This is a genomic window from Promicromonospora sukumoe 327MFSha3.1, assembly GCF_000385135.1.
GTDB classification, from domain to species: domain Bacteria; phylum Actinomycetota; class Actinomycetes; order Actinomycetales; family Cellulomonadaceae; genus Promicromonospora; species Promicromonospora sukumoe_B.
In genome coordinates, this window is record NZ_ARQM01000011.1 from 1,085,956 (window position 1) to 1,142,848 (window position 56,893).

Consider the following 56,893-nt stretch of genomic DNA (forward strand, 5'->3'; position numbering starts at 1 on the left):
TGCTCGCGGGCGTAGCCGTGGGCCAGGTCGAACATCGAGTAGTTCAGGGCGTGGAAGCCGGCGAGGGTGATGAACTGGAACTTGAAGCCCATGGCGCCCAGCTCGCGCTGGAACTTGGCGATCGTGTCGTCGTCGAGGTGCTTCTTCCAGTTGAACGACGGCGAGCAGTTGTAGCTCAGCATCTGGTCGGGGAAGTCGGCCTTGACGGCCTCGGCGAACTTGCGGGCCAGCTCCAGGTCCGGCGTGCCGGTCTCCATCCAGATCAGGTCGGAGTAGGGCGCGTACGCCTTGGCGCGGGCGATGCACGGCTCGATGCCGTTGGTCACCTTGTAGAAGCCCTCGTTGGTGCGCTCGCCGGTGATGAACGGGCGGTCGCGCTCGTCGACGTCCGAGGTGATCAGGGTCGCCGCCTCGGCGTCGGTCCGGGCGATCACGATCGAGGGGACGTCGGCGACGTCGGCCGCGAGCCGCGCCGCGTTCAGCGTGCGCACGTGCTGCTGGGTCGGGATGAGCACCTTGCCGCCGAGGTGGCCGCACTTCTTCTCCGAGGCGAGCTGGTCCTCCCAGTGCACGCCCGCGGCGCCCGACTGGATCATCGACTTCATCAGCTCGTACGCGTTGAGCGGGCCGCCGAAGCCGGCCTCGGCGTCGGCCACGATCGGGGCGAGCCAGTCGCGGGTGGGGGTGCCGTTCTCCGACACGTCGATCTGGTCGGCGCGCAGCAGGGCGTTGTTGATGCGGCGGACCACGGCCGGCACGGAGTTGGCCGGGTAGAGCGACTGGTCCGGGTAGGTCTGCCCCGAGAGGTTCGCGTCGCCGGCGACCTGCCAGCCGGAGAGGTAGATGGCCTGCAGGCCCGCCTTGACCTGCTGCACGGCCTGGTTGCCGGTCAGCGCGCCGAGGGCGTTGATGTAGTCCTCCTCGTGCAGCTGGCGCCACAGGCGCTCGGCGCCGCGGCGGGCCAGCGTGCTCTCCTCGCCGACCGAGCCGCGCAGGGCGACGACGTCCTCCGCCGTGAAGGTGCGCTCGATGCCGGCCCAGCGGGGGTCGGACGCCCAGGCCTGGCGCAGCTCCTCGGCGGTCTGGACCTGGTCCCCGGCGCGCACGGAGGCCTGCGCCGGCACCGCGGTCGTCGCGGACGTGGTCGCCTCGGACGTGGGGTCGATCGTGGGTGCGCTCATGGCGGGTCTCCTTCTCGGGACGGAACGTTGCCACCGCGTCTGCCGGTGACGTGTTACGACCATCTGCCCTCCGCAACCCCCTCCTCAAGCAGATCCGAGCAGAAGATTTCCAGTTCTTCTGTTGAACGAAAGCCTTTGCCTATGTCACCCTCGGGCATGGTAGGTAGCCCTCAAAATCGCAGAACCGCGCGAAACGCGACTTCCTCGCGTTCTACCCAGAGCGGTCAAAACGCTTCGACGACGACGTCGGACGCCGAGCCGGACGCCCTCACGATCGGCCGCCGCATCCGCTACCTGCGGACCAGCAAGGGCATGACGCTCGAGGACCTCGCCGCCGCCATCGACCGGGCCCCGTCGCAGATCAGCACGCTGGAGAACGGCAAGCGGGAGCCCAAGTTCTCGCAGCTGCAGGCCATCGCCCGGGCGCTCGACGCAGGTGTGGACGACCTCCTGTCTGCGGAGCCGCCGTCGGAGCGGGACGCGCTGGAGATCGAGCTGGAGCGGGTGCAGCGCGGCCCGCTGTTCGCCTCGCTCGGGATCGACGGCGTGCGGATCGGCAAGTCGCTGCCCACCGACGCGCTCGGCACCATCCTGGCGCTGCACCGGGAGCTGGAGCGCCTGCACACCGAGCGCGCGGCCACTCCCGAGGAGGCGCGCCGGGCCAACGGCGAGCTCCGCGACGAGATGCGCGCCAAGGACAACTACCTGCCCGAGCTGGAGCAGGTCGCCAAGGGCCTGCTCGCCGACGTCGGGCACACCACCGGGCCGCTGCCGCAGCGCATGGCGGCCGAGATCGCCGCGCACCTGGGGTTCACGCTGCACTACGTGGGCGACCTGCCGCACTCGACGCGGTCCGTCATCGACACCCGCAACCGGCGCCTGTACCTGCCGTCCAAGGGGTTCCGCGGGCGGTCGAACACCCGGTCCGCGCTGCTGCAGGCGCTTGCCTCGCACGTGCTGGACCACACCGAGCCGGGGCACTACGGCGAGTTCCTGCGCCAGCGCGTCGAGGCCAACTACCTGGCGGCCGCCCTGATGGTGCCGGAGAAGCCGGGCGTGAAGTTCCTGCGCGACGCCAAGGACGAGCGGGCGATCGCGATCGAGGACCTGCGCGACGCGTTCGGGGTGTCCTTCGAGACCGCCGCGCACCGGTTCACCAACCTCGCCACGCGGCACCTCGGCATCCCGGTGCACTTCATGAAGGTGCACGAGTCGGGGATCCTGCACAAGGCGTACGAGAACGACGGCGTGCGGTTCCCGTCCGACGCCCTGGGCGCCGTCGAGGGCCAGCACGTGTGCAAGCAGTGGACGGCGCGCCGGGTGTTCGACGTCGAGGACCGGTTCAACCCGTACGCGCAGTACACGGACACGCCGTCCGGCACGTACTGGTGCACCTCGCGCGTGGAGAACACGTCGGACGGCGCGTTCTCCGTGTCGGTCGGCGTGCCGTTCGCGGACGTCAAGTGGTTCTCCGGGCGCGAGACCACGGTCCGGTCGGCGTCGCGATGCCCGGACGAGTCGTGCTGCCGGCGCCCGCCCGAGGACCTCTCGGCGAAGTGGGGCGACTTCGCCTGGCCCTCGGCGCGGCCGCACGCGTCGATGCTCGCCGCGATGCCCTCGGGCGCGTACCCGGGTGTGGAGACCACGGAGGTCTACCGGTTCCTGGAACGGCACACGCCCGAGGACATCGACGACATCAGCAGCCCGTGACCAGGTCGAACACCCCCTCCGACGTCTCCCGCAGCGTGGTCACCGTGGCGTTGCCCTGGCCCAGGTAGTCCATGGTCCCGACGGCGTAGAACGGGTTGTACGGGTCGATGCCGTACGACGTCGCCCGGCCCGCCGCCTGGTGCTGCGCGTTGGTGGCCGCGCCGCAGAACAGGCCCGGCTCGGTGGGCGGGTCCGTCGGCGGGTCGGTGGGCGGGTTCGTGGGCCCGCCGGTCCGGTCCACGCGCCGGTTGTTGTCGAAGAAGAAGTCCGTCACGTAGGCCGGGTAGTTCACCGAGCTCGTCGAGATGTACGAGCCGCCCGGCCCGCCGCCGGCCGGCCACGCGTGGCTCACGTTCGAGTTGGCGATCAGGGAGACGCGCGGACCCGCGGCGTCGGACCAGAGGGTGCCGGTGCCGGCGGTGTTGCTGCCGGGCAGGCCCGCCAGGGAGAACGACGACTGGGTCGACGCCCCGTAGATACCGGCCATGACCTGCGCGTTCAGGGTGTTGTAACCGGTCGCCACGGTGGTGTCCGACGAGCCGTAGACCACCGACGTCACCTGCGTGCCGAAGCCGGGGGAGCCGGTCGAGGCGAAGTTGCGGCAGGTGGAGGTCGCCTGCGCCTGAGTGGTCGCGACGTACCCGATCTGGCCGGACGTCGTGCCGACCGTCGGGCCCGCGTTGATGCCGATCCCGGCGAAGACGTCGGGTGCCAGGCAGCCCATCACCATGGTCTCGCCGCCGCCGGAGGAGAGCCCGGAGAGGTAGACCTGGTTGGGGTCGATGCCGAGGGACGCGTCCCCGAGCAGGTCGTCGACGAGCTGGAGCAGGTTGTCGTCGTGCCGCGCCGGGTTGGCCCGCGAGTGGGACGTGTCGTAGTAGTCCCAGCAGCCGAGCAGCACGCCGCCGTTCGGCGCGGCGGGCACGGCCACGACCATGCCGCGCTCGTCGGCGGTCGCGGCCCAGTTGCCGCCGTTGCGTAGGTCGGTCGCGGTCTGCACGCACCCGTGCAGGTTGATCATCAGCGCCCGCCCGGCCGCCAGCTCGGGGGCCGACGTCGGCACGTAGAGCTGCGTGGTCATGCCGCCCGCCGTGCGTGACGACCAGGCACCGGCCGTCGGTTGCGCGACGGCGGCCACGGCCGCCACCGCGGGCGGGGTCAGTGCGATCGCGACGACGGCCGCGAGCAGCGCGAACAGGCGGCGACGAGGCCGCGGGGATGGGTGTGTCATTCGAACCTCCACGTTGAGGTCGTGCCGCCCGAGGCGCTCCGATGCGCGGGGTCAGCCGGACATCTGCGGACATTAGGTGCGACCTGAATCACCTGTCAACAGTTCACCCACCCGGTTCCGGGTCGGGTGGGTTGACACGAGATGTCCGTCTCGGCCACTATCTCCGCAACCTGAATCGCCTCTCAGGTTTGGGCGACGGCGCCCGGCCGGACGAGCGGCGACGACTACCCGAAGAAGGGCAGAGTCATGCGGACGAGGAAGTCCCTCATGGCCGTCGCCGCCGCTGCGGTGACGGGCCTGGCGCTCGCGGCGTGCGCGCCGACCGGCGCGAGCAGCACCGGCGGCAGCGGCGACGGCGAGAACGCCGCGCCGATCGACGTCGGCATCGTGTACTCGGAGTCCGGGCCGCTCGCTGCCTACGGCGCGGCCTACAAGCAAGGTTTCGAGGCGGGCATCGACCACGCCACCGACGGCACCGGGACGGTGGCCGGCCACGAGCTCAACATCACCTTCCACGACGACGCGGGCGACCCCGAGAAGGCCGTCTCGCAGGCCAAGGACCTGATCGGCAAGGGCTACCAGATCCTGGGTGGCACCGTCGTCTCGGGCGTGGCACTGCCCCTGGCCGAGCAGGCCGAGCAGAACAAGGTCCTGTACGTGTCCGGCCCCGCGGCCGTGGACACGCTCACCGGCATCAACCGCTACACGTTCCGCAGCGGCCGGCAGTCCCTGCAGGACGTCGCCGCGGCGGGCACGTTCGTGGACCCGAAGGGTGCCAAGGTCGTGGTGTTCGCGCAGGACAACGCGTTCGGGCAGGGCAACCTGGCCGCCGTCGAGGGCGTGCTGGGCGGGCAGGGCGCCGAGGTCTCCTCGGTGCTGGTGCCCGAGGACGCCACGGAGTTCACGCCGTTCGCCAAGAAGGTGCTCGACGCCGAGGCGGACATGGTCTTCGTGGCCTGGGCCGGCGCCACGACCGGCGCGATGTGGCAGGGCCTGGACCAGCAGGGTGTGCTCGACGAGACCACCGTCGTGACCGGCCTGGGCGACGTGGCCACCTACGGCGCCTACGGGGACGCGGCCGAGAAGGTCAGCTTCCTGAACCACTACTTCCCTGGCGCGGCCGGGACCGAGACCGAGACCGCGATGCTCGACGCCGTCGAGGCGGCCGGCGGTACGCCCGACCTGTTCACGCCCGACGGCTTCGTGGCGGCGCAGATGATCGTGCACGCGGTCGAGGAGGGCGCCGGCGACGTCGAGGCCATGGTCGACGCGCTGGAGGGCTACACGTTCGAGGGCCCCAAGGGCGAGACCACGGTGCGGGCCTCGGACCACGCCCTGATCCAGCCGATGTACCAGGCCAAGCTGGTCAAGGACGGCGACACCTGGACGCCCGAGCTGGTCGAGGTCATCGACGGCGAGTCGGTCGCGCCGGCGGAGGTGTCCGAGTAGTGGCAAGGGGTGGCGAGCCGGTCCTGGAGACCGCAGGGCTCGGGCTGACGATCGGCGGGGCGCGGATCCTGACCGGGGTGGACCTCCGGGTGGGCCGCGGCGAGCTGGTCGGCGTGATCGGCCCCAACGGTGCGGGCAAGACCACGCTGTTCAACCTGATCAGCGGCCTGTACCGGCCCACGAGCGGCCGCGTGCTGCTGGACGGCCGGGACGTGACAGCGGCGTCCGTCGCGGTACGGGCGCGGGCCGGCCTCGGCCGGACCTTCCAGACGTCCAGCCTGTTCCCGCGGCTCTCCGTCGCGGAGAACGTCCGGCTCGCCACCCAGCGCCGCCTCGGCGGCAGCCTCTCGGTCCTGAGCTTCCCCCGGCGCGGCGACGCGGCGTCGGCGGAGGCGGCCGAGCACCTGGTCACGGTGGGCCTGACCCACCGGGCCGACGCCGCGGCCGGCGACCTCTCGCACGGCGACAAGCGCAAGCTGGAGATCGCCGTGCTGCTGGCGATGGACTCCTCGGTCGTCCTGCTGGACGAGCCGATGGCGGGCGTGGCCACCGGCGACGTGGCCGGGCTGGTCGAGGTGATCCGGTCCATCAACGAGTCCGGCCGGACCGTGCTCATGGTGGAGCACCACATGGACGTGGTGCTCGGCCTGGCCGACCGCGTCGCGGTGCTGCACCACGGCGAGTTGCTGACCTGTGACGTCCCGGAGCGGGTCATGGCGGACGAGACGGTGCAGTCGGCCTACCTGGGGACGACGGCGGGGAGCGCGGCATGAGCGGGTCGAACGTCCTGGAGGTCCGCGGGCTGTCCGCGCGGATCGCGGGCCAGGAGGTGGTGCACGACGTGTCGTTCGAGGTCCCTGCCTCGGGCGTCACCGCGGTGCTGGGCCGCAACGGCGTCGGCAAGACGTCCACGCTGCGCGCGATCCTGGGCCTCGTCGAGCGGTCGGGCGAGGTGCTGCTCGACGGCGTCCGCGTCGACGGCGAGCGCACGGACCGCATCGTCCGCCGCGGCGTCAGCTACGTGCCGGAGGACCGCGAGGTGTTCGCGGGCCTGACCGTGGCCGAGAACCTGCGGCTCGCGGAACGCGGCACGACGGCGCACGGCACCACGCCGGAACGCCGCGGGCTGGTCGACGCCCTGTTCCCGGACCTGGTCAAGCGCGCAGGCCAGCGCGCGGGCACGCTCTCGGGCGGGCAGCAGCAGATGGTGTCCCTGGCCCGGGCGCTGCTCAACGACAACCGGATCCTGCTCGTGGACGAGCCCACCAAGGGGCTGGCCCCGCGGATCGTGACCGAGGTGGCCGAGACGCTGGCCACGGCGGCGCTCACGGTGCCCGTGCTGCTCGTGGAGCAGAACCTCCAGGTGGTCGAGCGGCTCGCCGAGCGGGTCGTGGTGATCGACGCCGGACGCGTGGTGCACACGGGGCCGGCGCGGGAGCTGCTGGACGATCCCGAGCTGGTGCAGCGGTTGCTGGGGGTCTCGGCGGGCGGGGCCGGGGACGAGGTCTCGACAAGCTCGACCAGCGAAGAAGTGGAGGCCGGGCGATGAGCACCCTGATCCTCCTGATCGCCACCGGGCTCGGCCTGGGCGGGCTGTACTTCCTGGTCGCGTCAGGCCTGTCCCTGATCTACGGCCTGATGGGCGTGCTGAACTTCGCGCACGGCTCGTTCCTCACGCTCGGCGCGTTCGTCGGGCTCGCGGCCGGCAACCTCGTCGGTGCGGGCACCTGGGGCGGCCTGCTGCTCGGCCTCGTGGTGGGTGCGCTGACCGGCGCGGCCGCCGCGACCGTCACCGAGCTGGGCCTCATCCGGCCGCTGTACAACCGGCACATCGAGCAGGTGCTCGTCACCGTCGGGCTCTCGCTCGCCACCGTCGCCCTGTTCGAGGGCATCTGGGGGCCCAACCCCCGCAACGTCACGCGGCCCGGCTGGCTCGCCTCGACCACCGACGTGCTCGGCGCGCACGTGCCGAACACCGCGTTCCTCAACGTGCTCGCCGGGGCCGCGGTGCTCTGCGGCATCGTCGCGTTCCTGCGGTACACGCGGTACGGCCTGATCATCCGCGCGGGCGTGGAGAACCGGGCCATGGTGACGGCGCTCGGCATCGACGTGCGCCGCGCGTTCACGCTGGTGTTCGCCGTCGGCGGGGCGGCGGCCGGACTGGGCGGCGTGCTGGCCACGCAGTCGCTGAACTACGTCTCGCCCCACATGGGCGCGAGCCTGCTGATCTTCGCGTTCATCGTCACGGTGATCGGCGGCATGGGCTCGCTGACCGGAGCGGCGGTGGCGTCCGTCGTCGTCGCCGTGCTGCAGCAGCTCGCCAACTTCTACCTGAACAACACCGGCGACCTGATCGTCGTCCTGCTGCTGGCGCTCGTGCTGCTCGTGCGCCCGTCCGGACTGCTGGGGAGGCCCGCATGAACCGCACCCGAACCCTCCTGGCCGCGCTGGGCACGCTCGCGCTCCTGGCCTGCCTGCCGCTGCTCGCGATCCCGGTCCCGGGCGTGCTGCCCGGGTACACCTACGAGCCAGGCACGCTCCAGCTCCTCGCCCTGTGCTGGCTGACGGCGGCGCTCGCGCTGTCCTACAACCTGCTGTTCGGGGTGGCCGGGCTGATGAGCTTCGGGCACGCGCTCTACTTCGCGGCCGGGATCTACGGACTGGCCATCGTGCTCGACCGCACCGACGTGCCGCTCCTGCCCGCCGCCGCGCTCGTGCTCGTGGGCGGCGTGGCCCTCGCGTTCGTGGTGGGCGCCATCTCGCTGCGGGTCACCGGCATCTCGTTCGCCATGGTCACCCTCGCGTTCGCCCAGGCGGGCAACGTGCTGGTGCGCCGCGACCAGGGCGACCTGACCGGCGGCGAGGAGGGGCTCGCGCTCGCGACCGACGGCGTCCCGGCCGCCCTGGTCGGCGTCGTCAACACCCGCAACCTGTACTGGCTGGCGCTCGTCGTGCTGCTGCTCGTCTACCTGGTGGTGCTGTGGATCGAGCGCAGCCGGGCCGGGCACGTCGCCGCCGCGGTGCGGGAGAACGAGGTGCGCGTGCGCATCATCGGCGGCCGCCCCTACCTGACCAAGCTCGTGGTGTTCGTGCTGGCGGCGTCGCTCGCCACCGTCGTCGGGATGGCGTACCTGCTGCTGCAGTCCGGCGCGTCGCCCGCGACGTCGACCGCGGACTTCACGCTGACGCTCCTGGTCATGGTCGTGCTCGGCGGCGTCGGGTCGCGCTGGGGCGCCGTCGTCGGCGCCGTGCTCTACACGCTGCTGGACCAGCGGCTGGCCGAGCTCGCGCACTCCGAGGCGGTGGCCGGCCTGCCGGCCGTGCTGCGCATCCCGCTGTCGGAGCCGATGTTCCTGCTGGGCACGTGCTTCGTGCTGGTCGTGCTGTTCCTGCCGGGCGGGCTGGCGGGCGCGGCGCAGCGGCTGGCGGCGCGGCGCCGTCCGGCGCCCGAGGGGGCGGCCGCATGAGCGACCTGCACACGCTCGGCCGGTGGCCGCGCGACCGTGCCCTCGCGACGCCCGACCGCGTCGCCGTCGACGACCGCGGCGTCACCCTGACCTACCGCGCCCTGGACGCCCGGGCGACGGCGCTCGCGGCCCGGCTGCTCGACGCCGGCTACGGCGTGGGCGACCGGATCGCGACGGTGACCGGGAACAGCTCCGACCAGGTGGTGCTGTTCTTCGCCTGCGCCAAGGCCGGGCTGGTGCTCGCGCCGCTGTCGTGGCGGCTGTCGCCGCACGAGCTCGCGGCCCAGCTCGACCAGGCCGACCCCGCGCTCGTGCTGGTCGAGGAGGAGTGCGGCACCCTCGCGGACGCCGCGCTCGAACGGCTGCCGCTGCCGCCGTCGCGCACGGCGCTGGGGCCGCACGGCGTGGAGGCGCGCGTGCCCCCGCCCACGCGGCGCCGCACGGACCTGGCCGCGCCGCCCGCCGGAGGCCCTGGCCGCGAGGTGGCCGACGACGACCCGCTGCTGCTGGTGTTCACCTCGGGCACGGGCGGCACCTCGCGCGGCGCGCTGCTGACGCACGCGAACTGTTTCTGGAACAACCTCTCGCTGTCCCGGACGGTCGAGCTGACCAGCACCGACGTGGTGCTCTCCGTGCTGCCGCAGTTCCACGTGGGCGGCTGGAACATCCAGCCGCTGCTGGCCTGGTGGACGGGCGCGACGGTGGTGCTGGAGCGCACGTTCGAGCCCGAGCGCGTGCTGCGCCTGGTGGCCGATCGCCGGGTGACCACCATGATGGGCGTGCCCACGAACTACCTGCTGCTCGCGGAGCACCCCGGGTTCGCGGCGGCCGACCTGAGCTCGCTGCGGCACGCGGTCGTCGGCGGCGCGCCCATGCCGGAGCCGCTGCTGCGCGCCTGGCACCGGCGCGGGGTGGCGCTCACCCAGGGCTACGGCCTCACCGAGGCCGGCCCCAACGTGCTCTGCCTGCCCGACGACGTGGCGCGCGACCGCGTGGGCTCCGCCGGCGTGCCCTACCCGCACGTCGAGGTTGCGGTGGCCGACCCGGTCACCGGCGAGCACCTCGCGGGCACCGCCGTCGGCGAGCTGCTGGTGCGCGGACCGAGCGTGTTCGCGGGCTACTTCCGGGAGCCGGAGGCCACGGCGGCGTCGTTCGCGCGCGGCTGGCTGCGCACCGGTGACCTGGTGGAACGCGATGCCGACGGGTACTACCGCGTGGTGGACCGGCTCAAGGACGTGTTCATCACGGGCGGCGAGAACGTCACGCCCGCCGAGGTGGAGGCGGCGCTGCGCCGGCATCCCGCGGTGGCGGACGCCGCCGTCGTCGGCGTGCCCGACGATCGCTGGGGCGAGGTGGGCCACGCGTTCGTGGTCCCGCGCGGCGGGCAGCTGACCGACGCGGAGGACCTGGCCGCCTTCTGCCGCCGCGAGCTGGCGGGGTTCAAGGTGCCCCGGCACTTCGATCTCGTGCCCGACCTGCCACGCTCGTCCCTGAACAAGGTGGTGCGCTCCGCGCTCCACGTACGCCCTGCCGAGGAGGCCCGGTGAGCACCATCTCTCAGCCCATGACCAAGGGGGAGCGCACCCGCGCGCGCATCCTCGTCGCCGCCGAGCGGGTGTTCGCCGAGCTCGGCTTCCACGACGCCTCGATCGTCAAGATCACCGAGGCGGCCGGCGTGGGGCAGGGCACGTTCTACCTGTACTTCGCGTCGAAGATCGAGGTCTTCGACGAGGTGGTCGAGGACCTGAACCGGCGCGTGCGGCACGCCATGATCGAGGCGTCCTCGCAGGCCGGCACGCGCATCGAGGCCGAGCGGGCGGGCTTCCGCGCGTTCTTCGAGTTCACGGCCGAGCACCCGGCGCTGTACCGGATCGTGCGTCAGGCCGAGTTCGTGTCGCCGGGCGCGCTGCGCCTGCACTACACGCGGATCGTCGAGGGCTATCGCGACGGCCTCGCCAAGGCGCAGGCGGCGGGGGAGGTCGGCGACATCGACCCGGAGGTGGCCGCGTGGGCCCTGATGGGCATCGGCGAGATCGTCGGGATGCGCTGGGTCCTGTGGGGCCCCGACGTCGCCCCCGGCGGTCCGACGTCGGCCGTCCCTCCCGAGGTGTTCGACCAGGCGATGACGTTCATCGAGCGGGCGCTGGCGCCCGGCAGGACCGAGGAGGAGGGGCGTTCATGAGCATCGTCGACCAGGTCGAGGGGACCGGCTCGCACACCTACACCACGCACGACGTCGCGGTGGCGGGCGGCACGCTGCGGGTGGGCGTCTGGGAGCCGACGGCGGCCGCGGCGACCGGCGTGCCGCAGCCCCCGGTCGTGCTGGTGCACGGCATCACGGCCTCGCACCGGGCCTGGCCTGCCGTGGTCGAGGCGCTACCGGGACGCCGCGTGATCGCGCCCGACCTGCGCGGCCGCGGGCGCAGCAACGGCCTGCCGGGCCCGTACGGCATGGCGGCCCACGCCGACGACGTCGCCGCCGCGGTGCGCGAGCTCGCCGGCGGCCCGGCCGTCGTCGTCGGGCACTCGATGGGCGGGTTCGTCTCGCTCGTGCTGACGCACCGCCACCCGGACCTGGTGGATCGGCTCGTGCTGGTCGACGGTGGGCTGCCGATCCCGCTGCCGCCGGGCGTGCCCGCCGGCGCGACGCCCGACGAGCTGGTGCGGGCCCTGCTCGGCCCCGCGATCGAGCGGCTGAGCCAGGAGTTCCCGAGCCGCGAGGCGTACCGCGAGTTCTGGCGGGCGCACCCCGCGTTCGGCGAGTGGACGCCCGTGGTGGAGCAGTACGTGGACTACGACCTGGCGGAGTTCCCGGCAGCGCCCGGGAGCGAGGGTGGTCCGGTGCTCCGCCCGGCGACGTCGCCCGACGCCGTCGCCGCCGACTCGGCGGACTCCGCCCGCGGCGCCGCGCTGCCCGCCGCCCTGGCCTGGGCCGCCGGGACCGGGCTGCCGATCACGTTCCTGCGGGCGCCGCGCGGGCTGCTCGACCAGCCGGGCGGGATGTACCCGGCGGGGACCGTCGCCGAGTGGGCGGGGCGGCTGCCGGGGCTGGCGGCGAGCGAGGTGGCGGGCGTGAACCACTACACGATCATCATGGCGGAGCCGGGGGTGGCTGCGGTCGTGGCCGCCGTCGGCTGAGCCCGCCGGAAAGCTGCGGTCAGGCCTCCGGCCGCAGGCCCAGCATCCGGTCCCGCTGCCGGTTCATCTCGTCGACCAGCACCTGCACCACGGCCGTCACGGCCGGCCGGCGCCACGACTCGCTGCGGATCACCGCCCAGTACGGCAGGCGCTCGGTGACCTCGTCGGGCAGCAGCCGCACGAGGTCGTCGTGCCGGTCGGCCATGAAGCACGGCAGGAACCCGAGCCCGGCCCCGGCGCGCGTGGCCTCGACGTGCACGAACACGTTGGTGGAGGCCAGTGCGTCCGGCATGCCGGGCACCAGGCGGCGGGGCGCGTCGAGGTCGTTGACCTGGAGCATCGAGTCGACGAAGTAGACCAGGCCGTGCCGCGACATCTCCTCGACCGTGGTGGGCGTGCCGTGCCGCGCCAGGTAGTCCCGCGAGCCGTACATGCCGAGCACGTACTCACCGAGGCGGACGGCCTTGGCCCGCTGCACGTTCGGATCGCCGACCACGACGTCGACGTCGACCCCCGAGCGGTGGTGTGTCGCCACGCGCGTGACCGTCACGAGCTCGACCGACAGCTCCGGGTGCGAGCCCCGCAGCCGCGCGATGGCGGGGGAGGCCACGTAGGCGCTGAACCCGTCGGTCGCCGTCATGCGCACGACGCCGGTGACCGGGTCGGCCTCGGTGTCGCCCCCGACGAGCCGGTCCACGGCGTCCGACACGGCCTCGCCCGCCCGCGCCGCGCGGCGGCCGAGCGTCGTCAGCTCCCAGCCGTCCGCACCCTTGACGAGGAGGCGCCCGCCGAGGGCGCGCTCCAGCGCCGTGATGTTCCGGGCGACTGTGGTGTGGTTGACGCCGAGCGCGCGGGCCGCCGTCGTGTAGCGGCCGGTGCGGGCCACGGCCAGCAGCACCAGGAGCTGGTCGGCCACCTGGCCGGCCGGCGGGTCGTTGCGGGCTGACATGCCGCGACCGTACCAAGTGTGCATTCGTGCACACCGCCTCTGCCCAGTTCGTCATTGCTGCGCACACTGCTCGCCGGGAACACTCGGGCGGGTCACAGGTGGCCGACGGCGCGGACCGCGCTCCCGGCCGCACCCCGTGTCAGAGTCGACACCTAGGAGCAGCAGCATGTCCGCACAGCCACGCACCCAGGCACCGGACGACCGGTCGCTGATCAGGCGCATCGTCGCCGCCTCGATGGCCGGCACCGTCGTCGAGTGGTACGACTTCTTCCTCTACGCGACCGCCGCCGCGCTCGTGTTCAACAAGGTGCTCATGCCCGAGACGGGCAACGCCTACGACGCGATCATCGCCGCGTTCGTCACCTACGCCGTCGGCTTCCTCGCCCGGCCGCTGGGCGGCATCATCTTCGGCCACCTGGGCGACAAGCTCGGGCGCAAGTACACCCTGCAGTTCACGATCGTGCTGATCGGCGTGGCGACCGTGCTCATGGGCTGCCTGCCCACGTTCCAGCAGGTCGGCTTCCTCGCCCCGGCGCTGCTCGTGATCCTGCGCTTCGTGCAGGGCGTGGCGCTCGGCGGCGAGTGGGGCGGCGCCGTGCTGCTCGTCGCGGAGCACAGCCGCGACGACGAGCGGGCCCGCTGGACGGCGTGGCCGCAGGCCGGCGTGCCCGCGGGCAACCTGCTCGCGACCGTCGTGCTCTACACGATGTCGGCCACCCTGACGGACGCGGCGTTCCTGGCCTGGGGCTGGCGCGTGGCGTTCTGGCTGTCGGCCGTGGTGATCGTCGTGGGCTACTACGTGCGCACCCGCGTCTCGGACGCCCCCATCTACGAGGAGGCCAAGGCCGAGATCGAGGAGGGCGACAAGGGCTACGGCGTGCTCGAGGTCATCAAGCGCTACCCGCGCGGCGTGCTCACCGGCATGGGCCTGCGGTTCGCCGAGAACATCCTGTACTACCTCGTGGTCAGCTTCTCGATCGTCTACCTCGGCACCGCGCTCGGCATGGACACCACGCGCATCCTCGGTGTGGTCGCTGCCGCCCACGCGTTCCACTTCGTGGTGATCCTCGCCGTCGGGCGCCTCGCCGACCGCGTGGGCCGCAAGCCGCTGTACATCACGGGCGCCGTGCTCGGCGCGACCTGGTGCTGGTTCGCCTTCCCGGCGATGGACACCAAGAATGCCTGGGTCATCCTGGCCGTGCTCATGGCCGGCCTGCTGTTCCACGCGCTGATGTACGCCGTGCAGCCCGCGATCATGGCCGAGATGTTCCCGACCCGGATGCGGTACTCCGGCGTCTCCATCAGCTACCAGGTGACCTCGATCGTCGCGGGCTCCCTCGCGCCGATCCTCGCCACCACCTGGCTCAAGAACACCGGCTCCTGGTGGCCCACCGCCGTCTACATGGCGATCGCGGCCCTCATCACCCTGGTCGCGGCCATCGCGCTGCGCGAGACCAAGGGGGCGTCCCTGCACGCGCTCGACGCCGAGGACCAGGCCCGCGAGCGGGCGCTCGCCGAGGGCCGCTCGTGAGCGGCGCGCTCGACGGCCGCCGGGCGCTGGTGACGGGCGGCGCCGGCGGCATCGGCGCCGCGTGCGCCCGGGAGCTGGCCGCGCGCGGCGCGCACGTGACCGTCGCGGACGTGGACGGCGCCGGCGCCAAGGCACTCGCCGAGGAGGTGGGCGGCGAGGCGTGGGTGGTCGACCTGTCCGACACCCGGGCGCTCGACGACCTGCGGCTGGACACGGACGTGCTGGTGAACAACGCGGGCATCCAGCGGGTCAGCCCGATCCAGGACTTCGTGCCGGACGACTTCCGGCTGGTCCAGCGAATCATGCTGGAGGCGCCGTTCCTGCTGGTCCGGGCCGCCCTGCCCGGCATGTACGCCCGGGGCTGGGGGCGGGTGGTCAACATCTCGTCGGTGCACGGGCTGGTGGCCTCGCCGTACAAGTCGGCGTACGTGGCGGCCAAGCACGGGCTGGAGGGGCTGTCCAAGGTGACGGCCCTGGAGGGCGGCGAGCACGGCGTGACCAGCGTGTGCGTCAACCCCGGCTACGTGCGCACGCCCCTGGTGGAGAAGCAGATCGCCGAGCAGGCCAAGGTGCACGGCATCCCGGAGTCCGAGGTGATGGCCAAGGTCATGCTCGCGGAGTCCGCGGTCAAGCGGCTCGTGGAGCCGAGCGAGGTGGCCGCACTGGTCGGCTGGCTCACGGGCCCGGACGCCGCCATGGTGTCCGGCGCCTCGTGGGCCGTCGACGGCGGCTGGAGCGCACGGTGAGGTGCTGCCCGGCGGCGCGCCGGGAGTGTGACACTGGCACATGGCATGACCTGCCAGGACTGACGTGATGGAGGAGTCGATGATGACTGGAGCACGCACCGGGTTCGACAAGGTGGTCGCCAGCGCGGCCGAGGCGGTGGCCGACATCCCGGACGGCGCCTCGCTGGCCGTGGGCGGGTTCGGCCTGTGCGGCAACCCGATCGCCCTGATCGAGGCGCTGCTGGCGCAGGGCACCAGCGGCCTGTCGGTGGTCAGCAACAACTGCGGCGTGGACGACTGGGGCCTCGGCGTGCTGCTCAACGCGCAGCGCATCGCCAAGATGACCAGCTCGTACGTGGGTGAGAACAAGGAGTTCGAGCGCCAGTTCCTCTCGGGCGAGCTCGAGCTGGAGCTCACCCCGCAGGGCACGCTCGCCGAGAAGCTCCGCGCCGGCGGCGCGGGCATCGCGGCCTTCTTCACGCGCACGGGCGTGGGCACCCAGGTGGCCGACGGCGGCCTGCCCCGCAGGTACGACGGCGCGGGCGGCGTGGTGATCGCGTCCCCGGCCAAGGAGGTGCGCACCTTCGGGGACTCCGACGCCGAGTACGTGCTGGAGGAGGCCATCAGCACCGACTTCGCGCTGGTGCACGCGCTGCGGGGCGACCGGCACGGGAACCTCGTGTTCAACAGGTCCGCGCGCAACTTCTCGCCGCTCGCCGCGATGGCGGGGCGGGTCTGCATCGCCCAGGTCGAGGAGCTCGTCGAGCCGGGGGAGATCGACCCGGACAGCGTGCACCTGCCGGGTGTGTACGTGCACCGGGTGGTGCACGTCGGCACGGACATCGAGAAGCGGATCGAGCGGCGCACGGTGACGGAGCCCGCGTCGTCGGGCACGCCGTCGGGCACCTCGACGAGCAAGGAGGGCTGAACCATGGCACTGACGCGACAGGAGATGGCCGCGCGCGCCGCGCGCGAGCTGGCCGACGGCATGTACGTGAACCTGGGCATCGGGCTGCCGACGCTCGTGCCGAACTACGTGCCGGCCGACCGGCACCTGGTGCTGCAGTCCGAGAACGGGATCCTCGGGGTGGGCCCGTACCCCACCGAGGACGCCGTCGACCCGGACCTGATCAACGCGGGCAAGGAGACCGTCACCCTGCTCCCCGGCTCGTCGATCTTCGACTCCGCGACGTCGTTCGGCATGATCCGGGGCGGCAAGATCGACGCCGCGATCCTCGGCGGCATGCAGGTCTCGGCCACGGGCGACCTGGCCAACTGGATGATCCCCGGCAAGATGGTCAAGGGCATGGGCGGGGCGATGGACCTCGTGCACGGCGCGGGCCGCGTGATCGTGCTGATGGAGCACGTGGCGCGCGACGGGTCGCCGAAGATCCTGCGCGAGTGCTCGCTGCCGCTCACCGGCAAGGGCGTGGTGAACCGGATCATCACCGACCTGGCGGTGCTCGACGTGACGCCGTCCGGCCTGGTGCTGCGCGAGCTCGCGCCCGGGGTGACGGCCGAGGAGGTCGTGGAGAAGACGGAGCCGGAGCTCGCCGTCGAGCTGGTCGGTTCCGCGGGCTGAGCCCGCGCGCGACCGGTGTGCCCGCGACCGCTGGGCTCACCGGTGAATCCGGGGGATACGCTGGGAAGAACGGCCAAAGGAGGTCTCATGAGTGACGCATTTGCTGCTCCGACGGGTGCCACGAGCACCGGTCCGGGCGCCACAGGTTCGGGCGCGACACACAGCGCCGACGACGTGGTGATCGTCTCGGCGGCGCGGACGCCGCAGGGTCGGCTGAAGGGCTCGCTGTCCGCGCTCAGCGCGGTCGACCTGGGCGCCGTCGCGGCGCGCAAGGCGCTGGAGGGCGCGGGGGCGCTCGCGGCCGACGTCGACAAGGTGGTCTTCGGCCAGGTGATCCAGGCGGGCGCGGGGCAGAACCCCGCGCGGCAGACGGCGGTGGCCGCCGGCGTGTCCTGGGAGGTACAGGCCGTGACGGTGAACAAGGTCTGCCTGTCGGGGCTGACGTCGATCATCGACGGCGCCCGGCTGCTGCGCACCGGCGAGGCGGCCGTGGTGCTGGTGGGCGGGCAGGAGTCGATGACGAACGCCCCGCACATCCTGGCCGGCGCGCGGTCCGGGTTCGGCTACGGCTCGGCCGAGCTGGCGGACTCCGTGGCGCACGACGCCCTGACCGACGCGTTCGACGACGTCTCCATGGGCATCTCGACGGAGGAGCACAACTCCGGCGACGTGTTCGTCTCCCGCGAGGAGCAGGACGAGATCGCGGCGGCGTCGCACCAGCGGGCGGCGGCCGCGGCCAAGGACGGCGTGTTCGAGGCGGAGCTGGCGCCGGTCTCGGTGCCGCAGCGCCGCGGCGACCCCGTCGAGGTGCGCACCGACGAGGGTGTCCGGCCCGACACGACGCCCGAGTCGCTCGCGCGGCTGCGCCCGGCGTTCAAGAGCGACGGGACGCTGACGGCGGGCAACTCGTCGCAGATCTCGGACGGTGCCGCGGCGCTCGTGCTCACCACGCGTGCCCGGGCCGAGGCGGCCGGCGTGCCGGTGCTCGCGACGGTGCGCTCGCACGGCCAGGTGGCCGGGCCCGACAACTCGCTGCACTCCCAGCCGGCCCGGGCGATCACGCAGGCGCTGGAGCGCGAGGGCTGGTCGGCGTCCGACCTGGACCTCGTCGAGATCAACGAGGCGTTCGCCGTGGTGGTCGGGGTGTCCGCGAAGGAGCTGGGCGTGCCGCTCGACATCGTCAACGTGCACGGTGGTGGTATCGCGCTGGGGCACCCCGTGGGGGCGTCCGGTGCGCGCATCGCGGTGCACGCGGCGCACGAGCTGGCCCGGCGCGGCGGAGGCCGCGCCGCCGTCGGCCTGTGCGGCGGCGGTGGCCAGGGCGAGGCGCTGCTGCTGGAGGTGTGAGGTCACCTCGCTGGTCGAGCTTGTCGAGACCTCACCAGGTCTCGACAAGCTCGACCGGCGGGGCCGTCAGTGGGACTCGCGGTCCTTGGCGTCGCCGATGTAGTCGCGGACGTCGTCGGGCAGGCCGTCGAGGTTCATGTCCGGCGTCCGGGCCCGCCGGGCGTCGTGCCGCAGCGCCACACCGCCGAGGATCGCCGCGAGCACCGACGCGCCGAGGATGGCGATCTTGGCGCCGTCGGTGTGCTCGGAGTCGCCGAAAGACAGCTCGCTGATCAGCAGGGACACGGTGAACCCGATGCCCGCCAGCAGGCCGACGGGCAGCAGGTCGCGCACCCCGATGCCCTGCGGCAGCCGGAGCGGCGTGATCCGGGTGACCAGCGCGGTGGTGCCCAGCACGCCGACGAGCTTGCCGAGGATCAGCCCGGCGGCGATCGCCGCGACGACGGGCTGGCCGATCACCGCGCCCGGGCCGGCGCCGTCGACGAGGGACACCCCGGCGGCGAAGAAGGCGAACACGGGCAGGGCGAAGCCCGACGAGATCGGCTTGATCCGATGCTCGTACCGGGTGGTGCGCGACGTCGGCTCGCCGTGCAGCGCGACGGCCGGGACCGTGAAGCCGAGCAGCACACCCGCGATCGTGGCGTGCACGCCGGACGCGTGCATCAGGGCCCAGGCCACGACCGCGAGCGGCAGCAGCACGAACCATCGCGGCCTGCGGCTGCGCACGTGCCAGCCGAAGAGCGCGACGCAGACGAGCGTGCCGAGCAGCGCGAGCCAGTGGATCTCGCTGGTGTAGAAGATCGCGATGACGACGATGGCCAGCAGGTCGTCCACGACGGCGAGCGTGAGCAGGAACGTGCGGATCGCCGCCGGCAGGCCGCGGCCGAAGATCGCCAGCACTCCCACCGCGAACGCGATGTCGGTGGCGGTGGGGATGGCCCAGCCGTGCAGGGCGCCCGGCTCTCCCAGGAGCAGCAGGGTGACGGTGTAGATCACCGCGGGCACGGCCATCCCGCCGACGGCCGCGATCATGGGGACGCCGGCTTCCTTGGGGTTGCGCAGGCTGCCCGCCACGAACTCCTGCTTGAGCTCGACGCCGACCACGAAGAAGAAGATGGCGAGCAGCCCGTCCGCGGCCCAGGTGGCGAGCGAGAGGTCGAGGTGCACGGGCAGCGGCCCGATCGCGGCCGGCCCCACGACGGCGTCGGACAGCGCCTGGTAGGACTCCCGCCAGGGGGAGTTGGCCCACAACAGCGCGACGAACGCGGCTCCGATCAGCAGCGCGCCGCCGGTCGTCTCGCGGGAGAGCCAGGTGCGCAGGCGCTGGGCCCGGGTGCGGGTGGGTGCAGGGGTCGAACCGGTCAACGGTTGTCCTCTCGGGTGCGGGGTCGGCTGACTCGGACCGGTCGACCCGGTCCACGCCGACCAGACTTCCCGGCACTCCCTGGGCCACACCCTACCCGGGCGGCTCCTGGCGGCGTCCGGGCACCGGGCGCGGTGTGGGCCGGACCGCCTGCCTAGGCGGGCTTCGTGCAGGCCGCGCGCAGCTTGGTGACCGTGTTCCAGTTCCGGGCGGTGGTCGGCGCCCCGACGGCGCGGTCGATGATCTTCGGGGTCAGCTTCGACCGGCCGATCCCGTCCACGTAGTGCACGTACAGCACGCCGGCGGCCGTCGCGAGCATCTCCCGGCCGGGGCTGGCCAGGTCGAGCTTGGCGATGCCCGCTTCGTCCAGGTCGCCGAACGGCACGTGCACCTGCAGGTGGGACGGGTCGTCCTTGGCGGCGGCGGGGAAGGGGTTGGCCGCGGCGATCGCGTCCAGCCGCTCGGCGCTCAGCCCGACGGCGCTGACCTCCTGGCCGATCCGGGCCGTGAGCTTCTCCTGCACCAGGCGCGCGACGTCGTCGGCCCCGCTCGCGCCGGAGGCGCCCGTCGTGACCACGAGGTTGCCGCTGTTGAGCAGCGTGCGGGCGTCGGCGAGACCTGCGTCGTCGGCGGCCCCGCGTAGGTCGGCGGACGTCACGCGCAAGCCGGGTCCGATGTTCACGGCGCGGAGCAGGACGGCGAAGTAGGCCATGCGACCATCCTGCCGCCTGGGTGCGCCACTCTGCGAGTTTTGCCGTCTCTTGAACCAAAAATCAAGCTATTGCCACCATGTGAACAGTTCGTGACAACTTGCGACCCGCCGGGGCGAGGGTCTGGTCATGAGATGGCCGGGCGCGTAGTTTCCACCTCAGGGACGGCACCCAGTCGCCCCTTCGGGAGGCCAACCTATGGAGTGCTCGCTCCGTGGAGAAGGGCCGGCCCCGGCTCTGCGCCACGCCGCGGCGCACCGAGTCGGTCGCTCGGCCCATCCACCAGCCCCGGTTCGCCCGGGTCGGTTCCGCCGGCAGGCGGTACCCGCCAGGTAGCGACGAGGCTGTCACGGCGTTTCGGCGCCGGAGGGAGAACCGCAGTGAGCCATTCCGCAAACACCACCCGTCAGTCCGACCAGAGTGCCGACGCCGCCCCCGGCCCGGCAGGTGACGAACGCAGGACCTTCGTCGTCGACACGTCAGTGCTGTTGAGTGACCCGAAGGCGATGTTGCGGTTCGCGGAGCACGACGTCGTACTCCCGATCGTGGTCGTCACGGAGCTGGAGGCCAAGCGCCACCACGCCGAGCTCGGGTACTTCGCCCGGAGCGCCCTGCGGATGCTGGACGAGCTGCGCGTGCAGCACGGCCGGCTCGACTCACCGGTGCCCGTGGGGGACACGGGCGGCACGCTCCGGGTGGAGCTCAACCACATCGACCCCTCGGTCCTGCCCGCCGGCTTCCGGCTGGGCGACAACGACACGCGCATCCTGGCCGTGGCCGCCAACCTGGCGGCCGAGGGCAGCAGCGTCACCGTCGTCTCCAAGGACCTCCCGATGCGGGTGAAGGCCTCCGCCGTCGGCCTCCAGGCCGAGGAGTACCGGGCCGAGCTCGCCGTGGACTCCGGCTGGACCGGCATGCGCGAGATCGACCTGTCGGACGAGCAGATGGGCTCCCTCTGGGAGAACGACTCCGTCGAGATCGCGGCGCTGGACCCGGCCACGGTCGAGGCCGCCTCCCCGCTGCTGGTGCACACGGGCATGGTGGTGCACTCCCCGGGCGGCTCCGCGCTGGGCCGGGTCACGGCCGACAAGCGGGTGCGACTGGTCCGCGGCGACCAGGAGGTGTTCGGCGTGCACGGCCGCTCGGCCGAGCAGCGCGTCGCGATCGACCTCCTGCTCGACGAGGAGATCGGGATCGTCTCCCTCGGTGGCCGCGCCGGCACCGGCAAGTCGGCGCTCGCCCTGTGCGCCGGCCTGGAGTCCGTGCTGGAGCGGCAGAAGCACCGCAAGGTGCTCGTCTTCCGGCCGCTGTACGCGGTGGGCGGGCAGGAGCTGGGCTACCTGCCCGGTTCCGAGTCCGAGAAGATGAACCCGTGGTCGCAGGCCGTCTACGACACGCTCGGGGCGCTGGTCTCGCCCGACGTCGTCGAGGAGGTCATCGCCCGCGACATGCTCGAGGTGCTGCCGCTCACGCACATCCGCGGGCGCTCGCTGCACGACTCGTTCGTGATCGTGGACGAGGCGCAGTCCCTGGAGCGGAACGTGCTGCTCACGGTGCTCTCCCGCATCGGCCAGAGCTCGCGCGTGGTGCTCACCCACGACGTCGCCCAGCGCGACAACCTGCGGGTGGGGCGGCACGACGGCGTCGCGGCGGTGATCGAGGCGCTCAAGGGCCACCCGCTGTTCGCGCACGTGACGCTGACCCGGTCGGAGCGCTCGCCGGTGGCGGCGCTGGTGACCGACATGCTGGAGCGGCTGGAGGTCTGACACCCCGGGGTGCTCCCTCCGGAAGAACCAGAAGCCCAGGTCGCCGCAAACGACCTGGGCTTCTGGCACCTTCGGAACTTCTGGCACTGGGGAGGCGGGCCGGCTGGACGGAACCCCCCAGCCCCGCATGTCCGGCCTGCCCGCCTCCCCCTGCGTGCATCCCGAGGATAGCACCTTAGGTAAGGCTAACCATAGTCATGTCCAAGGGTGAGGTTCTCGGCCACTGGTTGAATCGGGGCGTGTCTCGCTTGTCGGATATAGCATCGCCTCATGCTTATTGCCGAAGACTTCCTGCTGCTTGCCGTCGACGACGAGACGGGCAAGCTCGCCAACGTCGACAACCTGGGTGTTCGCCTCGCCGGTGCGCTCCTCGCCGACCTCTCCGACGCCCGCAAGACCCTGCTGCGGGGTGCTCCGGAGGCCGGCGCCACCAAGGAGGAGCGCGAGAAGGCCGGTGACGCCACGATCATCGTCACCGACAACGCCCCCACGGGCCACGTCGCCCTGGACGCCGCGCTGCAGTCCGTGCTCGCCACGCCCGACGCCCCGGCCCGCAAGGTCGTCGAGGCGATCTCCAAGGACGCCGAGGAGAACCTCCTGGCCGCGCTCGTCGAGCGGGGCATCCTGGAGAAGGAGGAGACCAAGCTCTTCCGCATGCTCCCGATCACCCGCTGGCCGGCCCCCGACTCGAGCCACGAGACCGCGCTGCGCGCGAACCTCACCAAGGTCCTCGTCGAGGGCGCCGAGCCCGACGAGCGCACCGCCACCCTGATCTCCCTGCTGCACGGCTCCGGCCTGATCGCCGGCGTGGTCGGCAAGGAGCAGCGCAAGGCCGCCCAGGACCGCGCCGAGGAGATCGCCGGCAGCGAGTGGGGCGTCGCCACCGTCGCCACGCAGGTCGCCATCGCGGCCTCGGTCGCGGCCGTCGCCACGGTCGGTGCCGCGGTCGCCGCCGCCGTCATCATCGCGAACACCAAGGAGAACGCGGAGGCCGCCGCGGCCGCGCTCCCGGCGGGCGAGACCACCCCGGTCGCCTGACGACCCCCCCGCACCACGAAAGGGGCCGCTTCCTCCTGGAGGAAGCGGCCCCTTCTCGTTGCTCGCGTGTCGAGCGTCAGCCCTGGGGCGGGCGCGTCATCGACAGGACGTCGAGCGCCGTGTCGAGCTGCTCCTCGGTGACCTCGCCGCGCTCGACGAAGCCGAGGTCGATCACGGCCTGACGCACCGTGATGCCCTCCTTGACCGAGTGCTTGGCGACCTTGGCCGCGGCCTCGTAGCCGATGGCGCGGTTGAGCGGCGTGACGATCGACGGCGACGACTCGGCCAGCGCGCGGGCGCGGTCCACGTTCGCCGTGATGCCGACGATCGTCTTGTCCGCGAGCACGCGCGACGAGTTCGACAGCAGGCGGATCGACTCCAGCACGCCCTGCGCGATCACCGGGATCTGCACGTTCAGCTCGAACGAGCCGCTCGCGCCGGCCCACGCGACGGTGGCGTCGTTGCCGATCACGCGCGCGCAGACCATGAGCACGGCCTCGGGGATGACCGGGTTGACCTTGCCCGGCATGATCGAGGAGCCCGGCTGCAGGTCGGGCAGCGCGATCTCGCCCAGGCCGGTGTTCGGGCCGGAGCCCATCCAGCGCAGGTCGTTGCAGATCTTGGTCACGGAGACTGCGATGGTGCGCAGCGCGCCCGAGAGCTCGACCAGGCCGTCGCGGGCCGACTGCGCCTCGAAGTGGTCGCGCGCCTCGGTCAGCGGCAGGCCCGTGTCCTGCGCGAGCAGCGCGATGACGCGCTGCGGGAAACCGGCCGGGGTGTTGATGCCGGTGCCGACGGCGGTGCCGCCCAGCGGGACCTCGGCGGCGCGGGGCAGCGCGGCCTGCAGGCGCTCGACGCCGTAGCGGATCGCGGCGGCGTACCCGCCGAACTCCTGGCCGAGGGTGACCGGGGTGGCGTCCATGAGGTGCGTGCGGCCCGACTTCACGACGGTCGCGTACTCGACGGACTTGGCCTGCAGCGCGTCGGCCAGGTGCGTCAGCGCGGGGATCAGGTCGTTGACGACGCCCGACGTCGCCGCGACGTGCACGGACGTGGGGAAGACGTCGTTGGAGGACTGCGAGGCGTTGACGTGGTCGTTCGGGTGCACGTCCTTGCCCAGCGAGGCCGTGGCCAGCGTCGCCAGCACCTCGTTGGTGTTCATGTTCGACGACGTGCCCGAGCCGGTCTGGTAGACGTCGACCGGGAAGTGGCCGTCGTGCTTGCCGGAGGCGACCTCGTCGGCCGCGGCGACGATGGCGTCGGCGATGTCCTGGTCGAGCACACCCAGCTCCGCGTTCGCGGTCGCGGCGGCCTTCTTCACGCGGGCGAGGGCCTCGATGTGGCCTCGCTCCAGCGGGGTGCCGGAGATCGGGAAGTTCTCGACGGCACGCTGCGTCTGCGCACGGTACAGGGCGTTCGCGGGGACCCGGACCTCGCCCATGGTGTCGTGCTCGATGCGGTATGCGGCGTTGGTGTCGCCGGGCTCGGACGAGCCCGACGAGACGACGGTGTCAGCAGTCATGGGTCTATCGTGCCGCAGGCTCGGGCGGGTGACGCATCCCAGCGCGTGACTCGTGTCACCCCGGCCCGCCCGAGCCTCCGGTCACCCGGGGTCAGGGCTGCTCGCCGACCTCGCCGATCACGTTCACCATGCGCGCGCTGCCCTCGGCCAGGTCGTACTCCAGCCCGACGACGGCGCACCGGCCCTCCTTGACGGCGTCGGCCAGCGCGGCCGAGTAGCCGTGCAGCATGTCGACGGTGTGCTTGACGTGCTCGCGGCGCAGCACGTTCTGGTCGGACAGTGCGGTCATGGCCTGCGCCGGGTCGCCCGAGGTGATGCTCGCGATCGACGGGATGACCCGGTCCACGACGGCGCGCACGAAGCCCGGGGGCTGCTCGCCCGTGGCCAGGGTGTGCGCGGCGGCGGCGACCGCCCCGCACGAGTCGTGCCCCAGCACCACCACGAGCGACGCGCCGAGCACCTCCACGCCGTACTCGATCGACCCGACCACGGTGGTGTCCACGACGTGGCCCGCGGTGCGGACCACGAACACGTCGCCCAGGCCCTGGTCGAAGATGATCTCCGCGGCGACCCGGGAGTCCGAGCAGCCGAAGATCACGGTGTGCGGGTGCTGCGCGGCCTGCAGCTCCCGCCGCCGGTCCGCGTTCTGCGACGGGTGCGCCGGCGCGTCGGCGACGAACCGGTCGTTGCCCTCGCGCAGCCGCGTCCACGCCTCGCGCGGGCTCAGCGGTGCGGTGATCTCGTTGGTGCTCACAGGCCGACCTCCTGACGACGCGGCGGGTTGGCGCCCGCCCGGGAAACAGTGATGGCGGCGACGGCGACGCAGCGGTCCAGCACGTGCTGCACCGTGGCCGTGCCGACGGCGTTCAGGGCGTCCCGCCGGGCGGCGCCCAGCAGGTCGTGCTCCCACAGGCCGTCGATCAGGGCGCCCATGAACGAGTCACCGGCGCCAACGGTGTCGACCACGTCGACGCGCGGGGCGGTGGCCTCGACCTCGCCGGCGTCGGACACGGCGACCGCGCCCTTGCCGCCGAAGGTGACCACCACCAGCGCGGGCGTGCCGCGCTGCCAGTCGCGGGCCACGGCCACCGGGTCGGTGCCGGGGTAGAGCCAGGCCAGGTCCTCGTCGCTCACCTTGACCACGTCGGAGAGCTGCACGAGCGCCTCGACGCGCGGCCGGACCTCCTGCGGCTCGCCCATGATGGCCGGCCGGGCGTTCGGGTCGTACGTCGTGGTCGACGTCGCGCGCGCGGCCTCCAGGACCTGGCGCACCTGCGTGGCGCCCGGCTCCAGCATCGCCGCGATCGAGCCGGTGTGGACGGCGAGCGGGGCGTCCGCGGCGTCGGCGGCGTCCGGCAGAGCCCCCGCGGGGACCTCCCAGGTGAGGTCGAAGTCGTAGGTTGCCGACCCGGCGTCGTCCAGCGTGGCGACCGCGACGCTGGTGCGCTCCGCGCCGTCGCTGCCCTTGACCAGGGCGACCGCGGACTCGGCGAGCCAGCCGCGGACCAGGTCGCCCCGCGCGTCGGCGCCGAGCCACGTGCCGAGCCGGACCTCCCGCTCCAGGCGGCCCAGGGTCAGCGCCACGTTGGCGACGCTGCCGCCGGGGTGCTCGGCCGCCGAGCCGTCGGGCCGGTGCACCTCGTCCACGAGGGCCTCGCCCACGGCGAGCACATGCGCGCTCATTCGGCCTCCTCCGGTGAGTCGGGCGTCGACGTCGACGCGTTCTGGGCGGCCGCGAGGCGCTCACGGGCGCCGTCCAGCCACTCCTGGCAGCGCGCGGCCAGGGCCTCGCCGCGCTCCCAGAGCGCGAGCGACGCCTCCAGCGGCTCACCGCCCGCCTCCAGGCGGCCGACGACCTGCACCAGCTCGTCACGCGCCTGCTCGTAGCTCAGCGAGGCGACGTCGGGTTGGGCTCCAGCATCCGTCACAGCATCTGTACTCACGGGGAACAGTCAACAGCACGTCGCCGACATCCGTGGTCCGCTGTCCACAGGTTCGACAGGCGGCTTCCACGGGGGCTTCCGCAGGCGGCGCGGAATCAGTTTGGTCCGGACCGGTCCGGCATCGGACCATGGTGACCCATGGGCCATCTAGAAGTCGCGCACGTCGAGTACCACCTGCCGGATGGCCGGACCCTCCTGGGGGACGTCTCGTTCCGCGTGGGCGAGGGCAGCGCGACGGCGATCGTCGGCCCCAACGGAGCGGGCAAGACCACGCTGCTGCGCCTGATCACGGGCGAGCTCACGCCGCACGGCGGATCGGTCGTGGTGAGCGGCGGGCTCGGCGTCATGCGCCAGTTCGTCGGCTCGGTGCGGGACGAGACGACGGTGCGTGACCTGCTGGTCTCCGTCTCCGAGCCCCGCCTGCGCGAGGTGGCGCGCCGCGTCGACGAGGCGGAGCACGCGATGCTCACCGTCGACGACGAGGACGCGCAGATGGCCTACGCCCAGGCGCTTTCCGACTGGGCCGAGGTGCGCGGGTACGAGGCCGAGACGCTGTGGGACGTGTGCACCATGGCGGCGCTCGGCATGCCGTACGACCGCGCGCAGTTCCGTGAGGTGCGCACCATGTCGGGCGGCGAGCAGAAGCGGCTCGTGCTGGAGGCGCTGCTGCGCGGCACCGACGAGGTGCTGCTGCTCGACGAGCCGGACAACTACCTGGACGTGCCCGGCAAGCGGTGGCTGGAGGAGCAGCTCCAGGCCACCAAGAAGACGGTCCTGTTCGTGTCCCACGACCGCGAGCTGCTCTCGCGCGCCGCCGACCGCATCGTGTCGCTGGAGCCGGGCCCCGCCGGCGCGGACGCGTGGGTGCACGGCGGTGGGTTCGCGACGTTCCACGACGCGCGGCGCGAGCGGTTCGCGCGGTTCGAGGAGCTGCGCCGGCGCTGGGACGAGAAGCACGCCCAGCTCAAGAAGCTGGTGCTGACCCTGCGCAACCAGGCGGCGAGCAGCCCCGACATGGCCTCGCGCTACCGGGCGGCGCAGACCCGCCTGCGCAAGTTCGAGGAGGTCGGCCCGCCGCCCGAGCCGCCGCGCGAGCAGGACATCACGATGCACCTGCGCGGCGGCCGCACCGGCCTGCGGGCCGTGACCTGCGAGGGGCTGGAGCTCACGGGGCTCATGAAGCCGTTCGACCTGGAGGTCTTCTACGGCGAGCGCGTCGCGGTGCTGGGCTCGAACGGGTCCGGCAAGTCGCACTTCCTGCGGCTGCTCGCGGGCGGCGACGTGGCGCACAGCGGCTCGTGGAAGCTCGGCGCGCGCGTGGTCGCGGGCCACTTCGCGCAGACGCACGCGCACCCCGAGCTGTTCGGGCGCGCGCTGCTCGACATCCTGTGGGAGGACCACGCCCAGGACAAGGGCAAGGCGATGGCGCGACTGCGCCGGTACGAGCTCACCGAGCAGGCCGACCGGCCGTTCGACCGGCTGTCCGGCGGCCAGCAGGCCCGGTTCCAGATCCTGCTGCTGGAGCTCGCGGGCTCGACCGCGCTGCTGCTCGACGAGCCCACCGACAACCTCGACCTGGAGTCGGCCGAGGCGCTGCAGGAGGGCCTGGAGTCGTTCGACGGGACCGTGCTGGCCGTGACGCACGACCGCTGGTTCGCGCGCTCGTTCGACCGGTACCTCGTCTTCGGGTCCGACGGCGTGGTGCGCGAGACCCCGGAGCCGGTCTGGGACGAGCGCCGGGTCGAGCGGGAGCGCTAGCTAACCGACCGCGCGGCCGGCCGCTCCGGCCGGCCGCACGCCGTGCTCGGCGAGGCGCTCCACGAGCGCCTCGTGGCCCTCGTCGAGGCACCAGTGCACGGCGGCCATGCCGGCGGACCGGGCGCCGGCCACGTTGGCGGGGTGGTCGTCGACGAACAGGATCTCGGCGGGCTCGGCCCCGATGCGGGTGGCCGCCTTCTCGAAGAAGGCCGGGTCCGGCTTCGCGACGCCGAGCTCGCACGAGTACAGGCTCACGTCGAAGATCTCGTCGTAGCCGAGCGCCTGGCGCATGTGCTCGGCCCGCCGGCGCACCTGGTTGGTCCCGAGATGCACCCCGTAGCCGGCCGCGCGCAGGCGCCGGACCAGGTCGAACGACGCCGCCGACGGCTCGGTGTTCTGCCACACCGCCGCGTACAGGTCGGCCGCCGCGACGTCGAGGCCCTGCTCGCGCAGCACCTCGGCGAGCACCGGCAGGAAGTCCTCGTCGCCGGCCAGGAACGACCGCTCGCGCTCGGACGCCTCGTCCAGCACGGCACCCGCGTGCTCGCCCAGCAGTGTCTCCGCCGCGGCGTAGAAGCCCCCGCGGACCTGCTGGAGCACGCCGTCGGCGTCGAACAGGAGATGTCGGATGGTCGCCACGTGCGAACCGTAGCAACCCCGCCCGGAGCGCCGGCCGACGGGGGTTGTCACAGATCCGGGGTACTCCCGGTCGAGAGCATGACGGGCCGAACGAGTCCGTCGTGCGAGCGACGCGAACCAAAGGAGCACACCATGAAGATCGTGGTCATCGGGGGCACCGGCCTCGTCGGCAGCCAGGTCGTCCACAACCTGACCGAGCACGGGCACGAGGCAGTGGCCGCCGCGCCGCAGACCGGCGTGAACACCCTGACCGGCGAGGGCCTCGCCGAGGTGCTCGAGGGTGCGCAGGTCGTCATCGACCTCAGCAACTCGCCCTCGTTCGCGGAGGAGGACGTCACCAACTTCTTCCGGACCTCGACGACCAACCTGCTCGAGGCGGAGAAGAAGGCCGGCGTGCAGCACCACGTGATCCTCTCGATCGTGGGCGCCGACGGCATCGACTCCGGCTACATGCGCGCCAAGGTCCTGCAGGAGGACCTGGTCAAGGCCTCCGGCTCGGGCTGGTCGATCGTCCGGTCCACCCAGTTCTTCGAGTTCCTCGCCTCGATCGCCGACACGGCGACCGTCGACGGCGTGGTGCACATCGCCCCGGTCCGCTTCCAGCCGATCGCCTCGGCGGACGTCGCCAAGTTCGTCGGCCGCACCGCCGCCGGGACGCCGCTCGGCGCGACCATCGAGATCGCCGGGCCGGAGAGCTTCGGCTTCGACGAGATCGTGCGCAAGCACCTCGCCTCGAAGGACGACACCCGAGAGGTGGTCGCCGACCCGAGCGCGACCTACTTCGGCGCGGAGCTCAAGGACGCCGAGCTCGTGCCCAGCGGCGAGCCCCTGCTGGGCGAGGTCAGCTACGAGCAGTGGCGGGCGGCTCAGGCGTAGCCTCCCCGGCGCCGGCCTCCGGCGTGGCCTGGTCCGCCCAGGCCCGCCGGAGCGGCTCCGTCTTCTCCGGGTTCATCTGCCACATGAGCTCGTGCAGGCCCTGGTCGGAGACCACGACGGACAGGACACCGACCAGCTCGCCGTCCCGCTCCATCGCGAAGCCCTCCGTGCCGTTGACCTCGACGGGGCGGGTGGTGATCCCTGCCCAGAAGATCTCCGCGAACGACGACAGGACGCGGGCCACCTTGTTCCGGCCCTGGACCGCGACCCGGGCGACGTGCTTGGCCCGGCCGTTGCTGTCGGCGCGCGTCACGACGTCCTCCGCGAACAGCTTCTCGAGCCGCGCGACGTCGCCGACCCGCGCCGCCGCGAGGAACGCCGCCAGCAGGTCCTGGCGCGCCGTCGGGCTCACCTCGTTGCGCCGCTCCGAGGCCAGGTGCTTGCGGGCCCGGCTCACGAGCTGCCGCGTGGCCGTGGGGGAGACACCCACGATCTGCGCGATCTCCGGGTACCCGTAGTCGAACGCCTCGCGCAGCACGTACGCCGCGCGCTCGGTCGGCGTGAGCTTCTCCAGCAGCACCAGCACGGCGACGTCCAGCGCCTCGGCCCGCTCGGCGCCGAGCGTCGGGTCGTCGCTCGTGTCCACCGGCTCGGGCAGCCACGGGCCGATGTACGTCTCGCGCCGCGACCGCGCGCTCTGCAGCACGTTGATCGCCAGCCGGGTCGCCGCCGTCGTCAGGAACGCCTGCGGGTTCAGCACCACCGAGCGGTCCGTCGTCTGCCACCGCACCCAGGTCTCCTGCACCACGTCCTCGGCCTCCGCCGCGGAGCCGAGCATGCGGTACGCGATGCCGAACAGCCGCTTCCTGGCCGTCGCGAAGACCTCCGCGGCGTCGTCGAGCGTAGTGTCCACATCGCCTGTCATGGTGCTCTCCCTGGGGTGGTGCAAGGGTCCCGGAAGGAGTCGGGGTCAGCGGCGCGGCCGCTGACTCGTCCGGCCGTGCCTTCCGATCTCACCCGACCGTACGCGACGAAATGTTCTTGGGGTGGCTCGGAAGTCGGGTGAACATGTTGCCATGACCACACCCGACCCGATCTTCGTGGACCCCCGGCTCGCGCGGCTCTACGACGCCTTCGACGACGACCGCGCCGACCTCGACCTCTACGTCGGCATCGCCGAGCGGCTCGGCGCCCGCACCGTGCTCGACGTCGGCTGCGGCACCGGGGTGCTCGCCCTGCTGCTCGCGGCGCGCGGCCTGGACGTGACCGGCATCGACCCCGCCGCAGCGTCGCTCGAGGTGGCCCGCAGCAAGCCCGGGGCCGACGCCGTCACCTGGGTCGAGGGCGGGGCCGACGCCGCCGCCGGGCTCGGCCTCGCCGCCGACCTCGCGACGATGACCGGCAACGTCGCCCAGGTCTTCACCGGCGACGACGACTGGGCCGGGGCGCTCGCAGCGGTGCACGACGCGCTCCGCCCCGGCGGCGTCCTCGTGTTCGAGACCCGGGTGCCGGCCCGCCAGGCCTGGCTCGGCTGGACCCGCGAGAGCCGGCCGGCCCGCCGCACCATCCCGGGGGTCGGCGACGTCGAGAAGTGGAACGACCTGGTGGAGGTCGCCCTCCCGCTGGTCACCTTCCAGGGCTCCTTCCGCTTCCCGCCCGGCCTGCTGCCCGACGGCGACGTGGTCACCTCGGTCTCGACCCTGCGGTTCCGGGAGCGCGACGAGATCGAGGCGTCGCTCGACGTGGCCGGGTTCGTGGTCGACGAGGTGCTGGACGCGCCGGACCGGCCCGGGCTGGAGTGGGTGTTCGTGGCCCGCCGGGTGTGACGGCCCGGGGTCGGGTCAGGAGAGGCCGTCGAAGAAGGTGCGGATGTCCCCGGCCAGAAGCTCCGGCTCCTCCATCGCCGGGAAGTGCCCGCCCTCCTTGAACTCGCTCCAGTGGCCCATGGCGTTCCACGGGTCCAGCGCGCGGCGCATGAGCGGGTGGGTGTCGAACACGGCCCAGCCCGCGGGCACGCCCGAGGGCGCGATCCAGTCCAGCCCCGAGTGCTCGGCCTCGTAGTAGAACTGCGCGCTGGAGGCGCCGCTGCGGGTGAACCAGTAGAGGCTGACGTTGGTCAGCAGCTGGTCGCGGTCCACGGCCTCGTCCGGCGTGGCACGGCCGGGGTTGGTCCAGGTCTGGAACTTCTCGGCGATCCACGCGAGCTGGCCCACGGGGGAGTCGGCCAGGGCCGCGCCGATCGTGTCGGGGCGGTGGTTCTGCATCTCGAAGTAGCCGCGCTCGGCGGCGTCCTTGGCGCGGACCGCCTCGATCTGCGCGATCTCGTCCTCGGTCAGGCCCTCGGGGTAGGGGAACTTGTCGCCCACCATGCCGAGCGAGCGGCCGTCGCTGCCCACGTGCGTGCCGATGACGCGCTCGGGGTAGAGCGCCGCGAGGCGGCCGGTGGTGCCCGCGCCGATGTCGGTGCCGTGGGCGGCGAACCGCTCGTAGCCGAGCCGGGTCATGATCTCGGCGTACGCCGCCGTGGTGCGCGCGACCTCCCAGCCGGTGCCCGACAGCGGCGTCGAGAACCCGAAGCCCGGCAGGGACGGGACGACGACGTGGAACCGGTCGGTGAGCAGCGGGATCAGGCGCTGGTACTCGACGAACGAGCCGGGCCAGCCGTGGCTCAGGATGATCGGCGTGGCCTCCGGGTTCGCCGACCGCACGTGCACCACGTGGAACGTCTGCCCGTCCACAACCGTGGTGACCTGCTCGTACGCGTTGAGCGCGGCCTCCTGCGCGCGCCAGTCGAACCCGTGGCGCCAGTAGTCGGCGAGCTCGTTCAGGTAGGCCGGCGGGATGCCGCGGCTGAAGTCCGTCCGGTCGTCGCGGCCGGGGACGGGGAGCGGCCGGCGCGTGCGGTCGAGCCGGTCGTGCAGGTCGTCGAGGTCGGCCTGCGGGATGTCGATGCGGAACGGTGTGAGTGCGGTGTTCTCGGTCATGACATCTACCTTTCCGGGTGATGCGGACAGGTTCTGTCCGCTACTGATCGGATCAGGAGCTGGTCGCGGTCACCTCGGCGTCGAGTGCGCCCTGCGCGAGGCGGACGTGCACGCCGGCGCCGACCTCGACGTCGTCGGGGTGGCGGACCACGTGACCGTCTGCGCGCTGCACGACGGCGTAGCCGCGCTCCAGCGTCGAGGCCGGCGACAGCGCCCGGACCTGGGCCGCGAGCCGCCCGATCTCGCCGCCGGCCCGCAGCAGCAGGGCGTCCAGGGCGTGCCGGCCGTGGCGGATCGTCTGCCGGACGTCGCGCTCGCGCGACTCCAGCATGGTCTGCGGCATCGCGAGCACGGGACGGGAGCGGACGCCGTCGAGCCCGCGCTGCTCGCGGTCGAGCATGGCGGCGACGGCGCCGCCCATCCGGGAGCGGGCCTGGGTGAGGCGGAGCCGCTCCTCGGACACGTCGGGCACGATGCGCTTGGCGGCGTCGGTCGGGGTCGAGGCGCGGTAGTCGGCGACCAGGTCGAGCAGCGGCGCGTCCGTCTCGTGGCCGATCGCGCTGACCAGGGGAGTGCGGGTCTGTGAGACGGCGCGCACCAGCGACTCGTTGCTGAACGGCAGCAGGTCCTCGACCGAGCCGCCGCCGCGGGCCACGACGATGACCTCGACGCGCGGGTCCTGGTCGAGCTCGGCGACGGCGGCCGACACCTCGCGCACCGCGTTGACGCCCTGCACCGCGACCTCGCGGATCTCGAACCGGACCTGGGGCCAGCGGGCCCGGGCGTTGACGACGACATCGTGCTCCGCCTTGGACTCGCGCCCGCAGACCAGCCCGACCACGGCGGGCAGGAACGGGAGGCTGCGCTTGCGGGAGGCGTCGAACAGGCCCTCGGCCGCCAGCACCTTCTTCAGGGCCTCGATCCGGGCCAGCAGCTCACCCACGCCGACGGCCTTGATCTCGTTGGCCTGCATCTGCAGCGTGCCGCGCTTGGTCCAGAAGACGGGCTTGGCGTGCACCACCACGTGGTCGCCCTCGGCCGGTGGCTGCGCCAGGGTGCCCAGCACCCGCGAGAAGATCGTCACGGGCAGGGACGCGTCGGCGTCGGTGTCCCGGAGGGTCAGCCACTGCATGCCGGAACCGGGGCGCATGTTGAACTGCACCACCTGCCCCTCGACCCAGACCGGCGGCATCCGGTCGATGTAGCCCTTGATCTTCTCCGACAGCACCCGGACCGGCCAGGGGCTCGTGGGGGTGGTGTCGAGCGCCTTGGCAGGCAGCTCGGCCGGGAGGGTCTGCTGGGTGGGTTCCGTCACGTGTCCAACCCTGCCACCCACCACCGACACAAGCCCTCCTTACACCGCCCCTAGACTGAACCTGTGAGTGTCACGAGCCCTGAGCGCCCTGCCCGGACCCAGACGAAGCGCGTCCTGCTGGCTGCACCCCGTGGTTATTGCGCCGGTGTGGACCGTGCGGTGGTCGCCGTCGAGAAGGCACTGGAGACCTACGGCGCACCCGTGTACGTGCGCAAGGAGATCGTCCACAACAAGCACGTGGTGGAGACGCTGCGCGAGCGCGGCGCCATCTTCGTCAACGAGACCGACGAGGTGCCCGAGGGCAGCCGGCTCGTGTTCTCCGCGCACGGTGTGTCGCCCGCCGTGCGCGCCTCGGCCGTGGCGCGGAGCCTCGACACGATCGACGCGACCTGCCCCCTGGTCACCAAGGTGCACAAGGAGGCCGTGCGGTTCTCCAAGGACGACTACGACATCCTGCTGATCGGGCACACCGGTCACGAGGAGGTCGAGGGCACCGCCGGCGAGGCGCCCGAGCACGTGCAGATCGTCAACTCGCCCGACGAGGTGGACCAGGTCGTGGTGCGCGACCCCGACAAGGTCGTGTGGATCTCGCAGACCACGCTCTCGGTCGACGAGACCATGGAGACCGTCCGCCGGCTGCGCGAGAAGTTCCCGTCCCTGCAGGACCCGCCCAGCGACGACATCTGCTACGCCACGCAGAACCGCCAGGTCGCGGTGAAGAAGCTGGCGCCCGAGTGCGACCTGGTCATCGTGGTCGGCTCGGCGAACTCGTCCAACTCGGTGCGGCTGGTCGAGGTCGCGCTGCAGGCCGGCGCCAAGGCGTCCTACCGCGTGGACCGCAAGGTCGAGATCAAGGACGAGTGGCTGGAGGGCGTGACCACGGTCGGCGTCACCTCCGGTGCCTCCGTGCCCGAGATCCTGGTCCAGGACGTCATCGCGCACCTCGCCGACCACGGCTTCGGCACTGTCGACGAGGTGCGGACGGCGACCGAGGACCTCATGTTCTCGCTGCCGCGCGAGCTGCGCGCCGGCCTCAAGGCCGCGGGCGAGGAGCCCAAGCGCCCCCGCCGCGAGTCCCGCAAGGAGCTCCCGCAGGCCTGAGTGCGGGTGGTCGGTAGAACGTCAGGAGGTCGGTAACTCGAGTTACCGACCTCCTGACGTTCTACCGACCACCCGTGTCTGGCCGCGCTCAGCCCGCCGCGCTGTCCTTGGACCCGTTCTTGGCCGCCGCGTCCTCGACCGCCTCCAGGGCGCGCTTGTCGGTGACCGCCAGCTCGGTGACCTCGAGCGCCTGCACCAGGATGCCCTCGGCCTCCTGCTCCTGGGCCCGGTCGATCGCGACGACGCCGCCCTCCTCGGCGGCGAGCAGCTCGGGCTTCGTGATGGGCCGCGGCACCTCCTCGATGCCCCGGACCTCGTCGATGCCGTCCTTCTCGTCGACCACGTCGAGCTCGACCATGCGCCGGGCCGACGTGAGCACGTTGCGCTCCAGCGAACCGATCATCTGGTTGTAGCTCTTCGTCGCCGACTCCAGCGCACGGCCCGTCCGGGTGACGTGGCCGGTCATCGTGACCAGGCGGGCGTACAGCTCCTTGCCGACGCTGAGCACCTTCTGCGCGTTCTCGGCCAGGGCCTCCTGCCGCCAGGCGTAGGCCACGGTGCGCAGCAGGGCGAGCATCGTGGTGGGCGTGGCGATGATGACGTTCTTCTGCGCCGCGTACTCCAGCAGCTCCGGGGCGCGCTCCAGGGACGCCGACAGGAACGCCTCCGCGGGCACGAACATCACCACGAACTCGGGCGCCGGCTCGAACTGGTTCCAGTACTTCTTGCCCGCCAGGTCGTCCACGTGCTTGCGCATGTGCCGCACGTGCGCGTCGAGCCGCTGCTCGCGGTACGCGGCGTCGTCGGACTGCTGGGCCTCCAGGAAGCCGAGGAACGCGACCTTGGCGTCCACGACGACGCGCTTGCCGCCGGCGAGGTTGATGACCATGTCCGGGCGGAGGGTGCCGTCCTCCGTGGTGACCTGCGCCTGCTCGGTGAAGTCGACGCGGTTGATCATGCCCGCGGACTCCACCACCTTGCGGAGCTGCAGCTCGCCCCAGGCACCGCGGGTCTGCGACGAGCGCAGCGCCGTGACCAGGTCGGCCGTGCCGTTGCGCAGCTCGGCCGAGACCTCGGCGACGTTGCGCATCTGCTCGACCAGCGCGCCCTGCCCCTCGATCCGGGCCTTCTCCGCCTGCAGCACCTCGCCGCGCACGAGCTCGACCGCCTTGGTCAGCGGGTCCACCAGCGACTTCACGGCCTGCTCGCGCTGGGCCAGGGCTTGCTCGCCGGCCGACGCCGACCGCTTGAGCCGCTCCTCCGCGAGCTCCAGGAACCGCTTGCTGTTGGCGTCCAGCGCGTCGCCGGCGAGCGCCTGGAACTGCCGCCGCGCGTGCTCCTGCTCGGTGCGGGCGGCCGCGATCTGCTCGGCGGCGCGCTCGCGGGCGTCGGCGATCTGCTCGTCCGCGCGGTCCCGCGCGGCCTCGACCTGGCGCTCGGCGGCCTCGACCTGCGCGCGCAGCCGCACGGCCTCGAGGTCCGCCTCGCGCACGGCGGACGTGCTGCGCTGGGCGTGCCCGAGCCACCCCAGCAGCGCGCCCACGACGAGGGCGCCGAGGGCCAGCAGAATCGTTGCGGCGATGTCCATGTGCGACAGGCTGCCACGAGTCACCGACACTCCCGTACGCCGACACCCCGCGCGTTCCCAATCGTCCCCGTATGCGGCGGCGACCGGTCCGACGTCGTCCCTGGTGGTGCCCGCCGAGGCGTCGTCCGTCGCGAGACGGACCGGCTATCACCCGCACTCATCCTCGCGTCGGATCCGGTGTGTCGGACCTCCCGGTTAGGTTGGGTGCCATGACGACCCCAGTCGACTCCAGCCCGCCGGGGAGCGCGGGCCCGCAGGGCGCCCCGGAGCCGCCCCCGTACGACCCCTCGGCGGCGCTCAGCGTGCGCGGCCTGTGGAAGCGGTTCGGGCAGAAGATCGCCGTCTCCGGCGTCAGCCTGGACGTGCCCGCCGGCTCGTTCTACGGCCTGGTCGGCCCCAACGGCGCGGGCAAGACCACCATGCTGTCGATGGCCACCGGCCTGCTGCGGCCCGACTTCGGCACGGCCTGGGTCCACGGCGTGGACCTCTGGGCGCGTCCGGACGAGGCCAAGGCCACGCTCGGCGTGCTGCCCGACGGCGTGCGCCTGTTCGACCGCCTGACCGGGCGCCAGCTCCTCACGTACGCGGGGATGCTGCGCGGGATGGACAAGGACACGGTCGTCGAGCGCACGGGCGACCTGCTCCAGGCGCTCGACCTGAGCGCCGACGCCGACACGTTCGTCGTCGACTACTCCGCGGGCATGACCAAGAAGATCGCGCTGGGCAGCGCCATGATCCACGCGCCCCGCACCCTGGTCCTGGACGAGCCGTTCGAGGCCGTCGACCCGGTCAGCGCAGCCAACATCCGCGACATCCTCAAGGACTACGTGGCCGGCGGAGGCACGGTGATCGTCTCCAGCCACGTCATGGACCTCGTGCAGCGCATGTGCGACCACGTCGCGGTCCTGGCGGGCGGCAAGGTGCTGGCCGCGGGCACGGTCGACGAGGTGCGCGGCGAGCAGAGCCTGGAGGACCGGTTCGTCGACCTCGTCGGCGGCCGCCAGCACGCGGAAGGGCTCTCATGGTTGCGCGGTTCCTGACCCTCAAGCTGACGCTGATGGGCAACACGTTCCGCAAGAGCGTGTGGCAGACGATCGGCATGATCGTCGCCGCCGTGTACGCCCTGAGCATCGTCGGCCTGCTGGTCGTCGCCGTGGTGGGGCTCGGCGTGTTCGAGGACCCGGCCTGGGCGGGCCTGGCGATCACGCTCGGCGGAGCGCTCACCGTCCTCGGGTGGTGGCTCATCCCGATCTTCGCCTTCGGTGTCGACGCCACCCTCGACCCGCACCGCTTCTCGACCTTCGCCATCCCCCGCCGCACCCTCGTGGCCGGGCTCGCCGTGGCCGGCCTGGTCTCGGTGCCCGGCATCGCGACCGTCCTGACCGCCCTCGGCACGTCCTTCGCCTGGGTGCTGGAGCCGGGCACGCTCCTGGTGGCGCTCGTCGGCGCGGCGCTCGGGGTCGCGACCTGCGTGGTCGGGTCCCGCGCGATCACCACGCTGCTCGCGCCCGTGCTGGAGTCCCGGCGCTACCGCGAGGTCGTCACGCTCGTCGCGCTGGTGCTGGTGGTGTCGATCGGCCCGCTGATCGGCTGGCTCGCCAACGGCGTCGAGGTCTCGATCGAGGCCAACCCCGGCGAGAGCACCGGCATGCAGCTCCTGCCCGTCTTCGAGCAGGCGGCCGGCCTCGTGGGCTGGACGCCGTTCGGCGCGGCCTGGGCGCTCGCGAGCACCGCGCACGACGGCGACTGGGCCGGCCTGGTCGGCCGGCTCGCCGTCGCGCTGGGCACCATCGCGCTGGCTTGGCTGGTCTGGGACCGCGCGCTGGCCCGTGCACTGGAGCGCCCGCCCGTCGGGGACAGCGGCGGTGGCCGGGCCAAGGGGCTGGGAGCGTTCGGCCGTGTGCCGTTCTCGCCCACCTGGGCCGTGGCCGCCCGGACCGCGACCTACTGGCTGCGGGACCCGCGCTACTCCGGCTCGCTCGCCATCGTGCCGCTGCTGCCCGTGATCATGTACTTCTCCAGCCAGAGCACCGGCAACTACTTCCTGCTCCTGGCCACGGGCCCGTTCGTGGCCTGGATCCTCGGCTTCAGCATCTCCAACGACATCGCCTACGACAACACGGCGTTCGCCCTGCATGTCGCGTCCGGCGTCGACGGCAAGGCGGACCGCTGGGGCCGGGCCATCCCGATGCTCACGGTGGGTCCGCTGGTCAGCGCCGCCACGGTCATCGCGTCGGTGTGGGTGGCCGACTCCTGGCACCTCGCGCTCCCGCTGCTCGGGCTCGCGTTCGGGTTCCTGCTTGTAAGCACGGGGGTGTCGAGCGCGGCCTCGGCCCGGCTCGTCTACCCGGTGGCCAAGCCGGGGGAGAGCCCGCTCAAGTCCCCGCAGGGCGCGGCGATGGCCACGATGGTCTCGCAGGGCATCGGCTTCCTCATCACGGCGGGGCTGTCGGTGCCGGTGCTGGGCGTGGGCATCGCGGCCCTGATCCTGGGCGGGGTTCTGTGGGGCACGGCCACCCTCGTGGTCGGCGTCCTGTACGGCGCGCTGATCCTGGTCCTCGCGGTCCGGTTCGGCGCCCGCCTGTTCGACCGGCGGCTGCCCGAGCTGCTCCAGCAGGTGCAGTCGTTCCCGTAGGCCGGCCGGGTGTCAGTGGCTCGGCGTAGCGTCGCCCGCATGAACCACGTCACAGGGCGCGTCGACCGGATGGGCCCCGCGAACCTCCGCGGGGCCCAGGTCCACGACGCCGACATGACCGGCGCCTCGTTCCGCGAGGTCGTCCTGAACGGTGTGCGGATGCGCGGGGTGGAGCTGGCCGGTGCCGACATCGACGGCTACATCTACGGTCTGCGCGTCAACGGCGTCGATGTGGAGCCGCTGGTCGAGGCCGAGCTGAACCGGCGGTACCCGGAGCGCGCGCTGCTCCAGGACCGGTCGATCGGTGGCCTCCGCACGGCGCTGGACGCTTTCGAGGCCATGTGGGAGGGCACCGTCGAGCGGGTGGCGTCGATGCCGCCGGGCACGGTGGACGTCTCGGTCGACGACGAGTGGTCGTTCGCCCGGACCCTGCGCCACCTGGTGTTCTGTACCGACGGCTGGCTGCGCTGGGGTGCGCAGGGCCGGCGCGACGACGTCTTCTGGCCCGCCGGCGTGCCGCACACCGCGTTCGACGGCGGAGCACCGGCGCTCGGGATCGAGCTCGCCGCGGCGCCGTCGTACGACGAGGTGCTCGAGGTCCGCCGCGGGCGGTTGCGCGAGGTGCGGGAGTACCTGGCCACCGTCACGCCCGAGCAGGCCGGGAGCCCGGCCGAGCCGCCGCCCTGGATGGACCAGTCCGAGGCGTTCATCGCGGCCCAGTGCGTGGGGGTGGTGCTCTCCGAGGAGTGGGAGCACCACCGGTTCGCGACCAGGGACCTGGACCTGATCGACGCGGGCGCCGCCGCGTCCACGTAAACTTGCGCGACGTGGCTCTCACTATCGGCATCGTCGGCCTGCCCAACGTCGGCAAGTCCACCCTCTTCAACGCTCTGACCCGCAACCAGGTGCTCGCGGCGAACTACCCGTTCGCCACGATCGAGCCCAACGTGGGTGTGGTCTCGCTGCCCGACGAGCGGCTCGACAAGCTGGCCGAGATCTTCGAGAGCCAGCGCACCCTGCCGGCCACGGTCTCGTTCGTGGACATCGCCGGCATCGTCAAGGGCGCGTCCGAGGGCGAGGGCCTGGGCAACAAGTTCCTCGCGAACATCCGCGAGGCCGACGCGATCTGCCAGGTCACGCGCGCCTTCGACGACCCCGACGTGGTGCGGGTCGACGGCTCGCTCGACGCCCCCGGCGACATCGAGACCATCTCCACCGAGCTCATCCTGGCCGACCTCCAGACCCTCGAGAAGGCACTGCCGAGGATGGAGAAGGAGGTCAAGATCAAGCGTGGCGACCCCGTCCTGTACGCGGCCGCCAAGAAGGCGCAGGAGATCCTCGACAGCGGTGTGACCCTGTACCAGGGCGCCGCGGACGCCGGCCTGGACCTCGCCGAGATCGCCAGCCTGCAGCTCATGACGGCCAAGCCGTTCATCTACGTCTTCAACACCGACGACGCCGGCCTGGCCGACACCGCCTCGCAGGAGGCGCTGCGCAAGGTCGTCGCGCCCGCGCAGGCGATCTTCCTGGACGCCAAGTTCGAGTCCGAGCTCGTCGAGCTGGAGCCCGACGAGGCCGCCGAGATGCTGGCGGAGACCGGCCAGGAGGAGTCCGGCCTGGACCAGCTCGCGCGTGTCGGCTTCGACACCCTCGGCCTGCAGACCTACCTCACCGCCGGCCCCAAGGAGTCGCGCGCCTGGACCATCCACCGGGGCTGGACGGCCCCGCAGGCCGCCGGCGTGATCCACACCGACTTCGAGCGCGGCTTCATCAAGGCCGAGGTCATCTCGTTCGACGACCTGGTCGAGACCGGCTCCGTGGCCGCGGCGAAGGCGGCGGGCAAGGCCCGCATCGAGGGCAAGGACTACGTGATGCAGGACGGCGACGTGGTGGAGTTCCGCTTCAACGTCTGAGCATCACCCGGGTTTTGGCCTGGTCTCCTGACCAGGCCAAATGCCGGTTGACCTGCGGTAACGCCTCTGAGCCCTCGGGACAGTGGTGGACAGAAATGGCCTTCAGGGGCCACCCATTCCCCCATGGTTCCCCCATGGGATCCGGGGTGTTTCCGCAGGTGAGTGCTCACGTTTGAGGGTGTGCCAGGTGTGCCGTTCCCCCACAGGGAGCGGGTGGGACACCTGACGGGTGGAGAGGACCACCCATGGCAGCCACACCCGGCAAGCGAGTCTTTGGAGAGCTGGAGAAGCGCAGGAGCGCCACGACCGGCAAGGTGACCGGCTGGCGTGCGCGCTATACCGGCCCGGACCTGGAGCGGCATCCCAGGACGTTCGGCGACAAGATGGCCGCCGAGTCGTGGCTCAATGCCGAGCGCATCCTGATCGACCGAGGCGAGTGGAAGCCCCCGAAGGTGCGCGAGCTGGAGGCGCGCCTGGCCGAGCAGCGGTCGGTGACGCTCCGCGAGTGGGCGTACCGGTCGATCGAGGGCAAGACCCTGCGACCGGGCACCTTGTACCGGTACAAGACAGCGCTGGAGAAGCGGATTCTTCCCGTGCTGGGTGACATCCCGTTGAAGGACCTCACCCGCCTGGACGTGGCCACCTGGTACACGAAGCTGCGCGTTGTGCTGGCCGAGGAAGCGCGCGGCAGGAAGTGGCACGGCAAGGAGAAGTCCGACGGACGCGGCGCCGCCTTCTCCGCCTATCAGGTGCTCTCGTCGATCCTGAACGACGCCGTGGACCACGAGCTGCTGAATGCCTCGCCGGCGAAGGTCAAGGGTGCGCTGCGGTACAAAGCCGTGCACGAACCGATCGTCGTCACGACCGACCAGATGTGGCGGATGACGGAGCTGATGCCGGACTACCTCCAGGCCATCGTGCCGCTGGCCGTGACCACGGGTCTGCGCAACGGGGAGCTGCGTGCGCTCAAGCGCCGGCACCTGGACCTTGATGACCCGTCGCGTGCAACGGTCACCGTGCGCGGCACGGCGGCCGATCATCGGGAGCGAGGCAAGTTCACGGAGATCGGTGAGCCGAAGACGGATGCGTCCTACCGAGAGATCGCGATCCCGTCCTTCGTGGTCCCCATGCTCCGGGAGCACCTGGAGAAGTTCTCCGAACCAGGAGCGGACGGCATCGTGTTCCGGGCGGCGCGCGGGGGAGTGATGCACCGCCAGATCATCCAGCGCAAGTGGACCGTCGTCCGGAATGCCGTCGGGCTGGACGAGCTGCACTTCCACGACCTGCGGCACACTGCGCTGACGTGGGCCGCTCGCTCCGGCGCGACACTGGCAGAGCTGATGGCGATTGCCGGGCACAGCAACTCGACCGTCGTGCTGCACTACCAGCACCTCGGGGACGAGGAACGGCGGCACACGATTGCCGAGAAGCTCGGGGCCGCGTTCAAGGACGATCTGGCCGAACGCCGGGCACTACGGACCCCGCAAGCCGACACCAAGACCGGGACACAGGCTTCGGGCTGAGTGTGGCGCACCGGGCCAGAGCGGGCGCGCGGAGCACGGTGCACACCTGTGAGGTCAGAGGGTTCGCCGCACACGGGAGGTTCGATATGGCAACGCATCGTCCAGCGCGAGAAAGCAGCACGGCTTCGGTTCAGCCGGCGCTGCGACAGGTTGGGACGAGCGCAACACGGCTTGTCTCGCTCCGTGACGCCGCTGAAGTGTTCGGCGTGTCCGTCAAGACGATCCGCCGTCGGATCGCCGACGGAACGGTGACCGGCTATCGGATCGGCTCGCTGATCCGTGTGGACCTGGACGAGCTCCGGGCGGCGCTGGTGGTGAGGATCCACTCGGCGCACTGATGTGTGCGGGATTGGCGCTGGAGCGTTTGAGCAGGTCGTACGGTCCCGCCAAATTGGCGGGACCGTACTTGTCCGGTTTGTTTCTCGGCGGTCGGTCGAGGACGAAGGGGCCTGGGGCATCTGCCCAGGTCGTATGGTTCTGCCAATTTGGCAGAACCATTGTTGTCCGGTTTGTTCTCCAGGTATCGGGCGGGCCAGTGGCGCGTCGGTGATTCGGTGGAACCCCAGGTCACGCGGTGGTGCCAAATTGGCACCACCGTGGATGTCCGGATTAGCCCGGAGGCTGGCGACAGCCCAGCTATGACCGCGCAGCACGTCGGAGCGAACGGGCAGGTCGCGCGGTGGTGGCAATTTGCCACCACCGCGCATGTCCGAGTTAGGCCCCTTGCATCTGCGTCTGCCTGCCCCATGATCGCGATTGTGCACGCCACCTGTACCTGTCGAGGTACTCGTTCACGTCCCCCATGCGGCCATAACGGGTGCGTTCCTGATGGGGGACATGGCGGCGAGCAGGGTGAACGCATGTCCCCCAAATCGTGGGCATGACCCCGCAGCTTGGCCAGCGGACTCCAGCCGTCGGCCCCCAGCATGCTGTCTGCACGCGGATACACATTCATGCGTCGAGGATGACGAACGAGCGCGCGCTCTGCGCACACCAAGATGCCCGCACACCAAGGTGTGCGCACGTATCAGTGCAGGTCAGCTGCGCGCACCAATTCGCGGCGACCCTCAAGCTCCAGGACCGCGGCATCTAGGCCTATCGAAAGGTGCGCTGGTCGGATAGGTAGCTCACCGACGTGGGTATCGGATGATGGGCCAGTCATCTCCAGCCGGGTATTGGATGCTGTCTCGGCGGACGTACGCCGTGCGAACTCGCGGACGTCCCACTGCGACGTAGCCCTTGTATGGGGGGATCCAGAACACAGGGCTTTGCCAGCTGGCACGGCCGTACAGCGAATCGAGAGTCCCGACGATCCAGCCACGCAACCATGCATCGTTCAGTCCGAACAACTTCAGTGCGTCGTCGAAGGTGTCTGGCCCGTCTACGTCGCGCGGCGTGGCGGTGGCAACCGAGGCTGCGGTGGAGTCCATCGCAACATCGTCGCGACTTGCGCGGGGCCCGTCACGGAATCACGAGGGCGAACTCGTGCTGATCGCCCTGTCTCAGGGCACCTAGATCAATCACGTCCCGCCACAGGCCAGCTGATGGTTAGCGTGCCGTGCGGGCGCGACAGGACCGTCACCGAGGGCGCGACGTGGTTTCGCTCGGTACCGATCGGCCACCACTGGAAGAGCGGTTCGGTGCCCCGGTGGTGGGCTCCGTGGTGGGCGATCTGGTCCGCGAGCCGCCTGGTGAGGCGGGCCGCGTCGGGGCCTTTGCCGATCGCTCCGACCTCGAGCGTGGTCTCCGAGGCCGGACGGCGATGCAGCGCCGCGAACGATGCCCCATCGACCAGTGCTGGGTAGAACGACATGTCGGAGCCGCGGTCGGTCGCGTCGTCGGCCTCCATCGCGCACGCGTCCGGCTGGATAAGGAGGTAGGTGAGCAGGTCGAGCCAGATGGTGCGGTTCTTGTAGATCACCCCGGACCAGGCCTCCACCGCGCCAGTCGCCAGGACCTCGTCCGACACGGCGAACGACTCGGGGACCTTGGTGCCGGGGAACCTGAACGTGACCGGCTTGCCTGACGGGCCCGTCAGCTCGGCGGTCGCGGGGTTGAACAGCCCCGCACCCTGCAGCGGCACGAATCCGCCCGGCACGGTCGACTCCGAGACGAGCCGCCCGTCTTTCTTGCGGAAGCCGATGATGCGCTGGAGCCCCGGGGCGACCTGGAAGGGGACGACCAGGATCCCGTCGGGTGCGAGCTGCTCGACCCACGTCTCGGGCAGAGACCAGGGCGAGACGGTGACCATGATCCGGTCGAACACACCATGGCCGAGCGGTTCGGCCGCGTCGGCGGTGACGACCTCGACACGGTCGCCCAGGCCGAGCTGTGGGAGTCCGGTGCGTGTGCGGGCAGTGACCCCTTCGTCGATGTCGACGCTCACGACCTGGCCGGTGGGACCGACGAGGTGGGCGAGCATTGCCGCGTTCGGGCCGCCGGACCCGATCTCCAGCACGCGCTGGCCGTCCTCGATCTGGGCCTGTGCCAGGTTGCCCGCATGCATCGTTGGTGCGGACAGCGAGGACAGGGCCTTGCCGTCGTCGGCGAACCGCGTCCGCAGGGCGTCGTCGGTCGCATACGACATCTCGGCCGGAGTGCCGGCGGGTGCGAATACCTCGCGTGGTACTGCACGGAACGCTGCCTCGATCCGCGGGTCCGAGAGCACTCCCGACTCGATCAGCTCCGCGATCATCCGCTCACGCAAGTCTTCGGGACTCGACGTCGGGTCGGTCTCGATTCCGGTCTGCGCATCGGTCTGTGTCATGCACTCCCCCTGTAAGTTGACTGCTTCGGTTGATCGATTCCGAACAGCTGGCGGACCGACGATGCTCCGTCGAGTGCGATCTCGGTACGTAGGCAGGCTGAGCGGCCGTCCAACAGCTCTCGGTTCATGCGCTCAGAGCGGCCCGAGAAGCACCCGTCATAGGTGGGGTCGCTGGGTACCGAGGACGGCGGCTTCGACGAGTCGTGGCCCGCTGTACTCCTCCGGGATGGCGTCCATGATGACTTCGTCGGCGGGCTGGCCGAGCCAGGAGCCGGTACGGCGTCGGGTGCCGACGGTGCGGAAGCCGGCCTTCTCGTAGGCGCGGACGGCAGCGGTGTTGTTCGCGAGTACTTCGAGGTAGACGCAGCGCAGCGCGGTGACGTGGAAGGCCCAGTCCAGGGCCATCGTGGTCGCTGTGGTGCCGGTGCCGTGCCCGCGGTGGTCGGGTTGGCCGATGTAGATGAAGAACTCGGCGGTGCGGTAGCGGTCGTCGATGAGCAGGGACGTCATCCCGACCGGCGCCCAGGTGTCGTCGTGGTGGCGGTAGATGGTGAACCGGGTTTGGTCGGCGCTGCCTTCGAGCTGGGCGTCGAGGCCGGCGGTGCGTTCGGTGAGGGATTCCGGGGTCTGGCGGGCGTAGCCGGCCATCACCGGTAGCGAGTTCTCCCAGCGCCAGTAGGTCTCGACGAGGTCGGCGCGGAGCGGGCCGAGGCCGACGTCGTCGTGGGTTAGCCACAGGTCGGGGGTGATCGTCTCGATGGTGGGCTCCAGGAAGTCGGTTGGTCCGTGCTCGGCCTCGTCGCGTTCAGATGGACAGGAGTTGGGCCCAGGCATCCGCGTTGGGCTCCGCCCGTGTGATGTGCCTTCCACGCAGGAAGTGATCGGCTGCGGTGGCCTGCCGGTCCAAGTCGAAGTCCTGCTCCGGGAAGTGTTCGAAGAACCAACCTCCAACCTCGGTCCAGGAGTACAGGCTCCATGGCTCAGGGGAGACGGGGGAGGGGAATCCTCCTGGGCCGCGCTTCCCGGTCGCCAGCAGGCGCGCAGACTCGCGGCTGCGTCCTGTGCGGGTGGCGATCTCCTTGATCGAGATCAGGTCGTCGGTCTGCAGTCCCACGACGAGCACGCCGAATGCTTCGATCTGCTGCACGGCCGAGGTGACTGCAGTCGCGAAGTCCGCCGCATCGATGACCACGTGCGCCAGCGAGACCGGTCCGCCGCCTTCCAGGCCCGTCACGGACGGCACGTTGGCCGCGATGGCCTCGGTCTGGACGTCGTCCGGATCGCGTTCCAGAACTAGAGAGAACTCGAATTCGGTCATCACACGTGCTTCCTGTGCTGTTCGACGAACTTGCGGATCAGCCGCGCGCCGTTCTCGGGGTTGCGGCCGGTGGAGAACACCTTGACGTGTGCTCCGCACGAGCATTCGATATGACCCCAGGTGTGGCCGCTCAGCTCGCGCACGGTGAAGCCGGCTCGTCGTGCCTCGTCGACTGCTTTACGGACTTCCTTGTGCATGGCGATCATCCCCGGACTGTTGGCAGTGTGCAACACGCTGACGGCCTGGCTTCTCTGATCGAGAGGACTGGTCAGGCGTAGGTCAGTGGGAGTTCGAATTCGGCCGGCCCGGACCGAGGCACGGGTGCGGTCGTGCGCCAGTGGGCACGTCGTCGTCCCTCCTCGCCACGGGGATAGGTGAGACCGGCTTCGCGAGCGGCGCGCTCGACGTCGCGCATGGTGGAGGCTCTGCCAGCAGGGACCGGTGCCTGCCGAACCCATCGGCCTTCACGGAGCGTGTGGACCTCACATCCGGCGAGGTCGGGACTGGAACCGTGCCAGACCCGGACCACGAGGGGGCCCGGCTCACGTTCTGCGGCGGCGTGGACGGCCGCGGCGAGCTGTGCGCCCAGCGGTGACAAGCCAGGCCGGCGCGCCAGCGCTGGGACCAGCGACAGGAGGATCGGGACTGCGCCGTTCGCGGCGATGGCCCCGGTGGTCTCTCTGGCCGCTTCGCGCACGGACTCTGGTGCGTGTCCCATGGCGACGCCGCGGGCCGCCCAGCCCAGCATGGCGATGTCGTTGACGCCGTCGCCGACTGCAACGGTGTGCTCGGGTGCGACTCCGAGCAGGTAGCGGATCTGTTCCAGCGCTGTGGCTTTGCTTGTTCCGGGCGCCGTGACATCGAGCCAGCTGTGGCCCGCTGGTGTCACGGTTAGCCCGAGGTGACGGAGCGCATCTTCGTGGTCCGTGGCCTGGTTGGCGTGGAGCGCAACCCGCGAAGCCTGCCCTGCCAGGAGATCTTCGAGCGGCGTCAGTTTCTGTGGTCCGTTGAGCAGTCCAGGTCCGAACTCGTGGTTTACCCGCCAGCCCCAGCCAACCTCCTCGACTGCGACATCTATGCCAGGCAACAGGCGGTTCGCCTGGCGGATGACTGATCCCAAGCTGAAGGTGCGGGCTTCCACCACGTCGTATCCCGACGATGCTCTTCGGTCTAGACGCACCGTCAGAGCTCCGTTGGAACAGACCGCCCAGCCCTCTGTGAGGCCCAACCTCCGGGCAGCAGCGAGCAGACCGACGAGCGACCTTCCGGTCGCCAGCACAACGTGATGTCCGCTGGCGCGTACCAGCTCCAACGCCTGGACCGTCTCGGACGGCACCTTGTCGTCCCGGCCGATCAGCGTGCCGTCGATGTCGAGCGCGATCAGATGCGTTGCAGTTCTTGCCGGTGGTGTTTCCATTCGGACCTCCCAGGTGCGTTTGCTCTGGAAAGATCCTGAGGCCGTTTTCAGGTCGGTACTAGCGGCTTTCCCGTTGCCGCACAAGGTCGTCTCGAATGTCCTCGAGAAATGGCTTCAAGGCCTCGCCAGACAGGGCGTGCTCGGCGAACCCATCGAACTTTGCGACGTAGAGGGCGACGTCTCGGGGGTCGGTCACCACGACCTTCGCGTGCACGGTCTCGACGCTCACGGAGCGGTCGTCGCGGACCACGAAGGCGTGGTTGGGGATGTCCCGCTGAGCGCCAGCCAGCGGCACGACCCGCAGGTCGATGTTTGGCAGCCGGGTCAGAGAAATCAGCCGGTCCAGCTGTCCGGCCATGACCGGCGTCGGAACGATTAACCACCGCAGGACCGGTTCGGTGATGACGAAGCGCAGCGTCTTGTCCTCGTTGTAGAGGACTTCCTGGCGCTCGAGCCGTGCGCTCATGGTGCGCCGCACTGTCTCGTCGGTGAGGTCGTCGTGCCGAGACAGGATCGCCCGCATGTACTCCGGCGTCTGTAGCAGACCTGGCACGAGCGCGGGCTGGAACACCCGCAGCAGATCCATGTCGGCCTCGACGGCCTGCAGCTGCTTCTGCGCTTCGTGCAGACCGGCACGCTGGATCAGGCGCCAAGCCGTTGCCTCGGTGGCCACCGCACGAGCGGCCTCCATGTACTCGGCCTTGACCGCGTCGGAAACACCGATGGAGGTCAGGATCCGGTCGACGTCGTCCGCGCTGGGGGAGAGCTTGCCCGTCTCGATCTTGCTCAGCTTGCTCGCGGACATGACAGAACTGCGGGCCACGGTCTTGGCCTCTGTACCAGAGGCCTGCCGTAGAGCCCGCAGCGCTGCGCCCAGCTCGGAACGGTTCACTCGCCGTACTTCGCCCACCAGTCTGCGAACGGCACCGCGTGAGCCAAAGCCGTCTCCCGGTAGCCGACATACTCCGGGCCGCGGTCATCTGGCAGAACATCGGCCCCGGTGAACTTGCCCTCGCTGTAGTTGAACCGGGCCGGCGTGGTCGAGTCGAAGAGCCAGAAGTCCCCGACGTGGTCAGGTAGCGGTGTGGGCTGCTCGGTCACGTCGAGGATGAAGAACTCTTCGCCCGCCGTGGCGTTGGTGGCATAGCCCCAGCCAAGTTCGAAGCGCAGGTAGGGCGTCAGGGGCCGGCGAAGCACATGGACGCGGTACATGCGTCGTCCCGCGCCGGTGTGGGTGCGCACCTCGTCGAGCCAGTCCAGGTTGTAGTCGGCGGGCTTGTCCTGGCCGTCGAGGAACAGCTGGTAGGCGTCGACGTTGCCCGACCGGCTGTAGTCGTCGAGAGTCTCCAGCCGGAAGGCTTCGCGCTGAAACTGGTCGAACAGGTCTCCCAGGGTCTTAGGCGCCAAGCCGGTCACCGAACGCCTTCCGGACCAGGTCCAGGGGGATCTCCACCAGGGTCTCGTGCGCGGGGATCGTCAGGCCATGATCGGTCGGGGTCTCACCCTGCACCAGGATTGTGCCTCGGTCAGTCTCGTAGATCGTCGGGCAGTCGTTCTTGTCGCACGTGCTCGCGAGCGTTGTCACCTTCATGGCGGTTCCCCCTTGGCTGGCCTGCTGTCGCGTTCGATTCTTCGGTGTGTGTGGCGGCTGGGCAAGGGGATCGAGTTTCCACAACGGGAAAGCGCGGCCGTGGGTCGGAAGTTCTCACGATTCCAGGGGTAGGCAGGCCATTCCCATGCCCGAAGCCGTCGGGTGAGCCGTGAGCCGAGCGACCTGCTTGAGGCCGGTAGTCCTCGCCGCGTAGCACCAGGTCCCAGAGGCCGCCATCCCCGTACCGGGGAATGGCGGCCTCTTTCGCATGCCCGGGGAGGTCCAGCCCTCTCGGTGCGGGGACCCCGCCGCCGCGCCCACAGCGGCAGCGACACAGGTGACGAACAGCGACGGCGGCATACGAGCAGGCGGTGACGGACACGCGCGACTGGCGACGGGATGCGACGCACGCGGCTGTGTGACGCGGGCAGGCGAGCAGCAGGACTGCGGGTCCCGCGGACCGCCACGACGAAGGCCACACACCTCTTGCACAAGCCGTGAGCGGGGGTCGCCGAGGGCGACCCGGAACAGCCAGAGGAGCCCAGGAGAGGGGGGTGGGGGGACATGATGACGGTCCACGCGCTGAGTGCCGGCAGCGGGTACACGTATCTGACCCAGCAGGTTGCGTCCGGGGACGTGCCGCGGGGTCGTGGGGTGTCGTTGACGGATTACTACATGCAGCACGGCAACCCGCCTGGCCGGTGGGTCGGTACCGGTCTGGACCAGCTCGGTGTGTCGGGGCAGGTGCTGGAGAAGCAGATGAAGTCCCTGTTCGGTCAGGGCCGCCACCCCGACGCCGACCGCCTGGAGGTCGAAGCCCGGGCGCGCGGCTTGTCGAAGCGGGACGCGGTCCGGGTGGGTGCGTTGGGGCGGGCGTTCCCGGAGTTCAAAGCCAAGGCCGACGACGGCTACACGGCCGCGTTGGAGGCAGCGTTTGCGCGGTTCGCCCGCGAGAATGATCGTCCGCCGGAGGCGGGGGTCGAGCGGGACCTGATCCGGTGGAACGTCGCACGGAACCTGGCGCAGCAGGAGCACATCGACAAGGGCCGTCCCGGCGAGGTCTCGGACGCTGATGTGACGCGGTGGATGGCCAAGCGGGGTCAGCAGCCCCGCAAGGCCGTCGCGGGATACGACCTGGTGTTCACGCCGTCGAAGTCGATCAGTGTGCTGTGGGGGCTCAGCGATGCGGCGACCCGGGAGGCGATCACCAAGGCGCACACCCAGGCCTGGCAGGACACGCTCGCGTGGATCGAGTCCGAGGCTGCGTTGACCCGGGGTGGTGCGGGTGGTGTGCGGCAGATCGACACCCACGGCCTGACCGCGGTCGCGTTCGACCACCTCGACTCGAGGGCAGGGGACCCGAACCTGCACACGCATGTCGCGGTCTCCACGAAGGTGCTGGGGGTCGATGGGATCTGGCGGGCGCTGGATGGCCGGGTGCTGTATTCGCTGGGTGCGGCTGCGTCGGAGCGGTACAACACCCGTATCGAGCAGCTCCTGGTTGAGGACCTCGGGGTGGCGTTCCATACCGAGTCCCGGGGTCGGGGCAAGCAGGGTGTGCGGGAGGTCGTCGGCATCCCCAAGCAGCTTCGGGACGCGTTCTCGCGACGGCGCGCGGTGATCGTGGAGTCCTACGAGAATCTCCGGGCGGAGTATCGCGCGAAGTACGGGCATGAGCCGGCGACAAAGACCGCGTACGGGCTGACGCAGCAAGCCAACCTCGACACCCGGCAGGGCAAAGGGACCCCGGTTGGGCTACGGCACCGGCTACCCCAGTGGGCACAGATAGCAGCCGAGGTCTTGGGCGGCCCGGACGTCGTGGCGGGGATGCTCGCGCGTGCACTGAACCCTCGCCTGGACACCGGACAGGTGACGGTCGACGAGCTGAAGGACTTATGGCCCGCGGTCGCCCAGGACCTCGCCGGTCGAGGGGTGGCCCGGTGGGCAGGTGCAGACGTGGCTGAGGCGGTCGGGCGTCTTGCGGTGGCGTGGCCGAGGGCGCAGGTCTTCCGACCGCTGCGGTGGAAGACACCGGCCAGCCGCCATGCTGTGCTGGCTGACCTTGCGGCGCAGGTCCTGGCCCAGGGCGATCTGGTCGACGCCTGCCTGACGAACGTGGCGGGCAAGCGGGCGACGTGGACGACCTATCACCTGCAGGCCGAGGGAACTCGTCTGGCCCGGGAGCACGCCCCTGCGGGGACTGACCTGCTCGCCCTGGCTGCGACGATCGCTGGGCATGCGGAAGCCGGCAGTCTCGTGATCACGCCCCCGGATCTGAATGAGCCGCCGGACCTGATGCGCCGCAAGGACGGCGAGTCGGTCTACTTCGTGCACGGCTCCACCAAGTACACCTCCCTCGCGGTCCTGGAGGCCGAGGATCAGCTCTTGACCGCCGCCCGTATCCCCGGTGGCCTGGTCATCGACCCGGACGCGGTGGACGCAGCGATCGAGCAGCTCCGGACCGACAAGGGCCATGCCCTGCACAGCGGGCAGCGGGACCTGGTTGCTCACTTCGCGACCAGCACGGTGCTGGCCGCGGGGATCGGCCCGGCCGGGACCGGCAAGACCACCGCCATGCGGGCCTTCGCGGCGGCGGTCCAGGACTCGGGGGGCAAGCTGATCGCCCTGGCGCCGTCGGCCGCAGCCGCCGAGGTCCTGGGTGCCGACCTGGGTGACGGGATCACGGCCGAGACCCTGGACATGTTCATCCTGGCCAGCCGCGGCAAGGGCGGGCAACGACTGCGTGAACGTCTCGCGGTGGAGGCGGGGACGGTGGTGCTGGTCGATGAGGCAAGTCTTGCCGGCACGCTCGCCCTGGCCGAGGTTCTAGCTATCACCCAGCAGGCCGGGGGCAGCTTCCGGCTGCTCGGTGACCCGGCCCAGCTCGGCGCCGTTGCCGCCAGCGGCGCGCTGCGGCTGATCGCGCAGCAGGCAAGTGCCGTCGAGCTGACGCAGATCCACCGCTTCCGCACGGACAGAGAAGCCGACGCTTCCCTCCAGCTCCGCGACGGTGACCACCGTGGTCTCGACTTCTACGTGACTCACAAGCGCACCCAGGGCGGGAGCGCGGCGGCGATGGCGGAGGAGATGTTCGCCAACTGGCAGACCGACTCCGACCACGGGCGCAAGACGATCATGATCGCCGCGACCAACACACTCGTCACCGAGCTGTCCGCCCGCGCCCGCCTGCACCGCGTGACCCGCGGCGAAGTCGAGGACGACGGCGTCATGCTGCATGACGAGAACCGGGCCGGGGTCGGGGACGTGATCGTGACCCGGCTGAACAACCGTCACCTGAATGCCAAGCACGACGACGGGCACATCGACTGGGGCCGGGACTGGGTCAAGAACGGCGACCTCTGGCGGGTGACCGCCCGCGGCAGCGACGGTGCCCTGCAGGCCCGGCACCTGGAGACCGCGGCGACGGTCGTCCTGCCGGCGGACTACGTCGCGGACCATGTCGAGCTCGGGTACGCGGCGACGATCCACCGGGTCCAGGGCATGACGGTCGACACCTCCCACGCGATGGTCGGGGTCGGCATGACTCGCAACGAGCTGTACACCGCGATCACCCGCGGCGCGCTCTCGAACCGGGTGTACGTCGAGACCGACGACGTCCTGGACCTGGATCCGCACCGCCAGCCCGACCCGGAACGCGCCGTGCTGAACGCGCTCAAGAACGTGCTGGACCGGGACGGCGAAGAGCAGTCCGCGTCGACTGTGATCGAGGAGGCGTGGGACTATGCGCACTCCCTGGCCAAGCTGGTCCCGGAGTACGAGGACGCCTACTTCGCCTTCCTCGAGCCGGACCGGATCGGTCGTCTGGCCGAGGCTGTCCGGTCGGTGATGCCTGAGCGGATGGCGAACCTGGTGCTCGCGGACGAGGTGTGGCTGGTGTTGGCCAAGCGGTTGTCTATGCACGAGGCTGCCGGCACGGACCCCGCCACGGTGGTTCGGCGCGCGGCGGGGATTGGGTTCGGGGACGCGCGGTCGGTCGCGAAGGTCCTGCATCACCGCATCGGCCTGCCCCGGCCCCGCGATGTGGACGTTCGGGGGCTTCCTGCCTGGGTCACAACCGCGCCCGACACCACGGACAAGCTGCTCTGGACTGACGGCGCGACCTACGGGACAGCCATCGACGTCGACACGTTCGATGGGCCGGCCGGGGTCACGTCGCAGCACAAGGCTGGGGCACCGCAAGCACTAGGCCCCGAGGCTATGGCTGGATCGGATGTCCCTGCGGCTGTGGGGCACGAGCCGGCCAGGGGTGGTGACGCTCAGGAGCTCGCCGGCGACGTCGGGGAGGGGCGAGACCTGATCGTCGAGCTCACTGGGCATGCCTGGGCCTGGTGGACTCGGCAGAAGCCCACCCAGTCCTGGGCGACCCGGTACATGACCAGCCGAGGCCTGACCGACGCCGAGTGGGGCGTCGCCCCCGGCAGGTGGACCGCGCTGACCGACCACCTCCAGACCCTGGGGTACACGCCCGACCAGCTCGTCACCGCCGGAGTCGCGACCAGGACCCGGGTTGGGTGGGTCATCGACAAGTTCCGCAACCGGATCGTGTTCCCCTACCGGAACCAGGCCGGGGCCGTCGTCGGCGTCACCGGGCGCATCAACCCCGCTGAGGCAGACACAGGTGATGGGCGTGCGCCGAAGTATCTGAACAGCCCCGAGACGGCGGCGTACCGCAAGGGTGAGCTCGTCTACGGCCTGAACCCCGACGCCATCACACGGCTGGCTGCGGGGGGACGCGCGGTCCTGGTAGAGGGGCCGACCGACCACGCCGCTCTGCACCTGGCTGCTGCTCGTCTCGCGGAGCAGACCGGGGTCCAGATCGTGCCGGTCGCCGCTGGCGGCACCGGCGTGACGGCCCAGCACCTGCAGGCGCTGCGGGATGCGTCCGGCAGGGACTTGAGTGACCTGATCGTCGCCCTGGACCCCGACACCGCAGGCCGCACCGCCGCTGCCCGGGTCTGGTCCCTGCTCACTCCCGACGAGGCCGCCCAGGCCCGGGCGCTCGACCTGGCGACCGACCCCGCTCAGACAGCCATGGACGACCCCGAAGCCCTCGCAGCTGCCCTGACCGAGCCGATCCCGCTGACGTGGTTCGCGATGGCACCCAACCTGCAGACCATCTGGGACCTGGACCATTTCGAACGCCAGATCCCGCAGCTGCGGGCCCTGGTCGACCACCTCTACGACCGGGTCGAGCTGGACCAGTGGTGGCACCTGATCGAGCACGTCGCCCAGACCATCGGCCACACGCCCGGCGCCCAGAACCACCACCAGCTCGACGTCGGTGCGGTGCGCAAGGTCATGACCGACCACCTCGCCGACCGCATCACCAACCAGGCTCGGACCGACGCGGCCACCAGCATCGAACGCACGGACGAGACCGGCGCGGTACCGGGCCCGCTGGACCGGCCAGTGACCGATCCACTGGTGCAAGCCTGGCTAACCCGGCATGCCGACCTGATCGCTGCGCGTTTGGACGCCCTGGTCGAGGACGCAACGTCGAACCCGGAGCTGTGGATGGAGAGAATCACACCGCCACCGGCGGATGGCCCAGCGCGGCAAACCTGGTTCGCGGGGATGCGGCAGGTGCTCGCCTACCGAGACCGCTACCAGGTCACCGATCCGATCGAGCCCCTGGGCCCTGGTGGGCAAGAAGGTGAACGCGGCGACGCGTACGTGGTCGCTGCTCGAGCGCTGGAGAGCATCACTATTGACACCGGGGAGGCTCGTTGGACGCCAGCCGCATCCCGGCCTGTCCCACGGCCCATGGATCGCGTCCCGGTCGTGCTGTCCGAGGCCCGAGTCCATGCCAAACGTGTGCGGTCGAAGGCCGACGAGCGTGCCGGCCACGACCGGCCCGAGCCGGATCGCGATCATTCCAGCGGCCTCGGCTGGTGACGAACGGTTCACACCGCGGGTGACTCCATGCGTGGGCGTCATCGGCAACAGGCCGGCAGTTGTGATTGATCTGAGCTTGGCGCACTGGTTGACGGCCGGACGATCCGAGCGGGAGGTCGGATGGGCCTTGGCTAGCGCGTCTTCACCCTGGATAAGTGCGTATTCCACTCCTATCGATGGGACTCTCCTGCCAGGATTGAGGTCCGATCGGGAGACGCAGGAGGGCATGTGGCGAATCCACCGGGATGGTTATCCGTCGAGGGAGATCCCAGAGTTTGGCGGTGGTGGAATGGCGCTGCGTGGGAGGACGGTGTAGAGCGGGATCCGCGAGTCGCGTTGGATCGTCCGACAATTTTCGGGGAGCGTCTCAGATTCGTCCCAGACCCGACATGGCCGTCCCCTCCGAACGGTTGGTTTCCGCCACCTCTGTGGGAACCAGGTGCGGGTTGGGGTTACCCAGCAGGGCGGTTGTGGGACGTTGCGGCTGATGGGGGCAACTTGACGTCGGAGCTGGCGCGCGTTGAGGAGCTCGCGCAGGTCGTGGACATACGATTCCGCGAGTCGGAGCCCGGTGCGTGGCACGTGGCCGATCTAGACGCGATTCCTATCGTTTGGACGCCCCCACCGCTATGGCCCGCAGTTCCGAAAGGATGGTCGCCGCCGCAGGGGTGGAAAGTACCGCGGGGATGGGCGCCTGTGCCTGCGGGCTGGAACTTCTGGCAGCACGACCCATCCGTGCTTGCCTACCGAATCGAGACCTTGCTGAACGATATCGAGCAACGCAGCAGAGTATTGAGCAGCACACTGACTGGAATAGCGTCGATGCTCGACGCTGCGGATCGGCTGCTGTGTCGTGCCATGCAGCTGACTCCCCTCGCGCTTTCGCCTCTCCCAACCGCT

The 56,893-nt window shown here is 71.2% G+C and carries 49 protein-coding genes (1 of these 49 cut by a window edge); 27 read left to right on the forward strand and 22 right to left on the reverse strand.

Annotation, left to right across the window (positions count from 1 at the left end; all coding sequences use genetic code 11):
* A protein-coding gene (aceA, locus tag H291_RS0118615; RefSeq protein ID WP_020016524.1) for an isocitrate lyase crosses the window boundary here: on the reverse strand, positions 1–1,181 show its 5' portion. Its footprint begins 178 nt before the window's first position; only the first 1,181 of its 1,359 coding nucleotides appear in the window; it begins with the start codon at positions 1,179–1,181; its stop codon lies off the left edge, out of view.
* 156 nt (positions 1,182–1,337) lie between these two features.
* On the opposite strand from aceA, the gene H291_RS30760 reads away from it, so the two are divergent.
* Positions 1,338–2,891, forward strand: coding sequence for a helix-turn-helix domain-containing protein (locus H291_RS30760; protein ID WP_084468212.1), 1,554 nt, complete (start codon positions 1,338–1,340; stop codon positions 2,889–2,891).
* Here the strand turns inward: H291_RS30760 and H291_RS0118625 are convergent.
* On the reverse strand, positions 2,878–4,122 hold the full coding sequence (locus H291_RS0118625; protein ID WP_020016526.1) for an extracellular catalytic domain type 1 short-chain-length polyhydroxyalkanoate depolymerase: 1,245 nt from the start codon (positions 4,120–4,122) through the stop codon (positions 2,878–2,880). The genes H291_RS30760 and H291_RS0118625 overlap by 14 nt on opposite strands.
* Before the next feature lie 246 nt (positions 4,123–4,368).
* Here H291_RS0118625 and H291_RS0118630 point away from each other — a divergent pair, with 246 nt between their 5' ends.
* From H291_RS0118630 to H291_RS0118665, 8 genes are read left to right on the forward strand one after another with little or no spacing between them, the layout of a single operon-like run.
* A complete protein-coding gene (locus H291_RS0118630) occupies positions 4,369–5,571 on the forward strand; it encodes a substrate-binding domain-containing protein (RefSeq protein ID WP_026365900.1) in 1,203 nt (400 codons plus the stop codon).
* Positions 5,571–6,344 carry an ABC transporter ATP-binding protein gene (locus H291_RS0118635; protein WP_020016528.1) on the forward strand — a complete coding sequence of 258 codons (774 nt, stop codon included), beginning with the start codon at positions 5,571–5,573 and terminating at the stop codon, positions 6,342–6,344. The genes H291_RS0118630 and H291_RS0118635 overlap by 1 nt, the downstream gene beginning before the upstream one ends.
* Positions 6,341–7,120 carry an ABC transporter ATP-binding protein gene (locus H291_RS0118640; RefSeq protein ID WP_020016529.1) on the forward strand — a complete coding sequence of 260 codons (780 nt, stop codon included), beginning with the start codon at positions 6,341–6,343 and terminating at the stop codon, positions 7,118–7,120. The genes H291_RS0118635 and H291_RS0118640 overlap by 4 nt, the downstream gene beginning before the upstream one ends.
* Complete coding sequence (locus tag H291_RS0118645) at positions 7,117–7,992, forward strand: branched-chain amino acid ABC transporter permease (RefSeq protein WP_020016530.1); 876 nt, start codon at positions 7,117–7,119, stop codon at positions 7,990–7,992. The genes H291_RS0118640 and H291_RS0118645 overlap by 4 nt, the downstream gene beginning before the upstream one ends.
* Positions 7,989–9,038: a branched-chain amino acid ABC transporter permease gene (locus H291_RS30765; protein WP_020016531.1), complete on the forward strand. Its 1,050-nt coding sequence runs from the start codon at positions 7,989–7,991 to the stop codon at positions 9,036–9,038. The genes H291_RS0118645 and H291_RS30765 overlap by 4 nt, the downstream gene beginning before the upstream one ends.
* Entirely contained in the window at positions 9,035–10,585 is a 1,551-nt protein-coding gene (locus H291_RS0118655) for a class I adenylate-forming enzyme family protein (RefSeq protein WP_020016532.1), read from the forward strand. Before H291_RS30765 ends, H291_RS0118655 begins: the two co-directional genes overlap by 4 nt.
* 17 nt (positions 10,586–10,602) lie before the next feature.
* Positions 10,603–11,220, forward strand: a complete 618-nt coding sequence (locus H291_RS0118660; protein WP_020016533.1) for a TetR/AcrR family transcriptional regulator — start codon at positions 10,603–10,605, stop codon at positions 11,218–11,220.
* Positions 11,217–12,176, forward strand: a complete 960-nt coding sequence (locus H291_RS0118665; protein WP_020016534.1) for an alpha/beta fold hydrolase — start codon at positions 11,217–11,219, stop codon at positions 12,174–12,176. Before H291_RS0118660 ends, H291_RS0118665 begins: the two co-directional genes overlap by 4 nt.
* A 19-nt stretch (positions 12,177–12,195) precedes the next feature.
* On the opposite strand, the gene H291_RS0118670 is transcribed toward H291_RS0118665, so the two are convergent.
* Positions 12,196–13,125: a LysR family transcriptional regulator gene (locus H291_RS0118670; protein ID WP_020016535.1), complete on the reverse strand. Its 930-nt coding sequence runs from the start codon at positions 13,123–13,125 to the stop codon at positions 12,196–12,198.
* Positions 13,126–13,291: 166 nt separating this feature from the next.
* Here H291_RS0118670 and H291_RS0118675 point away from each other — a divergent pair, with 166 nt between their 5' ends.
* The 5 genes from H291_RS0118675 (at position 13,292) to H291_RS0118695 (ending at position 18,310) form a co-directional block, all read left to right on the forward strand.
* The gene (locus H291_RS0118675) at positions 13,292–14,656 is read left to right on the forward strand and encodes an MFS transporter (protein WP_020016536.1); all 1,365 of its coding nucleotides are present in this window, start codon (positions 13,292–13,294) and stop codon (positions 14,654–14,656) included.
* Entirely contained in the window at positions 14,653–15,402 is a 750-nt protein-coding gene (locus H291_RS0118680; protein ID WP_020016537.1) for a 3-hydroxybutyrate dehydrogenase, read from the forward strand. The genes H291_RS0118675 and H291_RS0118680 overlap by 4 nt, the downstream gene beginning before the upstream one ends.
* 82 nt (positions 15,403–15,484) lie before the next feature.
* Positions 15,485–16,309: a CoA transferase subunit A gene (locus H291_RS0118685; protein WP_051109547.1), complete on the forward strand. Its 825-nt coding sequence runs from the start codon at positions 15,485–15,487 to the stop codon at positions 16,307–16,309.
* A gap of 3 nt (positions 16,310–16,312) precedes the next feature.
* Positions 16,313–16,963 carry a CoA transferase subunit B gene (locus tag H291_RS0118690; RefSeq protein WP_026365903.1) on the forward strand — a complete coding sequence of 217 codons (651 nt, stop codon included), beginning with the start codon at positions 16,313–16,315 and terminating at the stop codon, positions 16,961–16,963.
* Between the two features lie 87 nt (positions 16,964–17,050).
* On the forward strand, positions 17,051–18,310 hold the full coding sequence (locus tag H291_RS0118695) for an acetyl-CoA C-acyltransferase (protein WP_084468214.1): 1,260 nt from the start codon (positions 17,051–17,053) through the stop codon (positions 18,308–18,310).
* 66 nt (positions 18,311–18,376) lie between these two features.
* Here the strand turns inward: H291_RS0118695 and nhaA are convergent, their stop codons facing one another.
* Both nhaA and H291_RS0118705 read right to left on the reverse strand, forming a co-directional pair.
* Positions 18,377–19,675: a Na+/H+ antiporter NhaA gene (gene nhaA / locus H291_RS0118700; RefSeq protein ID WP_020016541.1), complete on the reverse strand. Its 1,299-nt coding sequence runs from the start codon at positions 19,673–19,675 to the stop codon at positions 18,377–18,379.
* A 152-nt stretch (positions 19,676–19,827) separates the two neighbouring features.
* A complete protein-coding gene (locus H291_RS0118705) occupies positions 19,828–20,385 on the reverse strand; it encodes a DUF1697 domain-containing protein (protein ID WP_020016542.1) in 558 nt (185 codons plus the stop codon).
* Positions 20,386–20,889: 504 nt separating this feature from the next.
* On the opposite strand from H291_RS0118705, the gene H291_RS0118710 reads away from it, so the two are divergent.
* Together H291_RS0118710 and H291_RS30770 are read left to right on the forward strand one after the other, a co-directional pair.
* Complete coding sequence (locus H291_RS0118710; RefSeq protein WP_020016543.1) at positions 20,890–22,149, forward strand: PhoH family protein; 1,260 nt, start codon at positions 20,890–20,892, stop codon at positions 22,147–22,149.
* A 270-nt stretch (positions 22,150–22,419) separates the two neighbouring features.
* Entirely contained in the window at positions 22,420–23,187 is a 768-nt protein-coding gene (locus H291_RS30770) for a GOLPH3/VPS74 family protein (protein WP_020016544.1), read from the forward strand.
* Between the two features lie 76 nt (positions 23,188–23,263).
* On the opposite strand, the gene H291_RS0118720 is transcribed toward H291_RS30770, so the two are convergent.
* From H291_RS0118720 to H291_RS0118735, 4 genes are all read right to left on the reverse strand, one after another.
* Positions 23,264–24,709, reverse strand: coding sequence for a class II fumarate hydratase (locus tag H291_RS0118720; RefSeq protein ID WP_020016545.1), 1,446 nt, complete (start codon positions 24,707–24,709; stop codon positions 23,264–23,266).
* A 91-nt stretch (positions 24,710–24,800) separates the two neighbouring features.
* Entirely contained in the window at positions 24,801–25,463 is a 663-nt protein-coding gene (locus H291_RS0118725) for a carbonic anhydrase (RefSeq protein WP_020016546.1), read from the reverse strand.
* Positions 25,460–26,392, reverse strand: coding sequence for a PfkB family carbohydrate kinase (locus H291_RS0118730; RefSeq protein ID WP_026365905.1), 933 nt, complete (start codon positions 26,390–26,392; stop codon positions 25,460–25,462). Before H291_RS0118730 ends, H291_RS0118725 begins: the two co-directional genes overlap by 4 nt.
* Complete coding sequence (locus H291_RS0118735) at positions 26,389–26,652, reverse strand: exodeoxyribonuclease VII small subunit (RefSeq protein ID WP_232216097.1); 264 nt, start codon at positions 26,650–26,652, stop codon at positions 26,389–26,391. The genes H291_RS0118730 and H291_RS0118735 overlap by 4 nt, the downstream gene beginning before the upstream one ends.
* Positions 26,653–26,790: 138 nt before the next feature.
* On the opposite strand from H291_RS0118735, the gene H291_RS0118740 reads away from it, so the two are divergent.
* On the forward strand, positions 26,791–28,410 hold the full coding sequence (locus H291_RS0118740; RefSeq protein WP_020016549.1) for an ABC-F family ATP-binding cassette domain-containing protein: 1,620 nt from the start codon (positions 26,791–26,793) through the stop codon (positions 28,408–28,410).
* Here the strand turns inward: H291_RS0118740 and H291_RS0118745 are convergent, their stop codons facing one another.
* Positions 28,411–29,049: an HAD family hydrolase gene (locus tag H291_RS0118745; protein WP_020016550.1), complete on the reverse strand. Its 639-nt coding sequence runs from the start codon at positions 29,047–29,049 to the stop codon at positions 28,411–28,413.
* A gap of 132 nt (positions 29,050–29,181) precedes the next feature.
* Between H291_RS0118745 and H291_RS0118750 the strand changes: the two genes are divergently transcribed.
* Positions 29,182–29,925 carry an SDR family oxidoreductase gene (locus tag H291_RS0118750; protein ID WP_020016551.1) on the forward strand — a complete coding sequence of 248 codons (744 nt, stop codon included), beginning with the start codon at positions 29,182–29,184 and terminating at the stop codon, positions 29,923–29,925.
* Here the strand turns inward: H291_RS0118750 and sigJ are convergent.
* Positions 29,891–30,850, reverse strand: coding sequence for an RNA polymerase sigma factor SigJ (gene sigJ / locus H291_RS0118755; protein WP_033327016.1), 960 nt, complete (start codon positions 30,848–30,850; stop codon positions 29,891–29,893). The genes H291_RS0118750 and sigJ overlap by 35 nt on opposite strands.
* A 151-nt stretch (positions 30,851–31,001) precedes the next feature.
* Here sigJ and H291_RS0118760 point away from each other — a divergent pair, with 151 nt between their 5' ends.
* Positions 31,002–31,751 (forward strand): class I SAM-dependent methyltransferase, encoded by a 750-nt coding sequence (locus H291_RS0118760; RefSeq protein WP_020016553.1) that lies wholly within the window; start codon positions 31,002–31,004, stop codon positions 31,749–31,751.
* 15 nt (positions 31,752–31,766) lie between these two features.
* Here H291_RS0118760 and H291_RS0118765 read toward each other — a convergent pair whose 3' ends face one another.
* Together H291_RS0118765 and xseA are read right to left on the reverse strand one after the other, a co-directional pair.
* Positions 31,767–32,909 (reverse strand): epoxide hydrolase family protein, encoded by a 1,143-nt coding sequence (locus H291_RS0118765; protein ID WP_020016554.1) that lies wholly within the window; start codon positions 32,907–32,909, stop codon positions 31,767–31,769.
* Positions 32,910–32,961: 52 nt separating this feature from the next.
* Positions 32,962–34,224, reverse strand: a complete 1,263-nt coding sequence (xseA, locus tag H291_RS0118770) for an exodeoxyribonuclease VII large subunit (RefSeq protein ID WP_020016555.1) — start codon at positions 34,222–34,224, stop codon at positions 32,962–32,964.
* A 63-nt stretch (positions 34,225–34,287) separates the two neighbouring features.
* On the opposite strand from xseA, the gene H291_RS0118775 reads away from it, so the two are divergent.
* On the forward strand, positions 34,288–35,325 hold the full coding sequence (locus tag H291_RS0118775) for a 4-hydroxy-3-methylbut-2-enyl diphosphate reductase (RefSeq protein ID WP_026365906.1): 1,038 nt from the start codon (positions 34,288–34,290) through the stop codon (positions 35,323–35,325).
* 88 nt (positions 35,326–35,413) lie between these two features.
* Here H291_RS0118775 and rmuC read toward each other — a convergent pair whose 3' ends face one another.
* Positions 35,414–36,913, reverse strand: coding sequence for a DNA recombination protein RmuC (gene rmuC / locus H291_RS0118780; protein WP_020016557.1), 1,500 nt, complete (start codon positions 36,911–36,913; stop codon positions 35,414–35,416).
* 209 nt (positions 36,914–37,122) lie between these two features.
* Between rmuC and H291_RS0118785 the strand changes: the two genes are divergently transcribed.
* The 6 genes from H291_RS0118785 (at position 37,123) to H291_RS34810 (ending at position 43,322) form a co-directional block, all read left to right on the forward strand.
* A complete protein-coding gene (locus H291_RS0118785) occupies positions 37,123–37,953 on the forward strand; it encodes an ABC transporter ATP-binding protein (protein ID WP_020016558.1) in 831 nt (276 codons plus the stop codon).
* On the forward strand, positions 37,935–39,548 hold the full coding sequence (locus H291_RS0118790; protein ID WP_020016559.1) for a hypothetical protein: 1,614 nt from the start codon (positions 37,935–37,937) through the stop codon (positions 39,546–39,548). Before H291_RS0118785 ends, H291_RS0118790 begins: the two co-directional genes overlap by 19 nt.
* 39 nt (positions 39,549–39,587) lie before the next feature.
* Complete coding sequence (locus H291_RS0118795) at positions 39,588–40,364, forward strand: DinB family protein (RefSeq protein WP_020016560.1); 777 nt, start codon at positions 39,588–39,590, stop codon at positions 40,362–40,364.
* An 11-nt stretch (positions 40,365–40,375) separates the two neighbouring features.
* Positions 40,376–41,461 carry a redox-regulated ATPase YchF gene (ychF, locus tag H291_RS0118800; protein WP_020016561.1) on the forward strand — a complete coding sequence of 362 codons (1,086 nt, stop codon included), beginning with the start codon at positions 40,376–40,378 and terminating at the stop codon, positions 41,459–41,461.
* A 245-nt stretch (positions 41,462–41,706) separates the two neighbouring features.
* Complete coding sequence (locus H291_RS0118805; protein ID WP_084468216.1) at positions 41,707–42,984, forward strand: site-specific integrase; 1,278 nt, start codon at positions 41,707–41,709, stop codon at positions 42,982–42,984.
* 86 nt (positions 42,985–43,070) lie between these two features.
* Positions 43,071–43,322, forward strand: coding sequence for a helix-turn-helix domain-containing protein (locus H291_RS34810; RefSeq protein ID WP_157237143.1), 252 nt, complete (start codon positions 43,071–43,073; stop codon positions 43,320–43,322).
* Between the two features lie 1,178 nt (positions 43,323–44,500).
* On the opposite strand, the gene fxlM is transcribed toward H291_RS34810, so the two are convergent.
* From fxlM to H291_RS0118850, 8 genes are all read right to left on the reverse strand, one after another.
* Complete coding sequence (gene fxlM, locus H291_RS30775; RefSeq protein WP_084468218.1) at positions 44,501–45,751, reverse strand: methyltransferase, FxLD system; 1,251 nt, start codon at positions 45,749–45,751, stop codon at positions 44,501–44,503.
* Positions 45,752–45,907: 156 nt separating this feature from the next.
* Positions 45,908–46,585, reverse strand: coding sequence for a GNAT family N-acetyltransferase (locus H291_RS0118820; RefSeq protein WP_020016565.1), 678 nt, complete (start codon positions 46,583–46,585; stop codon positions 45,908–45,910).
* Positions 46,557–47,069: a hypothetical protein gene (locus H291_RS32745; protein WP_157237144.1), complete on the reverse strand. Its 513-nt coding sequence runs from the start codon at positions 47,067–47,069 to the stop codon at positions 46,557–46,559. The genes H291_RS0118820 and H291_RS32745 overlap by 29 nt, the downstream gene beginning before the upstream one ends.
* The gene (locus tag H291_RS33850; protein WP_157237145.1) at positions 47,069–47,275 is read right to left on the reverse strand and encodes a hypothetical protein; all 207 of its coding nucleotides are present in this window, start codon (positions 47,273–47,275) and stop codon (positions 47,069–47,071) included. The genes H291_RS32745 and H291_RS33850 overlap by 1 nt, the downstream gene beginning before the upstream one ends.
* Before the next feature lie 62 nt (positions 47,276–47,337).
* A complete protein-coding gene (locus H291_RS33435; RefSeq protein ID WP_084468220.1) occupies positions 47,338–48,486 on the reverse strand; it encodes an HAD family hydrolase in 1,149 nt (382 codons plus the stop codon).
* 58 nt (positions 48,487–48,544) lie between these two features.
* Complete coding sequence (locus H291_RS0118840) at positions 48,545–49,396, reverse strand: helix-turn-helix domain-containing protein (protein ID WP_332257017.1); 852 nt, start codon at positions 49,394–49,396, stop codon at positions 48,545–48,547.
* Positions 49,375–49,902 carry a DUF6879 family protein gene (locus tag H291_RS0118845; RefSeq protein WP_020016570.1) on the reverse strand — a complete coding sequence of 176 codons (528 nt, stop codon included), beginning with the start codon at positions 49,900–49,902 and terminating at the stop codon, positions 49,375–49,377. Before H291_RS0118845 ends, H291_RS0118840 begins: the two co-directional genes overlap by 22 nt.
* Positions 49,883–50,077 carry a hypothetical protein gene (locus H291_RS0118850; RefSeq protein ID WP_020016571.1) on the reverse strand — a complete coding sequence of 65 codons (195 nt, stop codon included), beginning with the start codon at positions 50,075–50,077 and terminating at the stop codon, positions 49,883–49,885. Before H291_RS0118850 ends, H291_RS0118845 begins: the two co-directional genes overlap by 20 nt.
* Before the next feature lie 564 nt (positions 50,078–50,641).
* Here H291_RS0118850 and mobF point away from each other — a divergent pair.
* Entirely contained in the window at positions 50,642–55,993 is a 5,352-nt protein-coding gene (mobF, locus tag H291_RS0118855) for a MobF family relaxase (protein ID WP_020016572.1), read from the forward strand.
* The last annotated feature ends 900 nt before the right edge of the window (positions 55,994–56,893 follow it).

What these genes read in the sequence shown, in the direction of transcription:
- H291_RS0118765 (WP_020016554.1), bottom strand. Translation starts at nt 32,909, where the DNA reads ATGACCGAGAACACCGCACTCACACCGTTCCGCATCGACATCCCGCAG.
- H291_RS0118670 (WP_020016535.1), bottom strand. Translation starts at nt 13,125, where the DNA reads ATGTCAGCCCGCAACGACCCGCCGGCCGGCCAGGTGGCCGACCAGCTC.
- H291_RS0118630 (WP_026365900.1), top strand. Translation starts at nt 4,369, where the DNA reads ATGCGGACGAGGAAGTCCCTCATGGCCGTCGCCGCCGCTGCGGTGACG.
- H291_RS0118820 (WP_020016565.1), bottom strand. Translation starts at nt 46,585, where the DNA reads ATGCCTGGGCCCAACTCCTGTCCATCTGAACGCGACGAGGCCGAGCAC.
- H291_RS0118705 (WP_020016542.1), bottom strand. Translation starts at nt 20,385, where the DNA reads ATGGCCTACTTCGCCGTCCTGCTCCGCGCCGTGAACATCGGACCCGGC.
- H291_RS0118660 (WP_020016533.1), top strand. Translation starts at nt 10,603, where the DNA reads ATGACCAAGGGGGAGCGCACCCGCGCGCGCATCCTCGTCGCCGCCGAG.
- H291_RS34810 (WP_157237143.1), top strand. Translation starts at nt 43,071, where the DNA reads ATGGCAACGCATCGTCCAGCGCGAGAAAGCAGCACGGCTTCGGTTCAG.
- H291_RS0118805 (WP_084468216.1), top strand. Translation starts at nt 41,707, where the DNA reads ATGGCAGCCACACCCGGCAAGCGAGTCTTTGGAGAGCTGGAGAAGCGC.
- H291_RS0118710 (WP_020016543.1), top strand. Translation starts at nt 20,890, where the DNA reads ATGTTGCGGTTCGCGGAGCACGACGTCGTACTCCCGATCGTGGTCGTC.
- H291_RS0118675 (WP_020016536.1), top strand. Translation starts at nt 13,292, where the DNA reads ATGTCCGCACAGCCACGCACCCAGGCACCGGACGACCGGTCGCTGATC.
- H291_RS0118625 (WP_020016526.1), bottom strand. Translation starts at nt 4,122, where the DNA reads ATGACACACCCATCCCCGCGGCCTCGTCGCCGCCTGTTCGCGCTGCTC.
- H291_RS32745 (WP_157237144.1), bottom strand. Translation starts at nt 47,069, where the DNA reads ATGACCGAATTCGAGTTCTCTCTAGTTCTGGAACGCGATCCGGACGAC.
- H291_RS33850 (WP_157237145.1), bottom strand. Translation starts at nt 47,275, where the DNA reads ATGATCGCCATGCACAAGGAAGTCCGTAAAGCAGTCGACGAGGCACGA.
- H291_RS0118850 (WP_020016571.1), bottom strand. Translation starts at nt 50,077, where the DNA reads ATGAAGGTGACAACGCTCGCGAGCACGTGCGACAAGAACGACTGCCCG.
- H291_RS0118785 (WP_020016558.1), top strand. Translation starts at nt 37,123, where the DNA reads ATGACGACCCCAGTCGACTCCAGCCCGCCGGGGAGCGCGGGCCCGCAG.
- H291_RS30760 (WP_084468212.1), top strand. Translation starts at nt 1,338, where the DNA reads ATGGTAGGTAGCCCTCAAAATCGCAGAACCGCGCGAAACGCGACTTCC.
- H291_RS0118795 (WP_020016560.1), top strand. Translation starts at nt 39,588, where the DNA reads ATGAACCACGTCACAGGGCGCGTCGACCGGATGGGCCCCGCGAACCTC.
- H291_RS30765 (WP_020016531.1), top strand. Translation starts at nt 7,989, where the DNA reads ATGAACCGCACCCGAACCCTCCTGGCCGCGCTGGGCACGCTCGCGCTC.
- H291_RS0118685 (WP_051109547.1), top strand. Translation starts at nt 15,485, where the DNA reads ATGACTGGAGCACGCACCGGGTTCGACAAGGTGGTCGCCAGCGCGGCC.
- H291_RS0118695 (WP_084468214.1), top strand. Translation starts at nt 17,051, where the DNA reads ATGAGTGACGCATTTGCTGCTCCGACGGGTGCCACGAGCACCGGTCCG.
- rmuC (WP_020016557.1), bottom strand. Translation starts at nt 36,913, where the DNA reads ATGGACATCGCCGCAACGATTCTGCTGGCCCTCGGCGCCCTCGTCGTG.
- mobF (WP_020016572.1), top strand. Translation starts at nt 50,642, where the DNA reads ATGATGACGGTCCACGCGCTGAGTGCCGGCAGCGGGTACACGTATCTG.
- H291_RS0118640 (WP_020016529.1), top strand. Translation starts at nt 6,341, where the DNA reads ATGAGCGGGTCGAACGTCCTGGAGGTCCGCGGGCTGTCCGCGCGGATC.
- H291_RS0118760 (WP_020016553.1), top strand. Translation starts at nt 31,002, where the DNA reads ATGACCACACCCGACCCGATCTTCGTGGACCCCCGGCTCGCGCGGCTC.
- H291_RS0118720 (WP_020016545.1), bottom strand. Translation starts at nt 24,709, where the DNA reads ATGACTGCTGACACCGTCGTCTCGTCGGGCTCGTCCGAGCCCGGCGAC.
- H291_RS0118790 (WP_020016559.1), top strand. Translation starts at nt 37,935, where the DNA reads ATGGTTGCGCGGTTCCTGACCCTCAAGCTGACGCTGATGGGCAACACG.
- fxlM (WP_084468218.1), bottom strand. Translation starts at nt 45,751, where the DNA reads ATGACACAGACCGATGCGCAGACCGGAATCGAGACCGACCCGACGTCG.
- H291_RS0118655 (WP_020016532.1), top strand. Translation starts at nt 9,035, where the DNA reads ATGAGCGACCTGCACACGCTCGGCCGGTGGCCGCGCGACCGTGCCCTC.
- H291_RS30770 (WP_020016544.1), top strand. Translation starts at nt 22,420, where the DNA reads ATGCTTATTGCCGAAGACTTCCTGCTGCTTGCCGTCGACGACGAGACG.
- H291_RS0118645 (WP_020016530.1), top strand. Translation starts at nt 7,117, where the DNA reads ATGAGCACCCTGATCCTCCTGATCGCCACCGGGCTCGGCCTGGGCGGG.
- H291_RS0118730 (WP_026365905.1), bottom strand. Translation starts at nt 26,392, where the DNA reads ATGAGCGCGCATGTGCTCGCCGTGGGCGAGGCCCTCGTGGACGAGGTG.
- H291_RS33435 (WP_084468220.1), bottom strand. Translation starts at nt 48,486, where the DNA reads ATGGAAACACCACCGGCAAGAACTGCAACGCATCTGATCGCGCTCGAC.
- sigJ (WP_033327016.1), bottom strand. Translation starts at nt 30,850, where the DNA reads ATGACAGGCGATGTGGACACTACGCTCGACGACGCCGCGGAGGTCTTC.
- H291_RS0118740 (WP_020016549.1), top strand. Translation starts at nt 26,791, where the DNA reads ATGGGCCATCTAGAAGTCGCGCACGTCGAGTACCACCTGCCGGATGGC.
- H291_RS0118690 (WP_026365903.1), top strand. Translation starts at nt 16,313, where the DNA reads ATGGCACTGACGCGACAGGAGATGGCCGCGCGCGCCGCGCGCGAGCTG.
- H291_RS0118665 (WP_020016534.1), top strand. Translation starts at nt 11,217, where the DNA reads ATGAGCATCGTCGACCAGGTCGAGGGGACCGGCTCGCACACCTACACC.
- H291_RS0118750 (WP_020016551.1), top strand. Translation starts at nt 29,182, where the DNA reads ATGAAGATCGTGGTCATCGGGGGCACCGGCCTCGTCGGCAGCCAGGTC.